Source organism: Streptomyces sp. NPDC024017, assembly GCF_040638895.1.
GTDB lineage: Bacteria > Actinomycetota > Actinomycetes > Streptomycetales > Streptomycetaceae > Streptomyces.
Window position 1 is genome coordinate 113,391 of record NZ_JBEZYZ010000007.1, and the last position, 57,671, is coordinate 171,061.

Consider the following 57,671-nt stretch of genomic DNA (forward strand, 5'->3'; position numbering starts at 1 on the left):
GGCGCCGGCCCCAACTGGTGAGCTGGTTGGGGTCGAAGTTGGTGACGAGGTCCAGGTACTGCACATCACTGCTGTTGCCGCTCCACGACCAGCCCAGGTAGCCGAGCCGGAGCCGCTGGGCAGCGGCCAGGATGGCGTCCTCGTCGGGGTTGCCGTCGGAGTGGTTGTGGCCGAACTCGCCGACCACGACAGGGAGTTTCGCAGCCACGAAACGGTTCAGGTAGTCATTGACCTTCGCGGCCGTGTTGAAGACGCCGTACATGTGGACCGAGAACACGGTGTTGCGGTCCGGGTCGGCGGCGAACACCGAGGCGGCGTTGTCCCGCATGGTGAACGCCCAGTCCTGGCCCCAGTTGGGCGCGTCCACCATCAACGTGTGGTTGAACCCGGCGTTCCGCAGCTTCTGGACGGCGGCCTTGGTGTCGGCCGTCCACCTGGTGTAGTTGGTGTTTCCATACGGCTCGTTGCCGATGTTGACGATGACGTACTTCTCCTGGCCGGTCAGGGCGTTCTTCACGCTGATCCAGTAGTCGGCGGCGCGGGACAGTGTGGTTGCGCCGCTCTGGTCGCCGTAGCCCGTGGTGTCGTGGACTTCCAGAACGCAGATGAACCGGTTCTGCTTGCACTGGGAGACGACGTTCGCCACGTCGGCCGCGCTGTTGCGCGTCCAGCGGTCACCGCTGGCGAGGACGACGCGGACGGTGTTGGCGCCCTTGGTCTTGATGTGGGAGAGGGAGTTGATCCGGTTCGGATACCAGGTGTGGGCGTGGTTGACGCCACGCATCACGAAGTCGTTGCCGGACGCTTCCAGCAGCCTGCCGTTCTGGACACGGAAGCCGGTGGGCGCGGCCTGGGCCGGGGCGGCGAGACCGAGCAGGGGGACGAGTAGGCCCAGGAGAGCGGCCAGGACGGCGGCCGTTCGTGGGGCGGCTCGCGTGCGGAATCTCATGGCGGCGGCTCCAATGGGGGAAGGACCGGTGTGCTTGGGGAGGCGGTGACTCGTGCCGTGCGGCTGACGGCGGCGGTGCGGGTGGCGGAAACGGCTCCTGGTCTCCGGGCCGCCCCGCACGCCCTTCAGAGGAGGGCGGCGAGAGCGGGATACCAGCGGGCGGCGATCTTCGTGTTGCCGGAGGCGGACGGGTGTACCCCGTCGTAGGTGTCGCCTGAGGTGTTGAAGCCCGTCCACTGGTCGACCACGGTCACCGGAGAGCGGCTTGTGTTCGTCGCCCGGGCCCAGCAGGGGATCCGCGCATTCAGGTCGACCACTCGCCGGGCACAGCCGGTGCAGTTGGTGGGGTTCATCGGAATGATCTGCGCGACGAGGATCTTCATGTTCGGGTTCGACGCCCGCATCTGTGTCACCAGCTTGGTGTAGGCGGCGAGGATGCGGTCCGGCGCGATGCTGCTCCAGACGTCGTTCGTGCCGAGATGCATGACAACGATGTCGGGACGCGTGGCTGAGAGCCGGGCGGGAAGCAGGTTCTGGTTCGCCACGTTGGTCACGAGCTCACCGCCGTGACCCTCGTTGTCGCCGTCGAACGCCTGGGGGCAACCCTGCTGGTTGAGGGTGCCGACGAAATCGATGTTCGTGTGACCGGCATTGCGCAGACGGTTCCACAGCCCCGAGCGCCAGCAGCCGGGCGAGCCGGTGATCGAGTCACCCAGGTGCATGATGCGTACGGGGGCAGCTGTGCGTGCGGCAGCGACCCCGGGCGCGAGGGTCACGCCGAGGGAGAGCAGAAGCAGAGTCAGAAGAACCCGGAAGAACGGTAAATGCGAGGTGCTGCGCATGCCAGTCCCTTCCTGCGTGAGCCGGGAGTGTTCTGAGGGGTGTGGTCCGGCGACAGCTGCCTCGCCGCCGCGCAACTGCCCACGGCGTCACCGCGGTTGGTTCGTCCCCTGTCGGTCAGGTGTGCCGGGTTTCAGGCAGTGCAGACCTAGGGCGAGGCGGAGTGGGCATGATGTTCCCGAAGAAGCACCCAGGGTGCGGGGCTGGCCGTCGACGGCGTTCTGCCCGGCCGGCGCGGTACTGGGTGTCATGGAGTGGCTGGGTGATGCACGTGCCGGTCAGTGCGACGGTGGCGATGCCGCCGAGCGTTCAGTCTCTGGAAACCGAATCGTTGCTCTTCGCGGTGGTGACGTGATGCCGAGGCGTGCGCCGGACACGATGGCCTCCGATGCGTGGGGGGTGCCGAGTGAACCGGTGTCCCTGAGGGCCGAAGGTGATCATTCACTCAGACGAGCATGGGAACGCTCCCATGGAGCGTAGGAAGGGGTCGAGTAGACGTCAAGGATCCTGTCGAAACTTGGTGTTCGAGCATGCTCGAATTCGTGACTTCGGTCGTGCGTCGATTGCCGGGCCGTCGCACGCTCTGGAAACTGCGCGGTGCGCCAACTATGAACATCCCAGTCAGCGCGGTGGACGGAAGGGCGTCGTCACTGCCGAGACCGCACACCGGGAATACGAGCGGTACGCCCATACCCGCGCCCAACCTGAGCGGCCGCCCAGGCAGTTTGCGCAGGGGGCAGCCGCATGGTGCTGGCCCGTCACCGGCAACGACACCAAGACCACCGAGTGGATCACAGCCGTCCGCGGCCGCCGCAGCCGCTGCCCCAACTGTGGGTGGCCCTGGCCGGCGACGCGCCCAGGGCCACCCAGCAGTTCTTGAGCGTGTTCACGACATCCGTCGGCTCCTTCGCGAGTCCTGGCCGCGAACGAGACGCCGCCGGGTCGAGGATCGCCAGTTGCTTGATCACAGCGTGGCGCGCAGGTGGCTCACCGTGACGAAATGGAAGCCCTCGGCGGTGAGGGTGCGCAGGATCTCGGGAACGGCTGCGACCGAGGTGGCGTGGATGTCGTGCAGGAGGACGACATCGCTGGGCTGTGCCTTCGTGATGACGGTCCGGGCCACCTTGGCGGGGTCGCGGTACTTCCAGTCCTCGGTGTCGACGTCCCACAGCACCGGCGAGAGGGCGGTGGCGGCCCTGACGGTGCGGTTGACGGCGCCGTAGGGCGGGCGGAAGAGGGTGGGGGTCTTGCCGGTGGCGGCCTTGATGGCTGCGCTGGTGCGGTTGAGCTGTGAGGCGACCTGCCGGGAGCTGAGCCGGGTGAGGTCGGGGTGGTTCCAGGAGTGGTTGCCGATCTCGTGGCCGGCCTTCGCCTCGGCGCGGACGAGGTCGGGGTGGGCGGCGACGTTCTGGCCGACGGTGAAGAAGGTGACGCGCGCCTTGTACTGGGCGAGGTGGGTCAGCAGGGTCGCGCTCTCGGGGGCGGCGGGTCCGTCGTCGAAGGTCAGGGCGATGCACTTGACCTTCTTGCAGTCGGTGTCGTCGTCGCCGGAGGCGGTGTGGGTGGGGACGGCCGGGGCGGGGACGTGGGGCGCGCCCAGGTCGAGTGAACGGCTGGGGCTCACGGTCTGCCGCTGGGCGCGCTTGCCGAACGCGGACAGCCATGGCGTGATCGTCTTCTTGGGAATGGTCACCGTCTGGGCCCCGGCGGCCGGAACGCCCACGTCGCCGCGGTCGAAGTGCACCCGCAGTCCGCCGTCGGCGGTGAAGGCCATGTCGTCCAGGGCGGCGTCGCGGCTCTCCGGGGCGGAGAACGTGTCGTCCAGGTCTGCCGCATCCACGCCCTGCCGGTCCTTGAGCTGATCCTTCAATGCGGCGAGGAAGGCGTCCCGGGAGCCGTCGGCGACGAGTCCGAGTGCCGTGCGGTACGCGCCGGCCTTGCCGTCGTACCAGTACGTCCTGGCGGACAGTCCGTCGCCCGCCGAACTCTGGTCCTGGGTGGTGAGGCGGACGCCGAGCACGTCGCCGGAGGCGACCAGGAACTGGTGGCTGATGTTGAGCTCGCGGCCGTCCGCTCCGCCCGAATCCGAGCACGCCCCCGAGCGGAAGGTCGCCAGGCGCCGCTCCACGTCCTTCTTCATCGCGGCCGTCATCGTCTCCGCGCCGGGCACGTCCGGGTAGCTGGTCGCGAAGGGGCAGGAGCCGTTCTCGCTGCTGTCGCTGACGATCTCCAGGCCCTTGATCTTCGACGGGTCGACCGTCCGGGCCGGGGACGGCGACGCGCCGGGCCGTGCGCCGTCGGCTGCCGTGACCGGCGGTTCGGACGTGCCGTGCGCACAGGCCGCGGTGAGCGAGCCGAGCAGCAGGAGGGCGGGGAGCAGGGTGTGAGAGCGCATGTGACCAGAACCTGAGGAGAGGAGACCTTCCGGGCGTCGCGGACCGGACGCCGGGCGGCCGCCGCGTCCGAGGACGCCGACGGCCGTTGTGATCTCCGATCGTTCTGGTCAGGGGCGTTTTTCAGCGAGCCCCGGGGTCACCGTGAACAATTTCAGGACCGGATCCGGCGGTATTCTGTCCCCTTTTGTTCGCGTTCAGTGCGCTGCTGGGCAGACCTGCCGGTACGGCGCGTCGGGGACGTACCGCCGCCACTGCGCCCGGGTCAGTCCGCCCCCGGCGCGTTCGCAGAGGGCGCGGACGGCCGCGTCGGGGGAGATGGGGCGGCGTTGCAGCACCACGTTCGGTCCGGTGGCGTAGAGCATGCCGTCGTTCCCTCCGAAGGCGAGCGAGCGGATCTCGCCCCCGGCCGTGGGCAGGTCACCGCCGAGGAGCCGTTGCCCGGCGGTGTCCCAAAGCCGGAGGGTCCCGCCGGCTCCTCCCACGGCGAGGGTGCCGCCGTCGGAGGAGAAGGCCAGTGCGCCCACGGCCTCGGTCCGGCTGCTCGGGGCCGTGTCGGCGGTGCCGGTCAGGACGCCCGTGGTGTGCCGCAGGTCGCCGTCCCAGAGGGTTACGTGCCCGGTGGCGTCGCCGACGGCGAACCGGGTGCCGTCGGGGCTGAAGGCGAGCGCGGTGACCTCGCGGCCGTCGGCGAGCGCCCACCCGGTGACCTTTCCGGAGGACACGTCGGCGTACTGGTCGGCGGAGCCGACGAGCAGCCGTCCGTCCGGCCGCACGGCCACCGCCTGCCCGAAGAGGCCGTGCAGGGTTCGGGACCTGCGGTGGGTGCGGGTGTCCCAGATCTCCGCCGCATCGCCGCCACTCGCGGAGCGCGCGGCCAGCAGCGTGCCACCGCCGGCGCCCAGGGCGAGCGCGGACACGGGGCGGTCGGCCGCTCCCGAGGTGGTGAAGCTCGTACGGACCGTGCGGTCCTCTACGTCCCATACGGTGAAGCGCAGCCGCAGGGAGCCTCCCGAGGAGGTGGTGTCGGCGACGGCGAGCGTGCGGCCGTCCGGGCTGAAGGCCAGCTGCGGGGTTTCGTCGCCGGTGTCGCTCGGCAGGGGGCCGAGCGTGCTCCGGGCGAGGACGGCGCCGGTTCCGGTGGAACGCAGCTCGAAGCGGTAGCCGTGCCCGGACCGGGTGGCGGTGGCGAGGGTGGTGCCGTCCGGGCCGAGGAGCGTGGCGTCGGCCGGGGTGCTCTGCCAGCGTGCGGAGAGGCGGTCGGTGAGGTCGAAGGTGTGGACGGTGGCGCGGTCGAGGTAGCGCAGGACGCGGCGGCCGTGGTCGGGGGTCCAGGTCAGCCCGGTGACCTCCGCCCCGGCCAGCGGCCGGTGGAAGACCTGTCCGCCCCCCGACGCCAGCTGCCATACGGCGATCTCCTGGTCGTCGGTGGTGGCGAGGAACTCCCCGTCGGGCGAGAGGTCGGCCTGGGCGAACCCGGTCGTGCCGCCGCTGGCGAAGTCGGCGACGACGCGGCCGCTGCGGACGTCCCAGACGGTGACCGCTGTCCCGTGGACCTGGGCCAGCCGCCTGCCGTCCGCGCTGAGGCGCAGCAGCCGGTCCCCGCCGTCGGCTCCCGAGCCGGTGCCGCACACGGTCTTGTCCGCCTTCTGCCAGGCGCCGGGCACCTGCCTGCCGCGCACGGTGTCCCACACCTGGGGCGGGCCCTCGGCAGGGCAGAGAGCGGCCAGACGTCCACCGTCGGCGAGGGCCGCCGTGGTGATACTGCGGGAGACACCGGTGGTGAAGAGGACCTTGCTGTCATCCGTCCGGCGGACCTGCACCTGGCCGGGGCCGTCGAACGGCTGGATGAGGTACGCGTCTGTGTCGGGTGCGGTCGCCCCGAGGTCCGCGTCGCCCAGGTCGGCGACGGACCTCCCCTCGGGGAGGTTCCACAGGGTGTCGCTGCCCGCCCCGGTCAGGACGAGGAACCGGCCGCCGGGGCCGGCTGCGGACGCCTCCGCGTCGCTCGGCAGGTGGTAGGCGCTGGTACGGCGGTGATCGGCCACGTTCCAGGCGGTGACGCGGCCGCCGTCGGCCCTGAGCAGGGTGCGGCCCTGGTCGGTGAGGAAGCGCTGGACGTCCTGGCCGGTCTGCGGGTCGGTGAAGGCGTCCCGTTCCGGCTGGGCCAGCGCGCCCAGCAGGGCCGAGCGGGTCTCGGTGAGCGGGGCGATCCGCCACGCGGCGGCACCGAGCAGCGACGCGGTACGGGGGTCGGTGGCACGCAGGCTCTCGGCGACGGTGGCCAGTCGGCGGGCGGCGGCTTTGGCGGCCTCTTCCTCGCCCACCCGGTCGCGCTGCCAGGCGACGAGTCCCGCGGTCAGCGTGAGGACGAGGAAGACGGAGAGCCCGACGGTGAGCGCACGCGTGCGGCGGGCGGTGCGCGTGACGGTGTCCCGTTCGGCGTCATGGGCCGCGGCCGAGGCGGTCAGGAACGCCCGCTCCGACCGGGTGAGGTCGTCGGTGTCGTCCTTGTCCCGCTGCCTGCCGAACAGCTCCTCGGCGCGCTCCAGCCGTGACCCCCGGAACAGCGCGCCGGGGTCACGGTCCAGCTCCTCCCAGGCCCGGGCGGCCTCGCCCAGGGCCCGCTGGGCGCGCAGCCGCTCCCGGCTTTCCTCGATCCAGCCGGCGAGGCGCGGCCAGCCGGTGATCAGGGCCTCGTGGGCGAGTTCCACGGTGTCGCCGTCCAGGGTGACCAGGCGGGCGGCGGCCAGTCGTTCCAGGACGTCGAGCGCGCCCGGTCCCAACTCGGAGCGGGACGCCGGGCGGCGCGTGTCGGCCGTGCGGTCCCCGGGGGCGATCAGCCGCAGCAGGATGCGCCGGGCCGTACGGGCCTGGCCCTCGTCCAGGTCGCCGTAGACCTGCTCGGCGGTGGCGGCGATCGCCCCGCGCACGCCGCCCGTCTCCTCGTAGGCGGCCAGCGTCAGCGTGCGGCCCCGGCGACGGCGCCACGTCTCCAGCAGGGCGTGCGAGAGCATCGGCAGCGCGCCCGGCTGGTCGCCGACCTCCTCGATGATCCGCGCGGTCAGCACCCGCTCCACGTTGAGCCCCGCCGCGGTGGCCGGGCCGGTGACGACCTCCCGCAGCTCGTCCCCGCTCATCGGCCCGACCAGCAGGTTCGCGTGACTGACCGCCTCCGCCAGCTCCCGGTGCTCGGCACAGTGGCCGTAGAAGTCGCCGCGCACCGCGACCACCACCCGCAGGCGGCTCTCCGGCTCCCGCGCGCCGAGCAGCAGGTCCAGGAAGCGGTCTCGCTCATCGCGGTCGTGGCAGAGGGTGAACAGCTCCTCGAACTGGTCGACGATCACCCAGGTGTCCAGCTCACCGTCCTGGGGAACGAGCGCCGGCCCGTGCGTGTGGGCGGGCCGCTCGCCGGGGGTGAGGACCCGGATCACCGCCGGCCGGTCGGCACCCTCACCCTCCCGCAGCAGCGGGACGAGGCCGGCCCGCAGCAGCGAGGACTTGCCGCTGCCGGAGGGCCCGAACACCGCTGCGAACCGGTGCGCGCGCGCCAGGTGCAGGAGTTCGCGGGCCAGTGCCTCCCGGCCGAAGAAGAGGTCGCTGTCAGCCGGTTCGAAGCGGGCCAGCCCTCGGTACGGAGCCTGCTCGTCGGCCGCGGGAGCGCGGAGCTCGGCGTCCGCCTCCCGCCAGCGGGCCTCCCACTCGTCCGGGTCGGCGTCGAGCGCCTCCGCGTACGCGCGCACCACCGCTAGCGTCGGCAACTGGTCGCCTGCTGCGGCCTGCGACAGCGCGGTCGTGGAGTAACCCGCCCGCTCCGCCATCTCCCGGTACGGCGGCTTCCCGGCCTTCTCCCTCAGCAGGCGCAGGTCGTGCGCGAGACGCTGCACCGGACCGGCACTGGGGTCGACCGGCTTCTCTCGTCGGCCCACCTGGTGGCACCTTTCAACCATCGAACAGGAAAACGGAGCTCAACCTACGTTTTCACCTGTCGGGAGGCAATCCCGGCCCCAGCCGATGAGGCCGGGACTCCCTCGGGCTCAGGGCACCAGCTCGATGGCGTCGTACGCCACTCCGGGGCTGAGGTAGGCGGTGCCGCCGGAGCCGCTGACGATGTCGATCGTCAGCTCCTGGTAGGCGTCGGCGGACTTGGTCCAGGCGCTCGCCGGGATGGCGTAGCTGTAGGTGTGGTTATTGCCGCGGTAGGAGCCGACGGTGAGCGAGCGGGTCGTCGGTTCCTTGGTGGGCTGGGGGACGGCCGAGAGCCAGTTGTTGACCCTGATCCGGGGGCGGCCGTTCGCGAACGCGGTGGTGATGCCGATGTTGAGGGTGTGGCCGGAGGTCAGCTGCTGCTGCGTCAGTCTGAAGCGGATCTTCAGTTTGTTGTTGATGTCCGCCCACTGGTAGCAGGGGAAGTCCGCCGGGGACGAGGAGCCCACCGTGTGCACGCCGGTCGTCCAGGGCCTGGCCCGTGCGTCGGAGGGGTGCATGGTGGTCATCAGGGAGGCGTTCTTGAAGCCGGCGGGGGTGCCGGTCCAGTCGCCGATGCGCCAGATGGCGGTGTTCCGGCTCGGGTCGGCGGTGATCTTCAGCGTGTGCAGGGCCGTCGTCCGCCCGGCGGTGACGGTGACGGACGTGGTGTGGACGGCGAGTTCGTCCTTGTACACGGTGAGCTTGTAGGTGCCCGGCAGCATGTAGGGGGAGACGAAGTGCCCGGTGGCCGCGTCGGCCTTCGCCCAGTACTGGGCGGCGGCGTTCGAGAAGCCCACGGTGTAGGAGTGGCCGTCGCTGCGGCCGCTGAGGCCCACGCCGGCGACCCGGCCGCGACCGGCGCGGCCGACCCAGCCGACCAGGCCCAGACCGTCGACCCACGAGGTGTCGATGACGTCATGGCTGAGCGAGCGGGCGGGGGCGCCGCCGTCGGTGAAGGCGAGGACGTAGGGCCCCTGGAGGCCGAACCGCATCGGCTCGGTCTGGTTCTCCCCGTAGTAGAGGATCTCGTACAGGCCGGCGCCGTCCTCGTAGTGGTGGCGCATGAGCGAGCGGTAGAACGGTCCGCCGGACGCCTTCTCGTGGTTGCTGCGCACTATCCACATGCCGGTCTTGCCGTCGCTCCAGCCGACGTGGTCGTAGTCGATGACGCGCTGGTTGGAGTAGTGCTTGGAGCGGGTGGTGCCGTTGGGCTTGCGGCGGATGTCCTGGGCCTCGATGAGGGTGTCGGTGCGGGCGTCCCAGGTGTCGGGGTTGTCGTTGGGGAAGAGGCCGGGCTTGACGCGGACGATGTAGCGGGTGGCGGTGATGGAGGTGTCCGCCTTGTTCGTCCACATGTAGACGTTGTTCTCGCCCCGTCGGGCGGCGTAGTAGTGGTGCATCGTGCCGTGCACGACGGTGACCAGGATCGTGTCGCCGGTCTTGCGGATACTCACCGACGAGGCGCCGAGCCCCGTCTCGACGTGTGAGTTGCGGTTGCCGTAGCCCTGGTACTCGGTGCCCTTGTAAACCAGGGAGGTCAGGTCGCCGTTGCGGTGGTCGACCTTGAAGACCAGGTCGGCGCCGGTGGTGATGACGTAGGCCCGTCCGTCGTTCCGGTACCCGAAGGCGCTGGGCGCCGCGTCGGCGCTGGCGAGCAGAGGCCGGGCGACCGCGGCGCCTCCGCCGAGGACGAGTCCGCCGGCGGCGGTTCTGAGCAGGACATCGCGGCGGGTCAGACGCCGACGACGGTGGTGGGCCATGGTTGTTCCGTTCGTGAGCAAGAAGCTGATCGAGTTGTGGTGCGTCCGGCGGTGGTGGCCGGATGGAGCCGGCTCACCACCGCCGGGGTGCCTTCCGGTTACCGGACGGTGCGGTAGGCGTTGCGGATCGTGCCGGTGTAGGTGTTGCCGGCGGTGTCGGCGAGGGCTGTCCTGAAGGAGACGCTGCCGGGGTTCTTCGGGTTGGTAAGGGTCAGGTAAGGCTTTCCGCTCGCCGCGTTGTGCACGGTGACCGGCTTCCAGGTGCGCCCGCCGTCGTACGACGCCTTCACCTTGAGCGACTTCAGGTGCCCCTTGGCTGCCGCCGGGCCCTGCAGGGACAGCGGGACGGTGATCCGGGCGCCCGCCTTGGCGGTGCCGGTCAGGCTCAGCTTCGGGTGGAAGCGGACGACGGAGAGCGGCCAGGCGACCACCTGGGTCTCCGGCGTGTTCGCCGAGGTGAACGTCCACACGCCCGCCACGTGGTCACTGATCTTGTAGCCCTTGCTGCGGTCGGCGGTGATGGACAGCTTGTAGCGCGCCGTCCCGGCCCGCAGGTTGGCGTAGCTGTTCGGGCAGGTGTCCTTGGTGAAGTCGCCTATGACCTTGCTGCCGGAGGTGAGCCGGGTGTGGACGCTGGTCTGAGCGGAGTACGAGAAGTTGCCGGGCCCGTCCGAGAACATCGGCACGCACAGCGCGTAGTAGCGGCCGACCCGCAGACCGCCCACGACCTTCGTCGGTGTCACGATCGGGCCGTGGACACCGCCGTCCAGAGTGACCCGGTACGTATGGTCCGGTGCGAAGCGGCGCGAGGTGGCGAAGGCGGTCACGCCCTCTCCGTCCGTACCGTTCTGCGTCCGGGCGCCGAGGATCCAGCGCACACCGTGGTCGGTCGACAGGTACTGCACGATCTTGGCGGTCGGCGCCGAACGCAGCGGCCCTTCGAGGGTGGACGTGGCCTGGTCGAGCGCCGGCCAGCCCGGCGTGGTCCACGCGTTGTTCTGCGCGGTGTTCGCCCGGGCCAGGGCCGTGGCGACGGAGGTGTTCACCCTGGCCATGCCCCGGGTGGAGGCGAAGGTACGGGTGAGACCGTCGAAGAAGCCGCCGGTGCGCGTGGTCACCAGGTTGTACGCGGGGGAGGTCGCGGTGCGCTGCCAGATGCCGCCGGCCTGGGCGATGAAGGAGCCCACGGGGGCGTTCGGGCCGATCTGGCCGAGGAAGGTGTCCTTGGCGTCGAGGTCGGTGCCGATGGCGAGGTCGTAGGCCGGCTTGGTTCCGCGGGCGGCGAAGACGATCTGGCCGGCGCGCAGGGTGGCCCGGGGGTCCGGAGCGGTCACCTTCACCGGTTTGGCCTTGCGCCCGTCGAGGGCGACGGTGGTGTCGTGGTCGAGCACGAGGTGGGGAGCGACCAACTGGGCGGACCGTCCTGCCGGGCTGATGGTCGTCGCGCTGATTACGTAGCGGCCCTTGGGCAGCCGCAGGGTGACCGTGCCGCGCTGCGCCTTGCCGTCGTCGTAGGGCGTGAACTGCTTGCCGGTTTCCAGGCCCGCCACTGTGACGTCGGGCTCGTTGTCGCGCTTGCCGTCCCGGCGGGTGGTGACCAGGGTCAGCGTGTGTGCCTCGACCTCGCGGACCACCGCCAGGGCGGTGCGCACGCTCTGCCCGTCACCGCTCGCGGTGACAGCGCCGGAGTAGACGCCGTCGGCGCTGCCGAGCCGCGTGTCGGCCGTGACCGTCGCCTTCGCGGTGCCGCCGGCCGGGACGGTCAGCCGGGCGGGGGAGACGGTGACCATGCCGGTGGGCGCGGTCTTGCCGCCGGGGCCGGTCGCGGTGGCGTCCAGGTCAAGGGTGACCGGCCGGGAGCCGTCGTTGCGGTAGGTGACGGTCTTGGTGGCGGGGGTGTCGTCGTGGTGCGGCCAGGGGTTCGGGGTGCCGAAGTCGACGGAGGACGGCTCGCTGCCGACGGTGGCGTCGATCGCCCGGGTCAGGTCGACCCGGCCGACGCCGACGTCGTACGCGGTCACGCCGCCCAGCGTCTTCGCCGAGGCGGTGAGGGCGGACTTGAGCTGCTCGCCTGTCCAGTCGGGGTGCTCCTGGGCCAGGATGGCGGCGGCGCCGGCGGTGTGCGGGGTGGCCATGGAGGTGCCGGACATCGAAACGTAGCCGGGCGACTCGTCGTTGCCCTCGGTGCCGTGGGCGGCCTTCGCGGCGATGATGTCGACGCCGGGCGCGGCGATGTCCGGCTTGAGGCGGCCGTCGGCGGTGGGACCGCGGCTGGACCAGGAGGCGATCTTGTCGTCGCGGTCGACGGCGGCCACCGTCAGAGCCGCCGCGGCTGACCCGGGAGTGCCGAGGGTGGTGTCCGACGGGCCGGAGTTGCCGGCGGCGATCACGAACAAGGTGTGGGAGGAGGCCGACAGGTCATTCACGGCCTTCTCCAGAGGGTCGACGTCCGTGGTGTCCGGCGAGCCGAGGCTCATGTTGACGACCTTGGCGCCCTGCGCCACGGCCCACTGCATACCCGCGATGATGTCCGAGTCGTCGCCGAAGCCCGTGTCGTCCAAGACCTTGCCGACCAGCAACTCCGCCCCGGGCGCCACGCCCTTGTACTTGCCGCCGCTCTTCACGCCGGAGCCCACGATGGTGGAGGCCACGTGGGTGCCATGGCCCTGCCGGTCGTCGGCGGAGTCGGAGCCGGTGAAGTTCTTGGCCTTGAGGATCCTGCCCTTCAGGTCCGGGTGGGTGGCGTCGACGCCGGTGTCCAGAACGGCGACCTTGACGCCCTTGCCGTCGTAGCCCGCCTTCCAGGACGCCGGGGCACCGATCTGCGTGACCCCTCCGTGCGGGTCCGGAGCGACGGCGTCCTGTGCGCTGATCCTGACCCGGCCGTCCAGCCACACCCGGTCGATACCGGGGGCGGTGCTCACGGCGGCCCGGCCGCCGACGGAGTCGGTCAGCGCCCGCCACACCTTGCCCGCGTCCGGCTTGTCGGAGGTCAGCGCGTCGCCGTGGATGGCGGGCAGCCGGTGCGTGACATCGGCCTCGGCAGCGAAGAGGGATTCCCTGGCGCCTGTTTGAACAGTGCTGGTGCCCTTGTAGGAGACGATCAGCGGCACCTGCTTGCGGTGCGCGTCGTCGTAGCCGTCCTTGACCAACTGCGTGACGTCGAACAGCCGGCGGTCCAGCCGGCCGCTGCCCAGCAGCCTCGTCGCGTCCAGCGGAACGACGTAGGTGTGCCCGGCGAAGCGCCGTACCGAGTAGCCGATGCCGCTACGGCCCTTGCCCGACCGCACCTCGACCACCCGGCCGGTGCGGTCCAGGCTGACGGTGTCACCGGTCAGCAGCGTCACGCGCGCGGACGGCCTGGCCAGGCCGTCCGGGGACGCGGCGGACGGGCCGGTCGGAGTGATCGATGCTTCGGGGGCGGCTGTCGCGGTCGCGGTGAGCCCGGCAAGGGCGAGCACGGCAGCGATGCCGAACGCCGTTCCGCCCTGTCCGTGCCGTCTCCTTCTCGTCCGCTGGTGCTTGTGCTGCAAAGGAAAGTCCCTTTCCCCGTGGTCGGTGCGTGGTCCGTACGACGCCGCGTACGCGAGTGGAGGGGCCGATGGCGAGGGAGTGCCACCGGCCGGCACCGACTTTGCAAGGCCGGGGAGTTGATAAGTAGGCCCTGACCAGCACTGAAAAATGCGGAGCGTCAACGCCCCGACCGGTGTGAGCAACGGGACCGGTCTGTCAGGCCTGGTGTAGATGAACTGAGGCGGCTGTGTCCTCGGGGCCCGGACTTCTGCCACGCCAGCCTGCTGCGACCAGGTCGGTGTGGTGGTTGTCCTGGTGGACTACCAGCTGCAACCCAAGGCCCGTTCCTGGCCGGACAACGGCTTGTCGGTGCCAGCCTGGGCGAGCGTCGGCCGACTTGCTGGAGAGGGCGACGAGCTCAGGGCCTTGCACACGGGGTGAGCCGGGCCCAGTTGTCTCCGGCGCCTTGCGTGGACGTCACGACGGTCCGGCGGAGGTTCTGCTCACCCATCATGGTGAGGGTGTTGCGAGTGAGGTCGGTATCCGGCCTGCGCTGGCTGCTCGCCCCTCGGACCAGCTGGCAGGCCTGGCGCCTGATCAGGGCCAGTCAGAGCGACATCTCGTTCGACACAGCCTGGCGGCAGACCCGCATCCGGCTGCACCCCGACGAGATGCCGTACCGACAACACGGCCACCGGCCTGACAGCTCCACGAGGTCATCAGGGCATGCGCTGGTGACGAGTCGGGGCGGAGTGGCTGAGGGCACGCGGGCGGCGGCGAGGCCAGGTTGCTCGGCTCCGACCGCACCCCCTGCCGGAGCGGGCGGCTCGCGGTTCACGGGCGTGGCTGGGCATAGCCGTGCTGCCAGGCCCAGGCCGCGATCTCGACCCGGTTCCGGGCCGCCAGTTTGAGCTGGACGCTGGACAGATGGGTCTTGACCGTGGAGAGGGAGACGTAGAGCTCGGCGGCGATCTCGGCGTTGGTGCGGCCGAGGGCGGCCAGGCGGACGACGTCCACTTCGCGGTCGGTGAGGGGTTCGGCCGCCGGTGCCGGGTTTACCGGCCGTCGGTCCTCCCTGGGTGCGGTGACGTGCTTGAGCAGACGGACCGTGACGGACGGTGAGACCAGCGAGTCGCCGGCCGCGGCGGCGCGGACCGCCTCGGCGAGCAGGGTCGGCCCGGAGTCCTTCAGAAGGAACCCACAGGCCCCTCCGCGCAGCGCGCCGTAGACGTACTCGTCGAGGTCGAAGGTGGTGACCACGACCACCCGCAGCGGGTCGGCCACCTGCGGCCCGGCCAGCAGCCGGGTCGCTTCCAGGCCGTCCAGCTTCGGCATGCGTATGTCCAGCAGGCACACGTCCGGCCGCAGCTTGCGGGCCAGCGCTACCGCCTCCTCCCCGTCGGCGGCCTCGGCGACGACCGTGATGTCCGGCTGGGCATCCAGGAAGAAGCGGAAGCCGCTGCGGACCATCTCCTGGTCGTCGGCCAGCAGGACCCGGATGGGCGCGCTGCTCATGGGGCTGGTGGTCATGGCTCGATCATGCCTCAGGAACAGGGCCGGCGATGCCGCGGGCTCTGCCGTCAGCCAGCGGGTCTGCGCCGGTTCGGCCCTGGCACGGCGGCCCCGGCGCCCACCGCTTGGTCAAGGTCCGCGAACTGGTCCGCGCCGGCGGCAGTCGCGGAGGATCTTGCAGTTCTTCATCCGGCCGATGACGTGTTCCACCCGGGCACGGACCCTGCGGTGCTCGGCGTTGTCGTCTTCCTCATCCCTGAACAGAGCCCGTCCCGGGCGTTTGTGGTGCGGTACCGCCATCCCGCAGTTGAGACAGGCACCGTCGCCGAGGACGGTCACGCCCTGGCAGTGCCGGCTCAGCCCGGACGACCGCCAGGCGTGGGCGTCCGCCGTTGTGCCCGGCATCGGTCGCGCGGCCGCGATCGCCAGCCGATTATCGGCGTCCACGATGACCTGCACGTTCGCCGAGAACCGGAGTTGTGGCTGGAGGCCGCCACAGTCCAGTCACGCACCGGGATCAGCGTGCCGTCCACGATCCGCAACCGGTCTGCGGCATCCGCGGGGGACGAGGCCACCCAGGTCATCACCAGCCACTTCCGCGGCGTCATGGCCCGGTTGAGCATGGCCGGGCACTGGCTGCCGGGCGATCCCGAGATCCTGAACGTCATGGACAGTGGCTACGACACCGCCTGCTTCTCCCATGTCCTGGCAGACCTGCCGGTCGTGCTGGTCGGACGTCTGCGCTCGGACCGCGTCATGCTCCGCGACGCCGGTTCCGCCTCTCCGGGCCGAAGGGCGGGCGGTCCCGCAGGCACGGCGGCGACCTCCGCAGGGGACCAGATGGAGGACGGGCAGCCGTTCGAAGGGAGGTCGTTCCCTTCATGGCTTCCGCTCCGGGAACACCGCCCGCACCTCCCACCCCCCGCCGTGCCGCGGCCCGGCGTCCAGTTCACCGCCCAGCGCGGTTACCCGTTCCTTGAGGCCGACGAGGCCGAAGCCGCCGCCGTGAGCGGCCACCGGGAGCTGGGTTCCGCCGCGGCCGTCGTCCGCCACCGTCACGGCCAGGCGGCCGGTGTCGTCGCGTAGGCGGACTTCAACGTGCGTGGCGTCGGCTGCGTGGCGGCGAATGTTGGTCAGTGCTTCCTGGACGACCCGGAAGGCGGCGGCCTGTACCTCGTGGGGAAGGGTGTCGGGGGGCAGGGCGAAGTCCCGGCGCAGGGTGACCTGCTGGCCCGGAGTGGCGAAGCCTTCGATCAGTTCGGCGATGCCCGCGAGGTCGCCGACCGGGCGGCGGTCGGCCGCCTCGGGAGCGGTGTCCCGCAGCACGCCGACCGTGCGGCGCATCGAGGCGAGGGCCTCGGTCGCGGCGCGCTCGATGCCCGCCAGGACAGGGTCCAGTTCCTGCGGCTGGGTGGCCGCCATCATGCGGGCCACCTGGGTCTGCACGAGGATGCCGGTCACGTGGTGGGCGACGAAGTCGTGCAGGTCGGCGGCCATGGCCAGGCGTTCACTGCGGCGGGTCTCGCTGACAGCGACCGTGCGGCGGTAGTCCATCGAGCGAAGAGAGGCCGCGAGTCCGGCGATGAGGCCGACCAGCAACAGACCGATCATCTCCAGGCCCAGCACGTCACTGCTCAGCGTCATGTCGCGGCGTACCGGCAGGATGAACAGCGCGCCCGCGTCGAGCGCGCCGCACACCAAGGCCCAGCGCGGCGGGCAGTGCCGTACCGCGATGAAGAGCAGGCTCAGCAGGATCACGATCTCGCCCGGGCCGAACACGACCGGCTCTCGGACCGACAGCGACGCTGCGGTGAGGAGGGCCGAGGCGAGAGCGGGAACGGCGGTGCGCACCTGCGGCGTGAGCCACTCGGGCCGCCGCCCGGCCGGCCACAGCACGCCGGCCAGCCCGACGAGCACCACGGCAAGGGTCTGCCAGACAGGCCCCGCCGTCGGCAGGACGCTCGTCCCGCCGGAGCCCGTGTAGAGCACAACGTCGACGGCGGCCGCGGCGAGCAGGAGACCGACGGCGAAGCCACGGGCACAGCCCCGGGCGGAAACAGTCCTCATGCCGGTCACCGTAGGCCAGACGCCCGGCAGCGGGATCGGCCGAACGGCCGAGGTGCCCGGCGGTTCCGGCCCGCGATCCTGACCGTTCGGCCGAGGCGCGCGCCCGGGCCCGCGGGCGAGGGTGGAGCCGCATCCTCACCACGGACACCAGGAGTACGCGATGCAGCGCAGCAAGTTCCTCATAGGCGTCGGCGCCGGCGTGACCGCCGCGGTCGCGCTCGGCGGCCTCGGCACGTATCTGCTCGCCGGCACCGAGTCGACCACCGAGCTGGACAACCACACCACGGCATCAGTGGACGGCCAGCGGGCGCTCTCGGCGAACATCGTCGCCGGCCGCACCCAGAGCAAGTACCACCCGCTGCCCTGGGTCGGCGACAAGCTCTCCGACGTCACCTGCCCGACCGGCCTCAAGGCCGTGACCGGAGCCACCCTCACCTGCACCGCCAAGAAGAGCGACGGCGCGACCGTCAAGATCCCCGTCCGTGTGACCAAGGCCGGCGCCAAGAGCGTCACCTGGAAGTTCGAGCGCTGAGAAGGGCCCACACCACACCATGAGCACCGTTCTGGCCGGTCACGGCCTCGTCAAGAAGTACGGCTCCACCACTGCCCTGGCCGGCGTGGACGTCGAGGTCCGCGAGCGCGAATCACTGGCGATCATGGGCCCGTCGGGGTCTGGCAAGTCGACCCTGTTGCACACCCTCGCCGGGATCATCCGGCCCGACGGCGGCCAGGTCCTGCTGCGCGGCGAGCGCATCGACAGCCTGGGCGAGAACCGGCTCAGCGCCCTGCGCCGCAAGCGGTTCGGGTTCGTGTTCCAGTCCGGCCAGTTGCTGCCGGAGCTGCCGGCGGAGGAGAACGTGGCGCTGTCGCTGATGCTGGAGGGCATCCCGCGCAAGGCGGCCGTCGAGCGCTCCCGGCGCTGGTTCGCGCCGCTCGGCTTGGAGGGGCTGGAGCACCGTCGCCCCGGACAGCTCTCCGGCGGACAGGCCCAACGGGTCGCCATCGCCCGCGCGCTGGTCGGCGAACCGGACGTCGTCTTCGCCGACGAGCCCACCGGCGCCCTGGACCAGCGGACCAGCACGGAGGTCGTCCAGCTCCTGACGTCCGCGACCCGAAACACGGGCGCCGCCCTGGTGATGGTCACCCACGACGCCGACGTCGCCGCCCACTGCGACCGCATCCTCCAGGTCCGGGACGGCCGGATCAGCGGCCACGACAGTCAGTTCACCGTCGCCTGACCCACCTCGCCCGAAGAACCCCGGAGGCCCTGATGCGTTCCCCCGTCCTGCCCCTGACCTGGCACCTCGCCAGGTCATCCGGCCGCCGCGGCCTGCACTCCCAGTTGCTCGCGGCTGGTGCCGCCGCCGTCGGCTCGTTCCTCCTGCTGGTGATGATCGCCGCCGCCCTCGGCGCCGGCGCCCGCGCCGACCACACCACCTGGCGCACGCCCGACGCCGTACCGGCGAAGCGGGCGACGGCCGTCCAGGCCACGACCACGACGTACGTCCGCCACGAACCGGTCACCGTCGTCAACCTGGCCCAGCTGCCCGGCCGCGAGCCGACACCCGCGCCCCCCGGACTGACCGGCTTCCCGAAGCAGGGCGAGGTGTACCTCTCCCCGGCCCTGGCCGCGCTGGTGCACCAGCTGCCCGCCAGCCAACTCGCCGCCCGCTTCCCGAAGACGAAGTCCTACGGAACGATCGGCGCCGCCGGCCTCGCCTCCCCGGACGAACTGGTCGCGGTGGTCGGACGGGCCCCCGGCGACCCGGCCGTCTCCAAGACCGCCGGGCAGCAGAGCTACTACGACGACGGGATGACCGAGCGCGCACCGGTCTCCGGGTTCTCCGGCACCAAGGCGAGCGTGTTCACCGCCACCGACCAGGGGACCGTGCTGCTGGGCGTGGTGCTTCTCATCGTTCCGGTGATCGTGCTGGCCTCGGCCGCCGGACGGCTCGGCGCGGCCCGGCGCGAGCAGCGGCTCGCCGCGCTGCGGCTGGCCGGGGCGACCCCGCGGCAGATCCTCGCCATGACCGCCGTCGAGGCGGCGGGAGTCGGTGCCGCCGGTGCCCTCGCGGGCGCGCTCGCCTACACGGCGCTGCTGCCCGCGCTCGCCGAGCTCCCGTACGGCATCGGCGCCTGGGACACCGGCCAGCTGTGGGTGGGACTGCCATGGCTCGCGGCGGTGGTGCTGGCCGTCACCGCGCTGATCACCATCAGCGCGGTGACCATGCTGCGCCAGGTGGCCACCTCGCCCCTGGGTGTGGCCCAGCAGGCCAACCCGCGCCGCACCCGCGCGATCCGCCTGGTGCTGTTCATCGCGGTCCTGGGCTACATCAGTGCGACCGCGGGCAACGGCGGTCAGCTCAAGCCCCGGCAGCTGATCGCCATGCTGATGCTCTTCTACGGCGCGTTCTGGCTGCTGGGTCCCTGGGTCGTGGACCGGCTGGGCCGGATCGTGGGCCGCTGCGCCAACCGCCCGGCCACGCTGCTGGCCGCGCGCCGGCTCAGCGACGATCCGCGTGGGTCCTGGCGGACCGTCAGCGGCCTGGTGCTCGCGGGGTTCGTGGCCGGGTTCTTCTCCGTCAGCACGCTAGGTTTCGAGGGGCCGGGCCACGAGGGCCAGGTGGCTGTGATCACCGCGAACGCCGCCGACGCCCGGCACGCCGCCATCGAGGCCCGCACGGCGCTGCGCCGGGTGGGCGTCACGGCGACCGTCGACGTCACGAGCGAGGACGACTACGACAGCCTGTTGGGCGGTGTCACCGGCGTGATCGCCCATGTCTCCGGCGGCCAGGAGGCGATCGACGCCGCCGTCACCACCCTGACGCCCGTGGGGTCGGGAAGGTATCCGTTCACGCAGGAGTACGTGTCCGCTCCGGACGACACGGTCATCGCCCGCATCGCCACCGTCAGCACCGCCACCCTGGTGCTGAGCTTCCTGGTCGCAGCCGCCTCCGCCGGCCTCACGGCGGCCGCGAACGTTCTCGACCGGCGCCGGGTGTATGGCCTGTTGCGGCTGGCCGGCACCCCGCTGAAAGTGTTGGACCGGTCCCGAATCCGCGAGACGGTCATCCCGCTGGCCGTCCTGGCCGGCGGCACCACCGCGATGGGTGTCTACGGCGCCATGCAGCTCAGCAAGGCGTCCGGCACCACGATCAACACCTCCGGGGGCGTGCAACTGGCGCTCTGCTCGGCCGTCGGCGCACTCACCATGTTCGCCGCGATCGCCGGCAGCAGGTCACTGCTGCGGAGAGTGACGGCAGGCCCGGCACAGACGGCGGACTGAACGCCGTGCCCACGGTCGAACACCCCTCGACGCGTACCCCGATGCGATTCCCGACAGCTGATGTCCCAGCCTGCCCAGTGCAGCCCTCTGGCACGAAACCCCGCACAGCAGTACCGCTGTCGTGCTGGTCCTGTTCCGACCTGACCGCGCACGGGATCACCCACCCCGTCTCCGCATCCGCGGTGCGCCGCCGACTGTGTACGCACTTCAGGCGTTCGGCCAGAACTGTGCGATGTAGCGCTCGACTCCGTGCACCACCGCGTGCTGGGTCTGCGCAGATGCCGCCTCACGGCCGGTGCACACCACTCGCACGGTCCAGACGCCCGGCCCGTCCGACAACTCGATCACCTCTGGCATCGGTCCCGCCGCCATCCCCCTGGCGCGCAACTTGCCCGAAGAACAAACGATGCCGGCCAGAGCTGTCTCGTCCCACTCTCCGGCCGGCACTGCCGGCTCTCCGTCCCAGACCTCCACCGTCAGGGACGCGGTGTGGGTGTGCCCGGCACTGTAGATATCAAGGCGCCCAGGGTGGGCGGTGAGGAACGTGCCGCTCTCGAAACCCTCAGGGAACAGCACAGGAACCTGCGTGTCGTCGAGGTCCTGCAAGGCCCACCCGTTGTAGTCGACATTCACCGGATACTCCTGGCGCCTGATCAGGCTGGCCACGCCACCCACCTCTTGTCGTCGTCTGGTGCGAAGGGCTCCAGCATCGTCGATCTTCGGCGGTGAAATCACTGCGGAAGCAGCCGTTGCACGGCGAGGCGGCCGGTAGCTGCACAGGCAAATCATGGCCTCGGCGCTCGTCTATGGATCGCGGTGTGCGCGACCGTGGTGGTCGGCGGGCCGGCGCGCGTGGTGGGCGCCGGTCGCCGCCGCTGTGTCGGGGTGGCTCCGGTGGCGTGCTGCCAGCGGGTGCGGACGGCGGCGATGCCGGCGAGGGCGCGGCGGGTGCCGACGACGAGCTGGAACGGGGTGTTCGCCGGGTCACCCGCGTACGCCTCGATGCGTCGGCCGGTGTGCTCGGCCGTACCCAAGAGAGAGCGCTGCAGGGCGGGCTCGCCCCAGTGCTCGACGGAACCGGCCGGTTCGGCCGGCATGCGGAGGACCTCGCCTGGTCAGCCGTCCCGAGCCGCTGTAAGCCCAGCTCTTCCCGCAGTGAGCCGAAGCTGAGCGGATCGGGTAGGGCGACGTGTAGGCGGACTCGGGCGACATCGTGTGGCGGAAAAGCGGAGGAAAAAAGATCCCTGCACGCGGCAACCATTCACGGGCCGACGGCCACTGACAGGGCGTAACCCCGTTCCTCCCCCCCCCGTAAGGAAGCCCCGTGGCTGCTCGCTCCCACCGCCGGTCCCTCCGCTCCCGTCGTGCCGCCGTCATCTGCGCGGCCGTCGTGGCCGCAGGCGTCGGCGCTGGTGTTGTCGTGATGAACGCCAACGCCGGGACCGTCGACCTGTACCACCAGACGCTCACCGCGAAGGACGGCTGGGCGTCCTCCGGTACGGGGACCACCGGTGGTACGAAGGCCGACGCCGCCCACACCTTCACCGTCTCCACCCGTGCGCAGCTCGTGAAGGCGCTGGGCTCGGTGTCCGACACCACGCCCCGCATCATCAAGGTCGACGGCATGATCGACGCCAACACCGATGACAGCGGAAAGAAGCTGACCTGCGCCGACTACGCCCGCGGTACCGGCTACTCGCTGCCGGCCTACCTCAAGGCCTACGACCCGGCCATTTACGGCCGCTCCAAGCTGCCCTCCGGCACCCAGGAGACGGCACGCGCCGCCGCCCAGGCCAAGCAGGGCAAGAACATTGTCTTCAGGGTCCCCGCCAACACGACGATTGTCGGCGTCCCGGGCACGAAGGCGGGCCTCACCGGGGCCATGCTCCAAATTCAGAACGTGGACAACGTCATCGTCCGCAACCTGACCTTCGCCGCCACTGAGGACTGCTTCCCCCAGTGGGACCCGACCGACGGCAACGACGGCAACTGGAACTCCAACTACGACTCGGTGTCCCTGCGCGGCGCCACCCACGTGTGGGCGGACCACAACACGTTCACCGACGCGCCGCACTTCGACAGCGCCAACCCGAAGCACTTCGGCCGCGAGTACCAGATCCACGACGGCGCCCTCGACATCACCAAGGGATCCGACCTGGTGACCGTCTCGCGCAACCAGTTCGCCAACCACGACAAGACGATGCTGATCGGCAGCAGCGACACCGACAGCGTCGACAAGCTGCGCGTCTCCATCCACCACAACGTGTGGAAGGGCATCATGCAGCGCGCCCCGCTGGCCCGCATCGGCCAGATCCACATCTACAACAACTACTACGACGTCACGCCCCTCAACGGGTACACGCCGCAGTACAGCATCAACTCCCGTGCCAAGGCTCAGGTCGTCGCGGAGAACAACTACTGGAAGCTGCCGTCCGGCGCGAAGGCCGCCAAGCTCCTCAGCGGTGACGGCACCGGCTCGGTCAAGGGCTCCGGCAACCTCGTCAACGGCACGGTGACCGACCTCGTCGCCGCCTACAACGCCGCCTCGTCCAAGGACCTGAAGACCACGGTCAACTGGGCCCCGACCCTCACGACGGGCCTGGAGGCCTCGGCGAGCAACCTGCCGACGTCGCTGGCGACGACGACGGGGGCGGGCGTGCTCAAGTAGCACCCCTAGACACGCGAGGGCCGGGAGACCACGAGCCCCCGGCCCTCGCGTATCCGTGCCGCGCGGTCCGCCGCGCCACGGACTGTGAGGGGCCCGGGATACGTTTCCGGGCCCCTCACGGCGTCTGCCGGGCAACAGCCCACAGGACGGTTCACGCAGGCCGCATGACCGGCCGGGATGACCTCCTTGCGGGTGTTGCACCCGTCGGTCGCTTTGAGCCCCTGGTTCCCGCGCTTGTAGCGGGTCCGGCTGCAGCCCTGGCAGTGCTCGGCGACGACGAGGATCCGGTCGAACTTGTGGGCGTTCGACCAACTCTCCGCCCGCCCCTTGGGTATCGCCCCGCCTCCATGGGAAATGTCGTAGAGGACGACGCCGTCCCGAGCGAGGAGCACGGACTCACGTCGCTCGTGGCCCAGCGACCGAACGTCACCAACGAGGCGACTTGCCGCGCCTTCGACGGCCCTTCCTCCTTCACCTGGCTCTTGCTTGCGGGCGAAAAAACCAAGGGAGGGCCAAGGAAAAGCAAGGGGGGACAAAACTCTCCCTGCCATGGGTGACGCCTGTGGTGCAAGACTTCCGCGTGATCAGCCGCCCTGTCGAGGCGAGCTGTCACCCAGTTTCCGCGGTGGCGTCGATCTCGTGCCTGGTCTCCCGCTGGTGTACACGACTGATCCGTCCGTGACGCAAAGGCGAAGTTATGTCCTCTGAACTCCCTGATTCTGCTGTTTCTCCACCCTCCGGAGCCGGTGAGTCCACCTCGGGGCCGAGTCGGCGCACCGTCATCGCCACTGGTGTCGCGGTGGGCGGTGTCGTGGTAGCCGGAGGTACGTTCCTGGCCGGGGCCGAGGAGGCGACTGCTACGGGGACGGCACCTTCCAGCCGTGTGTCCCTGACGGTGAACGGCACCCGGCGCACGGTCACGGTCGACAACCGCACCTCGCTGCTGGATCTGCTGCGCGAGCACTTCGAACTGACCGGCTCCAAGAAGGGCTGCAACGCGGGCGCCTGCGGGGCGTGCACGGTCCTGGTCGACGGGCAGCGCGTGAACTCCTGCCTGACGCTCGCGGTGCGCCTGGAGGGCGCCCGGGTCACCACGATCGAGGGCCTGGCCGACGGCGATCAACTGCACCCGCTGCAGCAGGCGTTCGTCGACCAGGACGCCTTCCAGTGCGGCTACTGCACCCCCGGCCAGATCATGTCCGGGGTCGGCTGCATCCAGGAGGGCCACACCGGTTCGCCGGAGGAGATCCGGGAGTGGATGAGCGGCAACATCTGCCGCTGCGGCTGCTACGTGAAAATCGTGCGGGCGGTCGAACAGACCGCCGGCCGGAAGTAAGGAGCCGCTGACATGCATCCCTTCTCCTTCACGAAGGCCGCGAACACCCGTGAGGCCCTCGACGCGGGCCGCCACGGCGGCCGTTACATCGCCGGCGGCACCACCCTCGTCGACCTGATGCGCGAAAGCGTCGAGCGTCCCGACACCCTGGTCGACATCAGTGACCTGCCAATGCGCGACGTCACGGTCACCGAGCGCGGCGGCGTGCGCATCGGCGCGCTGGTGACCATGACCGAGGCCGCCGCCCACCCCAAGGTGCGCTCTCTGTACCCCGTCATCTCCCAGGCGCTGGAACTGAGCGCTTCCGCCCAGCTGCGGAACATGGCCACCATCGGCGGCAACATCATGCAGCGCACCCGCTGCACCTACTTCCGCGACGTCACCGCCGACTGCAACAAGCGCGAGCCCGGCTCGGGTTGCGCCGCACAGGAGGGCTTCAACCGTACGCACGCCATCCTCGGAACCTCCGAGGACTGCGTGGCAACCCACCCCTCCGACGCGGCCGTGGCGTTCGCCGCACTGGAGGCCCGGGTGCATCTGCTGGGACCGGACGGGGAACGCCAGGTCCCCTTCGCCGACTTCCTGCTACGCCCGGGCAACACCCCGAATCGCGAACAGGCCCTGCGGCGGGGGGAGTTGATCACCGCAGTGGAGATTCCCGCGCTTCCGCGCCCGCTGAAGTCCGGCTATCTGAAGGTGCGCGACCGGCAGTCGTACGAGTTCGCCCTGGCGTCGGCGGCCGTGGCGCTGCACGTGCGGGGCGGGGTGATCCGGGAGGCGAAGGTCGCGGCGGGCGGTGTGGGCACCGTGCCGTGGAAGCTGCCCGCCGTGGAACGGCACCTCGTCGGTGAGCGTCCCTCGGAGTCGCTGTGGGCGGCCGCTGCCGAGCGAGCCGCGGACGGCTCCCGTCCCCTCCGGCACAACCGCTTCAAGGTCGAGTTGCTGAAGCGGACCGTGGAACGTCAGCTGCGCGTCGTAGGAGGTAGCAAGTGAGTCCCCAGCCGCAGGCAGCCGTGGGCGCGCCACTGTCGAGGGTGGACGGCCGGCTCAAAGTCACCGGCAAGGCGCTGTACGCCGCCGAGTTCGATGTCGACGGCGCGGTGCATGCGGTCATCGTCGACAGCAGCATCGGCCGCGGCCGCATCACGTCCATCGACGCCGGAGCCGCAGAGAAGCATCCGGGTGTGTTGCGGGTGATCCATCACCGCAACGCGCCGAAGCTGCCGTACCGCGACAACTCCGGGTCCAACAACATGCCCGGGCGCAGGCTGCGGGTGTTCCAGGACGACAAGGTGCTCTTCCACGGCCAGCCGGTCGCCGTGGTCATCGCCACCACCCTGGAGGCCGCCCAGCACGGCGCGAGCCTGGTCAAGGTCCGCTACGACGCGAAGAAACCCTCGACCGACCTGCACGAGGCCGAGCCGGACAAGCCGACGGACTACGCGCGCGGCGACGCGGAAGCGGGCCTGCGCAACGCTCCCGTACGGCTGGACCTGACGTACCAGCTGGGGCGCAACCATCACAACCCGATGGAGCCGCACGCCACCATCGCCCGCTGGGACGGTAACAAGGTGACCGTCTGGGACAAGACTCAGTGGGTGGTGGGCACCCGCGACGAGATCGCCGCCGTGTTCGATCTGCCCGCGGACGCGGTGCGGGTCATCAACCCGTTCGTGGGTGGCGGCTTCGGCAGCGGGCTGCGCTGCTGGCCGCACACGATCGTCGCCGCTCTGGCCGCGCGGGAGACGAAGCGTCCGGTCAAGCTCGTGCTCAGCCGTCGGCAGATGTACTTCGGCACCGGCTTCCGACCCTCCTACGAGTACCGGCTGAGACTGGGCAGCGACCGGCGCGGCCGGCTGTCCGCCGCGATCCACGAGATCGACTCCGAGACCTCCTCGTACGAGACCTTCACCGAGGGGGTCATGGCGCCCGGGCAGATGCTCTACAGCATGCCAAACGTCAGCCAGGCGTACCGGACGGTGCCGCTGGACGTCAACACGCCGATCTGGATGCGCGGACCCGGCTTCGCGTCGGCGTCGTTCGTGATCGAGTCGGCAATGGACGAGCTCGCCCACAGGCTCGGCGTCGACCCGATCGAGCTGCGCCGGCGCAACGAGCCGTCCGAAGACGAGGCGAAGAACCTGCCCTGGTCCACCCGTCGGCTGCGTGAGTGCTACACGGTGGGCGCCCGGGAGTTCGGCTGGGACCGCCGTAACCCCAAGCCCCGTTCGACACGTGACGGAGACTGGCTGATCGGCCTGGGCATGGCCGCGGGCGTGTACGACCCGGGGCGCTTTCCGGCGCAGGCCCAGGCCCGGCTGCACGCCGACGGCACCGCGGTGGTCGATGCGGCCACCACTGACATGGGGCCGGGCACCTACACCTCCCAGACCCAGGTCGCCGCCGACGCGCTCGGGCTGACCATGCGCGCGGTCACCTTCCGGCTCGGCGACTCCCTTTATCCAGCGACCGGGCCGCACGGCGGCTCGTCGACCATGGCCAGTGTCGGCTCCGCCGTCCTCGACGCGTGCAACCAGGTGCGCAGGCAGGCGATCAAGCTGGCCGTCGAGGACCGCGAGTCGCCGCTGTACGGTGTACCGGCCGGCGATGTCGTCGTGCGGGGCGGCCGACTCCATGTGCAGGGCAATGCGGCGCGCGGTGAGACGTACAAGAGCCTGCTGGCCCGCAACAACCGGGCCCACCTCGAAGCACGCGGAAACTACGCCGGGCCGCCGACTCCCGAGCGGGACTCCTACGCCGCCTACAACGCGACCTTCGCCGAGGTCGCCGTCGACGCGACGCTGGGGCTGGTGAGGGTGCGGCGGATGCTCGGCGTCTACGACGCGGGCCGCATCATCAGCCCCAAGCTCGCCGAGAGCCAGGCGTTCGGCGGCATCGTGGGCGGCATCGGCACGGCGCTGCTGGAGCACACGGTCACCGACCACCGTGACGGGCGGATCGTCAACGCCAACCTCGCCGACTACCTAGTGCCCGTGAACGCCGACGTCCCCGAGGTCCGGGCGATCTATCTGGACGGCGAGGACAACTCGGGCAACGCGCTGGGGGTGAAGGGGATCGGCGAGGTCGTCCAGGTGGGTGTGGCAGCGGCGATCGGCAACGCGGTCTTCAACGCCACCGGCCGCCGCATCCGTGAACTGCCCATCACTGCCGAGGCGTTGCTCTGAAACCACCGCCTCCCCAGACGGGTCCGGCAGTCGAACCCCCGTACGGCTGCCGGACCTCCCCGGGCCGCCGCCGCGCACGCGCCCCCGTTGGCGCGGCGGCGGCCCGCCCACCTTCTGCGACAGCGACCGTCTGCTCTGGAGCCTCCCATGCTGAACATCGCGGACACACTGCACCGCTGGTGCCGCGAGGAACGCCCCTTCGCCCTGGCCACCGTCGTCGGCGTCGCCGGCAGCGCACCTCTGCCGATCGCTACGTCGGTGGCTGTGGACGAGGACGGCAACGCCGTCGGCAGCATCTCCGGCGGGTGTGTCGAAGGCGCGGTGTACGACCTGTGCCGACAGGTGCTCCAGGAGCAAGCCGCTCCACAGCGTGCCCGGTTCGGTTACTCCGACGACGACGCCTTCGCCGTGGGCCTGACCTGCGGTGGGGAACTCGACGTCCTTGTCCAGCGCATCGACTCGGCAGCCCAGGCGCATCTCGGCGCGGCGCTCGCCGAGGCGGTCAAGGGCCGGCCCGCCGCCGTCGCCCAGGTCGTGGACGGGCCCGAGGGGTTGCTCGGCGCTACGTTGAGCGTCCTCGGCGACAGTTGGATCGCCGACAGCACGCTCGGCGACGGGCCGACCGGCCGGGCGGTGGCGGACCGGGCCACCGCCCAACTGCGCACCGGGCGCACCGCACGCCTCGCACTCGGCGGAGACGCCGACACCTGCCCCGAGCAGCTCTCCGTCCTCGTCCATGCGGCAGCCACCCGCCCCCGCATGCTGATCTTCGGTGCCGTCGACTTCGCCGCAGCCCTCGCCCAGGCCGGCCGGTTCCTGGGCTATCACGTCACCGTGTGCGACGCCCGCCCCGTCTTCGCCACCGAAGCGCGCTTCCCGCACGCCGACGAGGTGGTCGTCGACTGGCCCCACCGCTACCTGGCACAGACAGCCGTGGACGCCCGTACCGCCGTCTGTGTGCTCACCCACGACGCCAAGTTCGACATCCCCCTGCTGCGGCGGGCACTCGCCCTGCCCGTCGGCTATGTCGGCGCGATGGGCTCCCGGCGCACCCACGAAGAACGCCTTCTCCGTCTGCGCGAAGTCGGCGTCACACAAGAGCAGTTGACCCGCTTGCGATCCCCGATCGGCCTCGACCTCGGCGCCCGCACACCCGAGGAGACGGCGATCTCGATCACCGCAGAGATCATCGCCCACGCCGGCCGAGGGAGTGGCTTGCCCCTGATCGCGGTCAGCGGCCCGATCCACCGCGTTTCCGGGGCGGTGCCAGAGACAGCGCGGCACCGGGAGGGAATGGTCTCGGGAACGTGCTGATCGACACCTACGGCCGGCAGGCCACCGACCTGAGGGTCTCACTGACCGACCGGTGCAATCTGCGCTGCACGTACTGCATGCCCGAGGAGGGCCTGCAGTGGCTCGCCAAGCCCGACCTGCTCACGGACGACGAGATCGTCCGCCTGATCGACATCGCGGTCACCTCCCTGGGCATCAGGGAAGTCCGCTTCACCGGCGGCGAGCCCCTGCTGCGCCCCGGCCTGGTCGGCATCGTGGAGCGCGTCGCGGCCCTTGAGCCCCGCCCCCGGATGTCCCTGACGACCAACGGCATCGGCCTCAAGCGCACCGCAATCGCTCTGAAGGCGGCGGGCCTGGACCGGGTCAACGTCTCCCTGGACACGCTGCGTCCGGGCGTGTTCAAGACCCTCACCCGCCGCGACCGGCACAAGGACGTCATCGAGGGCCTGCACGCCGCCCGCGAGGCGGGCCTGACCCCCGTCAAGGTCAACTCGGTCCTGATGCCGGGCCTGAACGAGGACGAGGCCCCGGACCTGCTGGCCTGGGCCGTCGAGCACGACTACGAACTGCGGTTCATCGAGCAGATGCCCCTGGACGCCCAGCACGGCTGGAAGCGCGACGGCATGATCACGGCAGGCGACATCCTGTCCTCGCTGCGCACCCGCTTCGACCTCACCGAGGAGGGCCCGCAGAAGCGCGGGTCCGCCCCGGCGGAGCGCTGGCTGGTGGACGGCGGCCCGCATCACGTGGGCGTCATCGCCTCGGTCACCCGCCCGTTCTGCGCCGCCTGCAACCGCACCCGGCTCACCGCCGACGGCCAGATACGAACCTGCCTGTTCGCTCGCGAGGAGACCGACCTGCGCGTGGCGCTGCGCTCCGACTCGTCCGACGAGGAGATCGCCCGCATCTGGGGCGAGGCGATGTGGGGCAAGAAGGCGGGCGCGGGCCTGGACGCCCCGACCTTCGTCCAGCCGGTCCGCCCCATGTCCGCGATCGGAGGCTAGGAAAATTCCCTCCCAGGATAAAAGCCTTCCTGGTAGGGCAAATTCCACTGCTCGCCACTGCATTTCCTGAATTCCGCCGGGTGACATGCCCAAAATCCGGAACGGCGAGAATTCTGCCCGACGCCTTCCTTGATCCCAAGCCAATTGATCGGTTTTGGGGACAGGAAAGGGATTCTTTCGTGACGCTGCCCGGCCTGTTCATCCTGCTGGCCGTGCTGCTGTTCGCCGTGGCCGGCTCTCGGCGCGGCTCGCGGCCTCCGTGGCCGTTTTCGCGTTGACCGCGGCGGCCGCCCTGCTCGGCCGCGCAAGCTTTCCCGCACGTGCTCAACCCGTTCCAGGGCGAGCCGGCCGCCGGGGTCGCCGAGCCTTCCGGTGACGACGTGACCGCCACGGCCACACGCGTCGCGCAGCAGAGCACGGTCCGTGGGTTCAGGCCGAGGGGGGAGCTGCTGCCCGCGACCGTCGTCCTGGCGGTGTCGTAGGGGAACCGGAAGTCGTTCCTCGGGGGAAATCACTCGCCGCTCCGTCACGAAGCAGGGAGAAAATCCTCCCCCTCACAGAACGACTGTGCGGTGCAATGCTCTATGGCGTCCCCACCTCGCAGCGGTCGAACATCGCCCTGAAAAGAGAATGCACCCGAATGCCATCCACGACCGACGGCCGACGCCACAAACTGCCCTTCGTTGTCCTGGTGCTGTCCGCCGGGACATTCCTCATGGGCACCACCGAATTCGTCATCGCGGGTCTGCTGCCCGAGATCGCCGATGATCTGAATGTCAGCGTGTCTCACGCGGGCCTGCTGATCACGGCGTTCGCGGCAGGCATGATCGTCGGGGCGCCGGCGATGGCGATCGCGACGCTGCGCCTGCCGCGGCGCTCCACGCTGATCCTCGCGCTTGCCGTCTTCGCCCTGGGCCACCTGGTCGCCGCGCTCAGCTCGTCCTTCGCGCTCGTGCTCACGGCACGTGTGGTGACCGCGCTGGCCACCGGGACCTTCTGGTGCGTCGGCGCCCTCGTGGCCACGACCGCGGCAGGACCGGAAGCGACGTCTCGGGCCCTGGGCATGCTCCTGGGCGGTCTGACCGTGGCCACCGTGGCGGGCGTACCTCTGGGCGCGTGGCTGGGGCAGCTGTCGGGCTGGCGCGGGCCGTTCTGGGTGCTGGCCGCGCTGTCGGCCGGCGCGGCGGCGGTCATCGGCCGCTGCATCCCTGCCGACGAGCGACGCGAAGCACCTTCCGTCCGGGCCGAGTTCGCCGCGCTGCGCGATGTCCGGGTCTGGCTGATACTGACTTCCATGACGCTGCTGATGGGCGGCGTCCTGGCGACGTACACCTACATCTCGCCCCTGCTCACGGAACGGGCCGGCCTTCCCCATGGAGCCGTGCCCGTGGTCCTGACCGGCTACGGCCTGGGCGCCCTGCTGGGCACCACGGTCGGCGGGCGCCTGGGCGATCGCTGCCCCCTGGCCACGCTGATCACTTCCGCCGGCACGACCACGCTGGTCTTGCTGTTGTTGACCTTGTTCTCCCCGAGCCCCGTGGCGGCCGTCATTCTGGTGACACTCATGGGGATGACCGGCTTCGCCGCGACCCCGGTGCTCGGCGCGCTGGCCCTGCGCTTCTCCCGTTCGGCGCCCACCCTGGTCTCCGGCCTCAGCGGCTCGGCGCCCAACGTGGGCATCGCTGTCGGCTCCTGGACGGCGGGCATCGCCTTGGCCTCTCCGCTCGAGCAGGCAGGGCCCCCGCTGGTCGGCTCCGTGGCGGTCGCCCTCACCCTCGTACCGCTGACCGCACTCGTGCTGATGCGCGCCACCCGTTCCGAGACGCCCCCGTCTCAGCCCCGAGCCGCCGCAGACCAGACGATCGGGGGCGGCAGTCAAGGCATCGGCTGACGCGGCGCTCCGCCCGCGCGCGAGCAGCGGGTCATGCTCGCGGACCGACCGAGAGTGTGCGGGATCCGCGCGGCGGAAGCCATCGTCGGTGTGGGTGCGTCACCGGTCAGCGGAGGGGAGAAGAGGGCGTCAGGTGCTGCTCGGCGGCCCAGGAGGCGAGGATGCGCAGCCGTTCGTGGGTGGGGGAGCCGGGGGCGGCGGTCCAGACGGTCAGGTGCTGGTCGGGGTCGGTGTTGGCGGTGAGGGTGTCCCAGTCCAGGACGAGTTCGCCGACGACCGGATGGTTGAGGGTCTTGGTGCCCACGGTGCGCGCCGCGACGCGGTGATCGCCCCACCACTTTGCGAACTGCTTGTCCCGTGTGGACAGTTCACCGACCAGCTCGATGAGACGGGGGTCCTCGGGATACTTCGCCGCCTCCATCCGCACCTGCGCCACGGCGATCCGCGCCGAGCCCTCCCAGTCGGCGTACAGGCCGCGCATCGCCGGATCGGTGAAGATGAGGCGCGGGTAGTTGCGGTGCTTCTCCGGAATGCGGGAGAAGTCGGTGACCAGGGCTGCTGCCAGTGCGTTCCACGCCAGGATGTCGCCGCGTCGGCCCTGCACGATGGCCGGGGTGGCGGTGAGGTCGTCCAGGACTCGTTGGAGCTGGGGCTGTACCTTTTGCCTGCCGTGGCGCCGGGTGCGGGTGGTGGTCTTGCCCGCGAGCTGGAAGAGGTAGCCCCGCTCGTCGTCGTCCAGGTGGAGGACGCGGGCGATGATGTCCAGCACGGGCGCGGACGCCTGCATGCGGCCCTGCTCAAGACGCGTGTAGTAGTCGGTGCTGATCGAGGCGAGCTGGGCGACCTCCTCGCGGCGCAGCCCGGCCACCCGGCGGGGCCCACCCGTCTCCGGCAGTCCGACCGTGCGCGGGCTCAGTTCGGAGCGGCGCTTCTTGAGGAATTCGCCGAGCTCATTGAGAGGAACGTTGCTGGTCATGCTTCCCATCCTGACGAGGCGGGCAGGTTCTGGTCGGCGGCCCAGGAGGCGAGGATGCGCAGCTGATCGTGCGCGGGGGATCCCGGGGCGGCGGTCCAGACCGTCATGTACTGGTCGGGGTCGGTGCCGGCGGTGAGGGTGTCGCAGTCGAGGGTGACCTCGCCCATGACCGGATGAATCAGGGTCTTGGTGCCCACGCTGCGGGCGGCGACGCGGTGGTCGCCCCACCAGTGGGCGAACTGTTTGTCGCGCATGGACAGTTCACCCACCAGCGCGATCAGACGCGGGTCCTCGGGATAGTTCGCCGCTTCCCTCCGCAGCTGCGCCACGGTCACCTGCGCGGCCGTCTCCCAGTCGGCGTACAGGCTGCGCATCGCCGGATCGGTGAAGATGAGCCGCGGGCAATTGCGGTGCTTCTCCGGAAGACGGGAGAAGTCGGTGACCAGAGCAGCCGCAAGCGCGTTCCACGCCAGGATGTCACCGCGCCGCCCCAGGACCATGGCCGGGACTGAATTGAGGTCCTCCAGCACCCGCTGCAGCTGCGGCTGGACCCTCTGCACGCCGCGGCGTCGCGTGCGCACGGTGGTCCTGCCCGCGAGCTGGAACAGGTGGCCGCGCTCGTCGTCGTCCAGGTGGAGGACGCGGGCGATGGTGTCCAGCACGGGAACCGACGCCTGCATACGGCCCTGCTCGAGCCGGGTGTAGTAGTCCGTGCTGATCGAGGCGAGCTGGGCGACCTCCTCACGGCGCAGCCCCTCGACCCGGCGCGGCCGACTGGTCGACGGAAGTCCGACCGTGCGCGGACTCAGCTTTGAGCGGCGCTTCTTGAGGAACTCTCCCAGTTCATTCAGGGTGACATTGCTGGTCATGCTTCCCAGCATTACATCGATCGCACCCGGGGAAGGGGGGAGAATTTTCTCCCTGGATGTTCCTCTCCCTGGATAGATTCCTCCGCTTTTCCCGCCCGCCCTCGCGTGTGAGGCTCGATTTCGAGCAGCCATTCCTGCCTTTGGCTGCGGCTCACCACACTCGTACCGAAGGAAGCAAGCCATCATGCGCGGAGCAGTCATTCACGCCCCCGGCGACGTGCGCTTCGAGGCCCAGGACGACCCGAAGATCAGCCGGCCGACCGACGCGATCATCCGCACGGTCGCCACCTGCGTGTGCGGCTCGGACCTGTGGCCCTACCGCGGCGCGGAGCCGGTGGACGAACCCCGTCCCATGGGACACGAGTACGTCGGCATCGTCGAGGAAGTCGGCAGCCAAGTCACCCACGTCAAGCCTGGCCAGTTCGTCGTCGGGTCGTTCGCCACCTCGGACAACACCTGCGCCAACTGCCGTAACGGCTGGCAGTCCTCCTGTCTGCACCGCGAGTTCATGAGCACCTGCCAGGCCGACTACGTCCGCATCCCCAACGCCCACGGCACCCTCGTCGCCACCGACGAGCACCCCGACGCCGAGATGGTGCCGAGCCTGCTCGCGGTCTCCGACGTGATGGGCACCGGCTGGTACGCCGCCCTCGCCGCCGAGGTCAAGCCCGGCTCCACCGCCGTGGTCGTCGGCGACGGAGCGGTCGGCCTGTGCGGCGTCATAGCGGCCAGGGAACAGGGCGCGGAGCGGATCATCGCCATGTCCCGCCACGAGTCCCGGCAGAAGCTCGCCCTCGTGTTCGGCGCCACCGACATCGTCACCGAACGCGGCGACGAAGGCGTCGCCCGCGTGAAGGAGCTGACCGGCGGCATCGGCGCGGACTCCGTGCTGGAGTGCGTCGGCACCGCCGAGTCCATGCGGCAGGCCCTGCACTCCGCGCGCCCCGGCGGCAACGTGGGCTTCGTCGGCGTCCCGCACGAGGTTTCGGTCGAGGGCCAGGAGCTGTTCTTCTCCCAGGTCGGCCTGCGTGGTGGCCCCGCCCCCGTGCGCCGCTATCTGCCCGACCTGATCGACCGGGTCCTGTCCGGCCGGATCAACCCGGGCAAGGTCTTCGACCTCACCCTGCCCCTGGAGCAGGTCGCCGAGGGCTATAAGGCGATGGACGAGCGCCGCGCCATCAAGGCCCTCCTGAAGCCCTGACCGCAACCCGTCCCGCCATCGGGGCCGGGCATCCCCTGCCCGCCTCTCCCGCAAAAGGACTCATCGTGACCACTTTCGCCCTCATCGGTGCCGGCCCTGGCCTCGGGCTCGCCGCCGCCCGCCGCTTCGGAGCAGTCGGCCACTCCGTCGCTCTCATCGCTCGCAATACTCAGCGCCTGGACAGCCTGACGGCCGAACTAGCCGGCGACGGCATCGAGGCGCGCGCGGCTTTGCCGCCGACGTCCTCGACGTCGAGTCCCTCGACGCAGCCCTGTACGCGGCCGCGAAGGCCCTGGGGCCCATCGAGATCCTCCAGTACAGCCCGGTGCCGCGGGCCGACTTCATGAAGCCGGTCCTGGACACCGGAGCCGACGACCTCGACGCGCCCCTCGCCTTCTCCGTCAAGGGCCCCGTCACCGCGGTGAACGCCGTCCTGCCCGGCATGCGCGACCTCGGGCGCGGCACCCTGCTCTTCGTCAACGGCTCCAGCGCCGTCCGCCCCAACCCCAACGTCGCCGGCACCTCCATCGCCTTCGCCGCCGAAGGCGCCTACGCCCGCATGCTCCACGACGGCCTCGCTGCCGAGAACATCCACGCCGCGCAGCTGATCGTCCCCGGCGCCATCCGGCCTGACGCCGAACACAGCAGCCCCGACGCCCTGGCCCGGCGCCTGTACGACATCCACCAGCAGCGGGACGGCTTCCGCCACTACTCCGAGCCGCTTCCCGACTGAGACCCGGAGCACTGCCATGAACTTTGTTGCCCGCCGCGCCCTGGTCCGCGCCGTCCCGGCAGCCGCTCTCCTGCTGGCCGTGAGCGCCTGTACCAGCGACTCATCCGGAGCCACGCCGCCCTCCGCGTCCTCCTCCCCGGCGTCGGGGCGGCAGGAGGCATCTTCATCCGCCGCACCCAGTGCACAGGCCGACAGGAACACCGCCATGCCCATCCGAGTCACCATCGACGGCCGGCCCGTCGACGCCACTTTGAACGACAGCCCTGCCGCCCGCGACTTCGCCGACCTGCTCCCGCTCACCCTGGATCTGGAGGACTTCCACCAGACGGAGCGGATCGCGGACCTGCCGCGCAGGCTGACGACCTCGGACGCTCCGGACCCCGCCGTGCCCCGCGTCGGTGACCTGGCCTACTACGCACCCTGGGGCAACCTGGCTCTCTACTACCGCGACGGCGACTCCGCCTCCGCCGACCTGCTCATCCTCGGCCACGTCGACGCCGACACCGACCGTCTCGGCACGGCCGACCGCATCACCATCGAAGCCGCCTCCTGACCTTTGGCACCCAGGCGGCCGCTCCTATCCGCTCCGGCGGCCTCCCGTGCCCGTGGCCTGCCCGCATTCCGATTCCGCTCATCCGCCAATCCGCCAATCCGCCAATCCGCCAATCCGCTCAAGGAGAGACCTTCCGTATGCCTTCCGCATCCGGGACCACCCCCGGCAAGCTCCCCTTCGTCGTCTGGGTGCTCGCCGCCGGCACGTTCCTGATGGGCACCACCGAGTTCGTCATCGCCGGACTACTGCCCGAACTGTCCACCGGCCTCGGTGTGAGCACCTCCCAGGCCGGGCTGCTGATCACCGCCTTCGCCGTCGGCATGATCATCGGTGCGCCGACCATGGCCCTGGCCACCCTGCGCCTGCCCCAGCGCCAGACGCTGATCCTGGCCCTGGCCGTCTTCAGCCTCGGTCACGTGGTGGCCGCCCTCAGCACCTCCTTCACCGTCGTCCTCGCCGCCCGCGTCGTCACCGCGCTGGCCACCGGAGCGTTCTGGTCCGTCGGCTTCGTCGTCGCCACCGCCGCCGCGGGCCCGCAGAGGGCCACCCGCGCGACCGGCGTCATGATCGGAGGGCTGACTCTGGCCAACGTCGTCGGCGTGCCCATCGGCTCCTTCGCCGGCCAGTTCGTCGGCTGGCGCGGCCCGTTCTGGGCCCTGGCCACCCTCTCCGCGCTCGCCGCCGTCTTCATCGGCCGCTTCATCCCCACCCGCGAACAGCGCGCGACCGTCTCGCTGCGCGCCGAGTTCGGCGCCCTGCGCCAGGGCCGGCTGTGGCTGGCGTTGAGCGCCGCCATGTTCATCATGGGCGGGGTGCTGGCGACCTACAGCTACGTCACCCCGCTGCTGACCGACCGCGCCGGGATCCCGGCGGGCGCTGTGCCGTTCGTCCTCATCGCCTTCGGCGTCGGCGCCCTGGGCGGCACCACCACCGGTGGCCGTCTGGGTGAGCGTCGTCCGATGGGCACCACCATCACCGCCGCCGCGGCCACCGCCCTGGTCCTGTTCCTTATGATCCCGCTGTCCGCCAACGCGGTCACGGCCACTGTCCTGGTGTCCCTCATGGGCCTGACCGGTTTCGCGGTGAACCCGGTCGTCACGGCGCTCGCCATGCGGTTCGCCGGCGATGCTCCGACCCTCACGTCCGCGCTGACGACCTCCGCCTTCAACGTCGGTGTGGCCGGCGGATCTTTCATCGCGGGTGCGGCCCTGGACTCCTCCCTCGGCGTGACCGGCCCGCCGCTGGTCGGCACGGTCGTCGCCGCCCTCACCCTGGTCCCGCTCATCGCCCTTGCCGTCCGCGGTGCCTCCGGCAAGAGCCGCATCGTGGCTCACCGCGCTGCTGCGGCCCACGCGCCGAGTGACCAACTTGCACGGACGCCGTCGCATCACTGAGCCCGGCCGACGCCGTGTCCCCGCTGCACCGAACGAGAGGATCGACGATGAACCCCACCTACGACTTCAACGGCCAGGTGGCCCTCGTCACCGGGGCTGGCGCCGGCATGGGCCTGGCGACCGCCCGCGCCTTCGCCGAGTCCGGGGCCGCCGTCGCCCTCACCGACATCGACGAAGCAGCCCTCGACGCCGCCGCCAAGGACCTCGTCGGCGCCGGCCACCGGGTCCTCGCCCTCACGTGCGACGTCAGCGACGAGGACCAGGTCGCCGCCGCAGTCGACCGCACGGTGCAGACCTTCGGCCGCCTCGACATGGCCTACAACAACGCCGGCATCCAGATCCCGCCCAGCGACGCCGCCGACGAACCCGCCGAACGCTTCGACCGCGTCAACGCCATCAACCTCCGCGGCGTGTGGGCCTGCATGAAGCACGAGCTGCGCTCCATGCGCGCCCAGGGCAGCGGCGCCATCGTCAACTGCTCCTCCCTCGGCGGCCTGGTCGGGCTCCCGGGCCGGGCCTCCTACCACGCCTCCAAGCACGGAGTCATCGGCCTGACCGCCAGCGCGGCCCTCGAATACGCCCCGCGCGGCATCCGAATCAACGCCGTCTGCCCCGGCACAATCGACACCCCCATGGTCAGCGACATGATCGCCAAGGGGGAGCTCGACCGCGCCGAGGCCGAGGCCAACCAGCCCATCAACCGGCTCGGGACCGCCGAGGAGATCGCCCAGGCCGTTCTGTGGCTGTGCAGCCCCGGAGCGGGCTTCGTCGTCGGCGTCGCCCTCCCCGTCGACGGCGGCTACGTCGCCCGATAAGGACGCGCCACGATGGTCATCGAGCGGCTACCCCACACCGCGCTCCTCCGCACCGCTTTGAAGGCGCCACGAAGAGCCGTCCCCGACCGGTTTATGGAGCACCTCGCCCTGTGGGAGGCCAAGCGCGACGGCAGCCCGGAAACCACCTGGCCGAGTCGGTCACCGACGAACAGTACAACGGCCCGCGCACCCGCGAACTGCCGCACGCCGCCCCCTGATCCCGCCCCTGAACATGCAAGGACGATCCACGCTACGAAGAGCCCCACTGGTGCAGCCGCCGAAAGACTCATCCATCTCCGGGCGGCAGGCGTGAGCCTGGTGCTGGACCTGCGGGGCGACGGCCTGCCGACCGTGCTCCACTGGGGCGCTGATCTCGGCGACCTCACCCAGGAAGAGCTGTCGCAGCTGGCCGAGGCCGTCACCATGCCGAACATGCCGGGATGCGACGACGTCGTGCCGCGGGTGTCGTTGCTGCCCGAGCACGGCACCGGATGGCCAGGACAGCCCGGTCTGACCGGTCACTGCCAAGGCGCCGACTGGTCACCCCTGTTCACCCTCGACTCGGTGGAGGCCGAGGGCTCCTCGGCACGGATCCGGGCCACCGACCGGACCGCCCGTCTCGGTCTCGTCCTGGAAGCCGGGCTCACCGCCTCCGGGCTGGTGCGGATGCGAGCCGCAGTACGCAACGACGACCCCGTACGGCCGTACACGCTCGACGGCTTGATGCTCGCGCTGCCGATCCCCGATGCCGCCACCGAACTGCTCGACCTCACCGGCCGCTGGTGCCATGAACGCGCCCCGCAACGCCATCCGTTCCACGCCGGCACCTGGCTGCGCGAGACCCGCGGCGGGCGCACCGGCCCCGACGCCGCCTTGGTCCTGGCGGCCGGCACACCGGGCTTCGGCTTCGGCCACGGCGAGGTGTGGGGCCTGCACATCGCCTGGAGCGGCAACCACCGGATCCTGGCCGAGCGGCTGCCCACCGGACGGCCGGTCGTCGCCGCCGGTGAACTGCTGCTTCCGGGCGAGGTGATCCTCGGCCCGGGCGAGGAGCACACCGGCCCGTGGCTCTACGCCGCCCACAGCGACCAGGGCCTGGACGGACTGTCCGCCCGCTTCCACGACCACCTGCGTGCCCGCCCCGGACATCCGCACCGGCCCCGACCGGTGGTGCTCAACACCTGGGAGGCCGTCTACTTCGACCACGACCTCGACAAGCTCACCCTCCTCGCCGACCTCGGCGCGGAGGTCGGCGTGGAACGCTTCGTCCTGGACGACGGCTGGTTCCGCCACCGTCGCGACGACCGGGCCGGACTCGGCGACTGGTACGTCGATGAAGCCGTCTGGCCCAGCGGCCTGCGCCCGCTGATCGACCATGTGCGCGCGCTCGGGACGGAGTTCGGCCTGTGGGTCGAACCGGAAATGGTCAGCCCCGACTCCGACCTGGCCCGCGCCCACCCCGAATGGATCCTGGCCACCGGTGGCCGCACCCCCGCCGACCGCCGCTCTCAGCAGGTGTTGGACCTCACCCACCCCGAGGCGTACGCGTACATCCTGGAGCGGCTCGACGACCTGCTCACCGAGTACGACATCGCTTACCTCAAGTGGGACCACAACCGCGAACTGGTCGACGCCGGCCACTCACCGGGCGGCGAACCCGCCGTCCACGCCCAGACCCTCGCCGTCTACGACCTGCTCGACGAACTGCGCGCACGCCACCCGGGCCTGGAGATCGAATCCTGTTCCAGCGGCGGCGGACGGGTAGACCTCGCCATCCTGGAGCGCACCGACCGCGTCTGGGCCAGCGACTGCAACGACGCTCTGGAACGCCAGTCGATCAACCGTTGGACGGGTCTGCTCCTGCCGCCCGAACTCGTCGGCTCCCACATCGGTGCCGCCCGCTCCCACACCACCGGCCGTACCCACGACCTCGCCTTCCGGGCCTGCACCGCGCTCTTCGGTCACCTCGGCATCGAATGGGACCTGACCCGCGCAAGCGCGAGCGAACGCGCCGAACTCGCCCGCTGGGTCTCCCTCCACAAGCAGCTCCGCCACCTGCTGCACACCGGCCGTGTCGTCCGCGTCGACCACCCCGACCCGGCCCTGTGGGCGCACGGTGTCGTCTCCCGCGACCGGACCGAAGCCGTGTTCGCCCTCGCCGCCATGGCCACCCCGGTCGCCGCCCACCCCGGCACGCTGCGGCTGCCAGGCCTCGACCCGAACGCCACCTACCGCCTGCGCCCGCTGCCCCCGGCGACCAGGCCCCCGGCATGGAACGGGGAACCCCCGCCTGGTGCACCAAGGACGGCATCACCCTGCCCGGCAGCGTCCTGGAACACGTCGGCATCCAGATCCCCAACCTCCACCCCGACCAACTCGTCCTGCTCCACCTGACGCGCCGCTGAGCATGTCAATCGGAATCGCGCCCAGCGGCCGAGGTGCGACTCAAAACGCACCAGAGGAAGCCCCGTCACCCTCACCTTGCCCCGCCGCTGGGCCGGGCTGGGCCGACATCGAGCACGCGGGCTGGTGCCGGCGGGAGGTGGCGGCGCAGTAATTCGCGGGTACGCGCGAACTCCAGGGTGCCCCAGGCCGGTGGTGGCGGCGCGCACCTGCCGTGCGGCCTCGGCTACCTCGGCGGGGCCTTCGAGCTCCACACACTGGACAGCCGTCGATACCGGGTTCGGGTTGTTCACCGCCGATATGCGATCCCGGAAGTCCGCTTCCGCCGCGGCCTTGCGGGCGGCCTCCCTGCGGGAGAGGCTGTCTGTGTTCGCGACCGCCCTGTCCAACCCCCTGGCCAGCCGAAGGACCGGGTGTACCTCAGCCGCGTAGCTCTGGGCTGCCGTCATGAGCCGTACGTAGGCTTCGGGCCGTGTCGAGGGGGCCGAGGTAGGCGCTGGCGGCCTGGGCGACCTCGGCTTGGACCGCGGCTGCGGCTTGCCGTCGCGGACCATGAACGGTGAACATCCCGGTGAGGGCCGCGCCCACCACAGCTCCTCCGGCGCCCATGACGGCGGTGGCTGTCTCCTGCACCCGTCGGCAGCTCCAGCACACCCTCACGAGGTGTGCATCCTCGGCTCCCGGCGACACTCCACGGCCCGAACGACGCTCAACTCACCGGCCAGGCACGACAATCATCGCCGAAACACCTCTCATGAGCGCCCCAGCACGCGGGTGAGGCCGGCGACGAGTGTGGTGGCGAGTATCCAGCCCAAGGCGATGAGGACATAGGCGAACCACTGCAGTCCGCTCGCCGATAAGAACGCCTTCTCCTGGCCGAAGTCAATGATGGGCAGCAGTAGGTCGAGTGTGTAGACGGTGGGGTTGAAGGCCGGGCCGCGACCCGATTCGGAGCGCTGTGGCTCGCTGATGCTGAAGACGAGTGTGCCGAGGAGCGTGAGGGCGACGAGCCATCCACCGGCGAGGGCGGGGCGGTAGCCATAGCCTGCGACAGCGTCTTGCAACCAGTCCCAGATCTTGGTTGTCCACGGCAGAGTTGAGCGGTGGTGACGATGCTTGGCGCGCAGGACCCTGCGGGCTTCGCCGTCATGGCCGAGGACGCGGTAGGCCGCCGCCAATTGCTCGTAGGGCTGAGGCAGGTACTGACCGCTGAGGCTCTCCTTGAGCCAGGCGAGCCGAGTGTTGGTCGAGCGTGGTGGGAGCGGTTCGAGCCGCTCGTAGGTGAGGGCGTCGAGTTCCAGCAGGGGACCTCCTTGAGGGCGGTCGACCAGCTTGCCGATGGTCGCTCCCCGCAGCGAGACCGACTTCGTGTCCGCTCGTGCGGTGCCGATGTCCAGGCGTCGCGCGTTGATCTCATCGAGGCGGAGCGCCGGTTCGTCGGAGGGGGCTCCGTGCACAACGGCTTTCGATAAGACTGCTTCACCGGTGATTTGTGCGCCGGTCAGGATGATGCCGTGCGCCACCCGGATTTCCGAAGCCCACAAGGTGTCACATGTCAGGAGATGGGCGCCGAGTGCCTGTTCGGTGCTTCCAGCATGGCCGATGTGGGCTTGGCGCAGGTCCACACCGCCGATCCGGGCGCTGGCGAGCGACAGCCACTTGCCTATGGACAGGCCGAAGCGGCCGTTGAACCATGACCCGATCGTGAGGAGGTTTCCGTTGATCCAACCACCGACCTTCGCACGATCGAGGTTGAGGTCGAGCGTGATGTCGCTCCCTTGGATCCATACGTTGCCCTCCACGACCGCGTCGCGCATGTCAAGGCCCGGACAACGCAGAGCTTCCGCGCTGAGCTCGGGCAGGTGAGCGCCCTGCAGGCAAACGGCGAGAGTCGTAGCGTGCCGAAGGCTCAAGGCATCGGAGAAGGAACAGGCGTCGAAGTCGATTTCGCAGTCGATAGTCGCGGAGGTCAGGTCGAGTTCACCCGTCACTCGTGCGCCCGTGACACGGAGCGCGCGAACCTTCCCGGGATTCGCGGGCGGGCCGTCAAGAAGGAGGAGTGCGATCACGTGAGCTCTGATCTGCCGCTCCGGGCCCCACGCTGCTCCAGTCGCTGGGTCGTTATCAGCCGCCCTTCCCGTACGTAGGTCCAACATGCTGCCGTCACGGAAAGCGGACCACAGGCGGCGCTCAGGAGCACTCCAATCTGTCGGCGGTGACGTGGCGTCAGGCTCTGGGCGGTTGGCCATGATTCGTTGTACGAGATGCAAGGCTCCTCCACCAGAGGGCCGATAGGCTGCCGTGCCTCAGTGGTCTGCAGGGGCAGTCCTCGTTCTCGTACCAGGTCCTCCGAGGTGCGCTGTGCGGTGGCTTGGGTTCTGACGGTAGCGCGAAGGGCTCCAGTCGACGGGGTGTTCGGCCAGCCATGGCGTACCCCGGGCGAGGGCGAGCGGCCGACCGCGGTAGGGCACGGTCCGTGGAAGGTCTGCCTCACGTTCGATCCACTCTTACGAGTGAATAGGCTGACCGGCCAGTCTCAGATTCATGGCCGACTGGCCATCCGTCGTGAGATTCGGCAACGGAATCTGAGATCCCGCAGCTCGATGTCAACGGACAGTTCGCCGGGCGGCAGACAGGAAAGATCGCGGAAAGACTGGCCAACGGGCGCGAGGGCATGTCAACGTACACGACCTTGCAAGAAACACCAGGTCAGAGAGGTGATTGCCCGTGACCGTAGCCCCTGCCGGCCCCGGTTTCTCCGCCACCGTCGAAGCCCTGCGACCGCGGGAGTGGCAGCTCGGCCCCGGTCAGCCGACCCTGGCATGGACCAGGACGGCAGATCCTACCTCGGTTGGTTCCCGCTCGGCCGCCCCGGCACGGATGGCGAGGGATGGAAGATCGCTGTCACCGGAACCGCCGAGATCCGCGGCTACCACCTGTCGTTCGACGACACCGAAACGCCGACCGACATCGTCGCCGCGGTCGGAGCACGCGTGCTGGAGACCTCACGCCGCCTCTGACAGCGCGGACACCGACACGTAGTGCCCGCCCTGCGAGCGCTGGCCGTACCGACGCTTGTGACGACGTGACCCGGCGGGGCCGAGGCCCTCTGTCCCGCCGGGGCCAGGGCGATCGCGTAGCGGAGCCCCAAGCCCGGAGATGCTCAGCCGCCTCGTCACGATGGCATAACGGGCTCGCGCGGACGATGGGCGGGACCGAACCCGGGTCAGGGTCGGCGCGTCACAGGGACGGCACGGCCCCACACCCGTCCGCCACGCAGCCTCTATCGCTCACCAACCAGCCCCGGGGAGACCCATGCAAACCAACGTCAGGCGCACCGTCCGTCTTCTCGCCGTGCTTGCCTTGTGCACCGTTGGAGCTGGTGCCGCCGCAGGGTGCGGCAACGCCGAGGCCGACAACGATGACGCAGAGGCCCGCAGCACCGAGCCGGCGCCCCAATTGGGGGCACGCGCCCGCCAGGTAGCCGATGCCTGGGACGGCTCCAAGGCAGCCGAAGCGTGGAACGAGGGCTACTACCCCATGGAGGCAGTCGTCCAGTTGCCCGAGAACGGCCTCCGCAGCGAAGCAGACAGGCGCGCCTATGAGACCGGGAACTTCGACCTGCGCGGGAAGCTCCCGTCCGCCCCGCACAAGAGCGGACACGTGATGTGGAAGAGCGGGAGCCCGCTCACGACACCACTGATGGAGGCCGAGAAGGCCTACGAGACCCTGGACCGTGACAGCAGCCCTGGACCGCGCCTGACCGTGACCGCAGCGAGACTGGGCGAAATGACCGTGGTCACCACTCGTGGACCGGCGACCGTCCCGGCCTGGCTGTTCACCCTGGAAGGCTACGCCAGTCCCCTCAAACGGGCCGCGGTCAGCCCGTCCAAGCTCCCCACGCCACCGATCAAGCCGCTTGAGCAGGAGGAAGTACCCACTGACGTGCTGGCGCCACTCGGTGGCCTGACGGAGGTAGCGAAGGACGGCCGGTCCGTCACTGTGGTGGCCACCCACGGTTCCTGCGACGACGGCCCCACCGTGGGGGTGCTCGAGACGAGCGGCAGCGTGGTGCTGTCCGCATCCGCAGCCGGCTCCAAGGAGGGTATCTGCAGTGGTGAACTGCGCGGCGAGAAGGTGGCGGTGAAGCTGGACCGGCCGGTCGGCAAGCGCATGGTCCTGGACGCGTTCACCGGACGTCCGGTGCCGTACAGCGAGTGGCCCAGGACCTCGCGGAGCTGGAGCTGAGCCGCCTCTGATTTCCTTTCGCTCATCCTGGTCACCTCACGGCGCCAGGTACGGCCCTCTGATCGCCCGGAGCGTTCACGTACTTTGGCAGCGCGGCAACTCCGCCACGCCACGGTTTCTGCGGGGCGATTCGTCAGCAACAGCCGCCTGGACATCGTGGCCACCAAGGCACTCGCCAGCGCCCTGTTCGCGCCGATGTTCGACAGCCACACCACCGGTGAGCGCAGTCGCCCGAACTTCGCCCGTTACTACTTCCTCGACGACGCCTCCCACGACTTCGTCGAGGACTGGGACCGCGCCGCCAACACCACCATCGCCCTGCTGCGCACCGAAGCCGACCGGTACCCGAACGACAAGGCGCTGCGCGAACTCGTCGGCGAGCTGTCCACAGTCAGTACACCGTGGACCCGCAGGCGCCACTGCATGTGTTCCATCCGCGCGGACATCGCAAGCGAGGCGAACGTCTGCGCCAACTGGGCTGCGCCTCCTGCCCCTCCTGCGCCCTCTTCGCCCAGATGGGAGCCATCCTCTCGTACCCCTCGGCACGCTTGGGCGCTTCGCTCGCGGTCATTCCCAACCCCCTGTAGTCGACGACGAGCACTCGCCTGAGTGGGCTTACCGGCTGGCTTCGGTGTGCTCGCGAATCGCGTGGGCCACATCGAGCAGGGCGTAAGCGACAGCGGCCAGTCCCTCCCCGATGGCGTCGGTCTGCTTCTCCGCACCCTCCCGGTCAGCCGCTGCGTCCGCCCTGCTCTCCGCGCAATCGCCCCACAAGCTCTTTGCCAGCATCCGTACACCTCCCCGTGCCACCGGTCCGTCCGGCAGCCTCTGCTGCCTCTCCTGTCGACCGCACCGCGAATCGCCTGATCTCCGCCATCCTGGTAGGACCAACGGCTGGCCCGGTCGCTCAGTGGCTGGTCGGCCTTGTGCCAGCGCCCGAAAGGGGGACCAAGCTGCTGCGGTTGTGGCCGAGGACCGGCGATGCGGCAGCAGCGGCGGGGCTGACGGAGACCCAGCAGTAGCCGCCGCCCGAAGGAGCGCCGCGTACCGCCTCGCCGCCGAAAAGCGGTCCGCGCTACGTCAACGGCGAGCTGTTTCCGGGTCTCCGCTGGCCCGAGGCAGCAAGCCATTCGGCTGACCTTGGGCGAGGCTCAACCGTCTTCCCCGGCACTTACCGGGGAAGATGCGCATTGACCTGCATCAGCACAGATGGAGTTGGACATGCACGCGAGCAAGGGTGACCGCCTGGTGATGCACGGCCGGGTAGTGGGCGAGTCTGATCGTGTAGTGGAGATTGTGGAGGTGCTGGGGCCGAACGGCACGCCGCCCTTTCGCGTGCGCGCGGCAAACGGCCACGAATCGATCATGAGCCCTGGCCCGGACACTGTGGTGGACCACCGCAAATCCGCAGACCAAATCTGAGACCCACACAGGGCACGCCGCGGCGGGCACGAGCAGGACCAGTCGCCCGCCGCCGGCTACGTGTCGGCGTTGAAGCGCGCGTCGTCCGCCGTCAGCCGGTCACGCGAGTCCGCGACGGCCATCCGGAAGCCCAGCTCGGGGGCGTCGTTGCCGCCGGTCGCGTCCCAGGCGCGGATCTCGCTCACGATGCGTTCGGCGAGGCCGGCGCCGCCCTCGCCGTGGCCGATCACGCCGACCTCCCAGTACCGGCCCTTCTCGTCTTCGCCCTCTCTCATGACTGCCCGCAGCCGATGCACAGGACGGTCGCGATGATCCAGTACCTGTCACCGCCGGGGGCTCTGACCAGTGCGGGGTCGCGCACCCCACGAGTTCCCACCGTGGAACGCAGGGTCATCCCGACGCCGTTGAGGTCACTCCAGTCAGGCCGTCCGTGCTGTGCCAGAAGTGGATCTGCTGACCGGTCGAACCCTTCCCGATGAAGTGCGTCATCCTTTCTCCGACTTTCCGTCGCACCCGTGGTCGCCGCGCCGACGGCGTCGGCTCACTTGACGCTGTCGCGGCTCTCAGCGGTGCCCGTCAGGTCTTCCGGCGTGACGTCATGGTCCGCTGGATCAGGATGAAGGCGCACAGCAGCACACCCGTGGCGATCTTCGTCCACCAGGAGCTGAGCGTCCCCTCGAACGTGATGACGCTCTTGATCAGGCCGAGCACCAGCACCCCGAAGAGCGTGCCCAGCACATACCCGGATCCGCCGGTCAGCAGGGTGCCGCCGATGACCACGGCGGCGATGGCGTCGAGTTCCATGCCCACGGCGTGCAGCGGGTCGCCCGACTGGATGTAGAGCATGAACAGCAGGCCGGCCAGGGCGGAGCAGAAGCCGCTCACCGTGTACACGGCGATCTTCGTGCCGCCCAGGGGAAGGCCCATGAGCAGGGCCGACTGCTCGTTGCCGCCGATGGCGTACACACGGCGTCCGAAGCGGGTGTAGTGGAGCACGTAGGCGGCGACGGCGAGGACGACCAGGGCCACGACGGCGCCGATCGACAGGTCCCCCACGCCCAGTGACACCCGCGTCTGGGCCAGGGTGCCCACCGAGGCGTCGTTGATGGAGATGGACTCCTTGCTGATGACCAGGCACAGTCCGCGGAAGAGGAAGAGCCCGGCGAGCGTGACGATGAACGGCTGGATCTCGAAGTTGTGGATGACGTAGCCCATCAGGAACCCGCCGAAGGCGCCGACGGCCAGTGCGAGGGGGACGACCAGGAGCAGCGGCAGTCCCTGACGTTCCACCAGCCACGCCGTGAACATGGTGGTGAAGCCGATCATCGAGCCCACGGACAGGTCGATGCCGCCCGACATGATGACGAAGGTGGCACCGATGGCGGCGACCAGCAGATAGCCGTTGTCGATGAACAGGTTGAGGAACACCTGGGGTTCGGCGAAGCCGTAGTTCTGGTACCGGCTGAGGCCACCGAGGTACATGGCGATGAACAGGGCGGCCGTGACCAGGACGGGCAGACGCCGGTCGCCGAGCAGGCGCGTGGCACGGGCACGGGAGGCGGTGCTGCCGCGCGGAGCCGCCTTGGGGGTCTGGGTGGTCGCGCTCATCGCGACACCTCCATCTTCGGGGCGGCGTCGGCCGCCGGAGCGGGCTCCACCGGGGCGGCGTCCCGGCGCGGGCCCTTGGGGCCCTTCGCGCCGAAGACCTTGGCCCGGAACTTCGGGGACTGCAGCAGGCAGACGACGATGACGACGGCGGCCTTGAAGACCAGGTTGGTCTGGGTCGGCACGCCGATGGTGTAGATCGTGGTGGTCAGGGTCTGGATGACGAGGGCGCCGACGACCGTTCCGCCGATGGAGAACCGGCCGCCGAGCAGTGAGGTGCCGCCGATCACCACGGCGAGGATGGCGTCGAGTTCGATCCACAGGCCGGCGTTGTTGCCGTCGGCGGCCGAGGTGTTGGAGCTGATCATCAGGCCCGCGATGCCCGCGCACAGCGCGCAGAACATGTAGACCATGATCTTGATGCGGGTGGACCTGATGCCGACCAGGCGGCTGGCCTCGGCGTTGCCGCCGACCGATTCGACGAGCAGGCCGAGCGCCGTGCGGCGGGTCAGCGCCACGGTCACGGCCACCACCGCGGCCACCACGAAGATGGAGAAGGGCAGGGTCAGCCAGTAGCCGCCGCCGATCAGCTTGTACGGCTCGCTGTTGACGGTGATGATCTGGCCGTCGGTGATCAGCTGGGCGACACCTCGGCCCGCGACCATGATGATGAGGGTCGCGATGATGGGCTGGATTCCCATCCTGGCCACCAGGAAGCCGTTCCACAGACCGCAGACGATCGCGGCCACCAGCCCGATGCCCATCGCCAGGAACACCGCGGACAAGGCGTTCTGGTCGGCCTGGTCGCTGATGTATGAACAGGTCAGGGCGCCGGTGATGGCGACTACGGCACCGACGGAGAGGTCGATGCCGCCGGTGGCGATGACCAGGGTCATGCCGACCGCGACGAGGATCAGCGGTGAGCCGAACAGCACGATGGAGACGAGGCTGCCGTAGAGGTGGCCGTCCGTCATGTTGATCGAGAAGAAGTCGGGCGTGAAGGGGACGTTGACGAGCAGCAGGGCGATCAGGACCGCGACCGGCCAGAACAGGTGGTGATGCGTCAGTGCTCGCCAGCGGGAGGTGGTGGTCACTGGTGTTCTCCGCTCGCGATGGTCTCGAGGATCTTGCTGGTGGTGATCTCCGGCCCGTTGGTCAGCCGCGCCACCAGCCGGCGGTCGCGCAGCACTCCGATGGTGTGGCTGAGCCGGAGCACCTCCTCCAGTTCGGCCGCGATGTACAGCACCGACATGCCGTCCTCGGAGAGGGACACCACCAGTTTCTGGATCTCCGTCTTGGCTCCGATGTCGATGCCGCGCGTCGGCTCGTCCAGGATCAGCAGCTTGGGCTGGGTGATCAGCCAGCGGGCGAGCAGTACCTTCTGCTGGTTGCCGCCGCTGAGCCGGCCCACGCGGGCCTCCGGGTCGGCGGGGCGGATGTCCAGCGCCTGGATGTACCTGGCGACGAGTGCGTCGCGCTGGGAGGCCGGGATGGGCCGGGTCCAGCCGCGGGCCGCCTGGAGAGCGAGGATGATGTTCTCGCGCACCGTCAGGTCGGGGACCAGGCCCTCGCTCTTGCGGTTCTCCGAGCAGAACGCCACACCGGCCGCGATGGCGTCGTTCGGGGCGCTCATCGAGACCTGCTTGCCGCCGATGGTCACCTTGCCGCTGTCGGGCTGGTCGGCCCCGAACAGCAGCCGGGCGAGTTCGGTGCGGCCCGATCCCAGCAGACCGGCGAGTCCGAGCACCTCGCCCTTGTTGATCTGCAGGTCGAAGGGGGCGATCCCGCCGGTGCGGCCGATCCCCTCGGCCTTGACCAGGGTCTCGCCGACGTCGGAGTGCATCTGGTGCTCGGCCAGTTCCTCGAGCTGGTCCAGGGCCTTGCCGATCATCAGCTCGATCAGCCCGACCTGGTCGAGGTCGCGGACCAGGTGCTCGCCGACCAGGGTGCCGTTGCGCAGGACGGTCATCCGGTCGCAGACCTCGTAGATCTGGTCGAGGAAGTGCGACACGAACAGGATCGCGACGCCCTCGTCCCTCAACTGCCGCATCAGGCGGAACAGTTCGAGGACCTCGTCGCGGTCGAGGCTGGAGGTCGGCTCGTCGAGGACCAGCACCTTGGTGCCGGATCCCGCGCCGCCCCGGTCCCCGGTGCCCACCGACCGTACGATCGCGACCAGTTGCTGCACGGCCAGCGGGTACGAGGACAGCGGCGCGGCGACGTCGATGTCGAGTCCGAGCCGGTCGACCAGCTCCGCCGCCTCCTTGCGCATCCGCTTCCACTGGATGCGGCCGGCGCGGGTGGGTTCGCGTCCGATGAAGATGTTCTCCGCCACCGACAGGTTGGGGCAGAGGTTGACCTCCTGGTAGACCGTGCTGATGCCGGACTGCTGCGCCTGGAGCGGGCTGCCGAACCGTACGGACTCGCCGTCCAGGGTGATGGTGCCGTCGTCCAGGGAGTAGACGCCCGTCAGCACCTTGATGAGGGTGGACTTCCCCGCACCGTTCTCGCCCATCAAGGCGTGGATCTCGCCGGGGAAGAGCCGGAAGTCGACGCCCGACAGAGCCCGTACCCCCGGAAACTCTTTGACTATGCCCGTCATCTCCAGGACGGGCTGCGGCTCTGCCATGGCAGCGCTCCTCGTGAATGGTCCAGGTCCGCAGGGAGCCCCCCGGCCGAGGGATGTCGGCCGGCCGGAGGCTCCCTGCCGGTGGGGACGGTCGGTCAGTACTTGCGGGTGGGGAGCGCGTCCTTGGCCTGGTCCTGCATGAAGTCGCTCTCCTTGGTCTTGATCCAGCGTTCGACCGTCTCGCCGTCCTTGACCTTCTTCACGACCTCCATCAACTGCGGGCCGAGCAGCGGGTTGCACTCGACGATGGCGTTGATCTTTCCTTCGGACATGGCGACGAAGCCGTCCTTCACGCCGTCGATGGAGACGATGAGGATGTCCTTGCCGGGCTTCTTGCCGGCCGCCTCGATGGACTGGATGGCGCCGATGGCCATGTCGTCGTTGTGCGCGAAGAGCACGTTGATGTCCGGGTTGGACTGGAGAAAGGCCGCCATGACCTGCTTGCCGCCGGCCCGGGTGAAGTCACCGGTCTGGCTGACGACGACCTTCCAGTCGTCCGCGTGGTCCGCCTCCATGACCTCCTTGAAGCCCTTGGCGCGCTCGATCGCGGGGGCGGCGCCGGTGGTGCCCTCCAGCTGGGCGATCTTCACGGCGCCCTTGTGGCCCGCCTTCTCCAGGACCTTCTCCAGGATCTTGGCGGCGCGTCGGCCCTCGTCCGTGAAGTCGGAGCCCACCAGGGTCACGTACAGGGAGTCGTCGGAGGTCTCGACGGAGCGGTCGGTGAGGACCACCGGGATCTTCGCGGCCTTGGCCTCCTTGAGCACCGCGTCCCAGCCCGTGACGACCACGGGCGAGAAGGCGATGACGTCGACCTTCTGCGCGATGTAGTTGCGGATCGCGGAGATCTGGTTCTCCTGCTTCTGCTGGGCGTCGGAGAACTTGAGGGTGTAACCCGCGTCCTTCGCGGCCGACTTCACCGAGTCGCTGTTGGCGGTGCGCCAGCCGCTCTCCGAGCCGACCTGGGAGAAGCCGAGGGTGATCGCCTTGCTGCCGCTGCCGGCGGCGGCAGCAGCGTCGCCGTCCTCCTTGGCGCAGGCCGCGAGTCCGGTCGCAGCCGCCACACCGACCGCCGCGGTGAGGAAGTTCCTTCTGCTGAGCATGCTTGATCTCCTTCGTTGAGCCGGCCCGGGGACGGGACTCGGTTGCTGCGGCTTCTGACGTTCCGTCGGAAACCAGGGGAGTGATGCCGTTCTGCAGGCCGACCAACGTTCGAAATATTGAACATGCGTGGCGCGTGCCGTCAGAGGGTGGTCAGGGTGGAGTGCGGCCGGGAACGGCCGGACGCAGAGGGCGGGGAGCCGGCGAGGTGCTCGGCACCGGAGGAGCGGATCGGCGGGCAGGGCGGGATCAGGGAGGGGTCGGCGAAGTGGTCGTGGCGCTGATGTCACCCGGCCGACGCGGGCGATGGGTCCGGGCTCGGTGACGACCGGAGGTGCTCCGGTCGGGCCGCGCCCTCGTTCCACTCCTCGACGGCTCCAGGAGCAGGGCGCTGCTTCACTCCGCCACTGCGAAGAGGTCCTGGCGGACCGCGCTCAGCAGAGGTGCCGAGAACTCCGGCTCCGGGGCGCGAACCCGGACCCGGCGGCGTCGCAGAGAGTGCGGGCGCTCACTTCGCCCGGCTTTCGCAAGGAGAGGTGCGGTCTAATCGTTGGCCGCAACCCGCCAGGGAGGTGCTGCTGTGCGCCGGATGTGCCACGGCCGTACCTCCCTCAAATGTGTCGGTGATGCGGAGGTCATATGAGCGCCCACCGTCCCCCCTGGTCAAGAGGTTGCGCGAGAAGCAGGCCATCACGTTTGGGTAACGCGGGGCAGCGGGCGAGGGGGACTGCCTGCCGGCCGCCCGGCGCGAAAGTGCCTTCTTCGGCGGAGGTATTGACGCTCGGCAGGCACGGCCATACCTTTCGATCGCTGAACGAAGTATCGAACTCTGTACGACATCCCGGACGATCGGCCCGCTAGCGGTCCTCCTTGCGCGCTGGTCCGGGTCGGAGCCGCGAAATGAGGGCACCGTCATGACGGCGACACATCCGGCAGCACCGCGGTCCGTGCGACCTGTCCCTGCCTGCTACCGCCCACGGGACGGGATCGCGAACGCCGGACGCCTCGCGCCCGGACGACGGCACGGCTCGGCTTGGGGCGGCGCCCCTCATCGCACGGTGCGCACCTGAGGAGGGGCATCGGGCCCAGGCTGAGGCCGCACATCCGGATTCAGCTCCGGACGCTGTCTCGCCTGCCATGACCAGCGCATGCCTGGCGATCCGCCGCGCGAGCGGGCGCGGGCGGGCACGTCGACAGTCTGTGACGCCGGGCGCCCTCGCGATCCGGATTCGGCACGCATGAGGCCGGGAAGCCCCCATGAACACGTGGGAACCACGGGGGGTGCATCCCCGGGCCAGGCGCCCGGCAGTCGACGTTTCCGCAGGTCACAACCTCGCCCAAGGGAAACTCACCTGAAGACGCCGGGGGGCAGTCCGGCATCGGTGCCGACGCGGCCCAGCAGCAGGGCCGACAGCGGTGACGCTTCCGACGGCTTCAGGACGACGGTGCAGCCTGCGGCGAGGGCCGGGGCGACTTTCTAACTGGCCAGGGTGAGCTGGGTGTCACTGCGCATGGGTCGAATCCCCGACTTCTGCATGGATACGGCCGTCACCGAGCCTCAAGGGCCGCGAGGCCGTGGGCCAGACGGCGGACGCCCTCGGTGATGGACTCCGCGTCGGCAGCGTACGACAACCGGAGGTGCGCCTCGCCCCGGGCGCCGAACTCGCTGCCCGGCCGGACGGCGACGCCGTACGAAGTGCGTAGTGCCGCCACGACGTCGGCCGAGCGCAGATCGAGGTCGTACCGTGGGAACTGGTAGAACGCGCCTTCGGAAGAGCTCAGTGTGAGGCCCGGGATCTTGTCGAGCTCCGTCCGCATGATCTCGCGGCGCGTCTCGTACTCCGTCCGCATCCTTGCGATGTCAGGGTCGCAGGTTCGCACCGCGGCGAGTGCGGGATCCTGGGCGACGGCGTTGACCGAGCCGTTGAAGGTGTTGAGGTCGGCGTACGCCTCGTCGGAGATTGACGAGAGTGGGCGTGCCGTCGAGCAGTTCGGCGAGTGTCTCCAACTCGGCCCGGCTGTGCACGATTCCGGTCGGAGATTGCTGGGGTTGCAGAAGACGAAGAGCGCGCAGAGTACGAGCACGGCTGCGCGCAGGGCGTGGACGACTTGAGGTCGGCATGAGTCCTGAGGGGCCCTGCGGAAGCTGCCCGAACATGCGACTCGCTGTGGAGTGCGGGATGCAGGGTCCGACTCGCTGAAGCCCAGGCCAAGACGCTGATTGAGAGTCCCGGAGCGCAGCGGGATGACTCCTGCCCGCTTCGGATCGATCCCGCATGCCCCTCTGTCCACTCCACTGCACATTCCTTTGGAAAATGCCAAAGCGTTCACCTGCGCCGAGCACATTCCGTAGTGTCGTGCTCACGTTCGCGGGAACGGCCGTGCAGGGGGAGGGGGTTCGGCGTGCCCGGAATCGACGAGAGTCTGCTGGAGGCCATGCGGCTGCCAGGTGCTCGAGGGGCGTCGGTGGTCGACTGGATCAGTGGTCTCGCTCTGGGTGCGGTGGGTGACGCACCCGGTGGCGACGTGGAGGCGATGGCTGCGGAAACCGCCGAACTCGCCCGCCTCGCCACCGAGAGCGGCGCCCTTGCCCTGACCGCTGGTGAGCCGGGGGGAGCGCCGGAGGACGACCCGGGCGGGCCGTCCGGCAAGGAGCCCCCCGTACAGGACCTGATCATCACCAACGCCGACTCGTACCACCTGCTGAGGTTCGTCACCACGACCTTCGACAGCACCGTGTTCGCGCACTTATGGCTCGACCGCCGGGAAGGGAACCTCGCTCTGGCCCGCATCCGGCTGGCCGAGATAACGGACCGGCTGGTGCTCGGATGACCACGTCGACCCTGACGGCGCGCTCGGGCGAACCGGCCTCAGCCACGCTGGGCACCCTCGCCGCGCAGGGCGCGACCGGCGCCCTGTCCACCGAGTCGGGGATCGTCTACCTCGCGGCGGGACACGTCGTGCACGTCGAATCCGCCGTCACACCCGACCTCGGCGACCTGCTCACCCACAGCGGTGCGCTCGCCCCCGACGGCTGGTGGGAGGCGATCGACCGGGCCGGCCGCCGCTGCCGCGTCGGACGGCAGTTGGTGGACAGCGGCCACCTCGCCGCCGGCGCGCTGGAACTGTGTCACCTGGGCGCCCTCTTCGACGCGGCGTACTTCGTCCTCGCCCAGGACGGACCGGCGCTGCGGTTCCGTCCCGGAGCCGCGCACTGGCTCGGCGCGGTCCGTCCCGTACCGGTGGACACCGTCCTGCGCGAGTCCAGACGCCGCCGCGAACTGCTGCACCGCATATGGCCCGAGCCCGCCGTCGACCGCGCGCCTCTCGCCCGGGTGCCCGGACCGGACGCCGCCGACCTGCCTGCCCGCCGAGGGCGGACCCTCGCCCAGGTCGACGGCGTCCGCACCGCCGCCCAGATCGCCACGGCCCTCGCCTGCCGCACCTTCCACACCCTCGTCGAACTCCGCCGCCTCGCCGCCGCCGGGCTGGTGGCTCCTGTAGCCCCCCTGGTCCCCGTCCCCTCCCCAGCCCCAGCATCCGCCCCCGCCCCCGCCACCGTGTCCGCCGAGCCGGGCCCCACCCCTCGTCCCGTGGCACCGGACGAGCCCGACACCGCACTGCTGCGACGGCTCCTGCACGCCTTGGAGGCACTGTGATCCGCGCGCGAAGACAGCGTGCCGAAAGGAGACTGCTCATGGCCGTCGAGACCGACGTCCTGGACGAACTGCGTCGGCTCCGCACCCGCATACCCCGGCTGACGGGCTCCCTCGCGGCCACCGTCGACGGACTCGTCCTCGCCCAGGACGTGCCGGACACCGAACCGGAGGGACTCGCGGCGCTCACCGCCGCCGCCCTGGGCGTCGCCTACCGCATGACCGACGCCGCCGCCCGCGGCGACTTCCGCGAACTGCTGGTGCGGGGCTCCGGAGGCTATGTCGCGACCTACGCCGCCGGAACGACCGCCGTACTCACCCTCCTCGCCGAGGACCGCGTCAACGTCGGCCGCCTCCACCTCGAAGGCCGGCGCAGCGGCGCCCGGATCGCCGACCTGGTGGCCACGCGAGTGGGCCCGGGCACCGGTCGTCACGCCGACCGGCCCGCGCCCGAAGAGCACCTCGCCACGGTGCCCCCGGCCACGGACCGCCCCATCGGCACCCTCCCGGTACGCACCCCGCAGCGGCCCACGCACCAGCCGCGCCCGCAGACCGGCATCTGAGCCAACCCGACCTCCCGACCCACCGAAGTAGAAGACCGAAGGAAAGGAACCGAGCGCATGGCCAACACGGAGACCGCGCTGAAGGAATGCCTGAGCTCCATCGACGGAGCGACGGCCGCCGCACTCGTCGACTACACCAGCGGCATGGCCCTCGGCACCCTCGGCGGCACCAAGGACTTCAACCTCGAAGTCGCCGCCGCGGGCAACACCGACGTCGTCCGGTCCAAGCTGCGCACCATGGAGCACCTGGGGCTGAAGGAAGAGATCGAGGACATCCTGATCACCCTGAACACCCAGTACCACCTCATCCGCCTCCTGAAGGGGCGCGGAGGCAGCGGACTCTTCCTCTACCTGGTGCTCGACGGGAGCCGGGCCAACCTCGCGATGGCCCGACACCAGCTGCGCCGCATCGAAGCCGACCTGGAGGTCTGAACCGGCACCACCGGACGGGCGCCCTCCGCCACGCATGTGCAGCGGAGGGCCCCGGCACGTCGCACGGCGACGACACACGCGCAGCGACCGCGTCTACGGTGGTGCCATGACGGCACCCCTGGACGTGCTCGTGGTGGGTGCGGGCCCCACCGGACTCGCACTCGCGACCCAACTGCGCGCCTATGGAACCCCGTTCCGGATCGTGGACCGGTCACTGGACCGCACCCGGGAGTCCCGCGCCCCGGCGATCCAGCCCCGCACCCTGGAGATGCTGTCCGGGTTCGGTGTGGCGGACGACCTCGTCGACCGGGGCAGTGCGACGGTCGGGCTGCACCTGCATCTGCCCCGACGCGTGCTGCACGTGCCGGTGTTCGACGTCGGCTGCGACGACACGCCGTACCCGTTCCTGCTCTTCCTCCCGCAGTCGGAGACGGAAGCCACCCTGACGGCTCATCTGGCCGCGCGGGACGTGACGGTCGAGCGGGGCACCGAGCTGGTCAGCGCCGAAGCGGAGGGCGAGTACGCCACCTGCCGCCTGCGAAGCCCGGACGGCACCGAGGAGACCGTGCGTGCCCGCTACGTCGTCGGCTGCGACGGCGCACACAGCACCGTGCGCACCGCGGCGGGCATCGCCTTCGAGGGCTACGCCTATCCGCAGACGTTCCTGCTGGCGGACCTGGAGGCCGACGGACTGGAGCAAGGCACCGCACACACGTACATGACCGCGGCCGGGCTGCTGTTCTTCTTCCCGCTCGGCACTCCGGCCACCTGGCGGATGATCGCGATGCACCCACCGGGCGCTCCCGGCGGCGAGGTGACCCTGGACCTCCTCCAGCGGATCACCGACAACTGGACGCCCGACGAGCTGTCCCTGCGCGATCCGGTCTGGATGACGAGCTTCCGCATCCACAACCGCGGTGCCGCCCGCTACCGCAAGGGCCCGTTCTTCCTCGCGGGCGATGCGGCACACATCCACAGCCCGGCCGGGGGACAGGGCATGAACACCGGCATCCAGGACGCGCTCAACCTGGGCTGGAAGCTCGCCCACGTCTGCCGCGGCGCGGCACCGGAGGAGTTGCTGGAGACGTACGAGGCGGAGCGCGCCCCGGTCGGCCACGGCGTACGCCGCCTCACCGACCGCGCGTTCACCGTCGGTACGAGCAGCCACCCTGCCCTACGGCTGGCGCGGACGCGTCTCGCCCCGCACCTGGCCCCCCTGCTCCTGCGCGCGACCGGTGCCCGGGCACGCCTGTTCCGCACGGTGTCCGAACTCGGCATCCACTACCGCCGCGGCCCCGCCACCGTCACCGGATCGCCCCGCCCTCGGCAGGGCCCACACGCGGGAGACCGCCTGCCCGACACCCCGGCCGGGCTTCAGCGCCGCGTCGCCGGACCGGGCTACCACCTC

At 70.3% G+C, this 57,671-nt stretch carries 42 protein-coding genes and 9 pseudogenes (2 of these 51 cut by a window edge); 27 read left to right on the plus strand and 24 right to left on the minus strand.

The window, feature by feature from the left end; translation table 11 throughout:
• The 8 genes and pseudogenes from AB0G20_RS20105 to AB0G20_RS20140 all read right to left on the minus strand — a co-directional run.
• Nucleotides 1-949, minus strand: partial view of a glycoside hydrolase family 5 protein gene (locus tag AB0G20_RS20105; protein ID WP_361304152.1) — the 5' portion only. The gene continues 107 nt to the left of window position 1, outside the view; 949 of the gene's 1,056 nt are visible here — the first part of the coding sequence; it begins with the start codon at nt 947-949; its stop codon lies off the left edge, out of view.
• Nucleotides 950-1,077: 128 nt separating this feature from the next.
• Nucleotides 1,078-1,791 (minus strand): annotated as a pseudogene (locus AB0G20_RS20110) (SGNH/GDSL hydrolase family protein); the annotation flags it as partial.
• A gap of 962 nt (nt 1,792-2,753) precedes the next feature.
• Nucleotides 2,754-4,184: a polysaccharide deacetylase family protein gene (locus AB0G20_RS20115; RefSeq protein ID WP_361304155.1), complete on the minus strand. Its 1,431-nt coding sequence runs from the start codon at nt 4,182-4,184 to the stop codon at nt 2,754-2,756.
• A gap of 195 nt (nt 4,185-4,379) precedes the next feature.
• Entirely contained in the window at nt 4,380-8,111 is a 3,732-nt protein-coding gene (locus tag AB0G20_RS20120) for a helix-turn-helix domain-containing protein (protein ID WP_361304158.1), read from the minus strand.
• Nucleotides 8,112-8,219: 108 nt separating this feature from the next.
• Nucleotides 8,220-9,911, minus strand: coding sequence for a rhamnogalacturonan lyase B N-terminal domain-containing protein (locus tag AB0G20_RS20125; protein WP_361304161.1), 1,692 nt, complete (start codon nt 9,909-9,911; stop codon nt 8,220-8,222).
• 98 nt (nt 9,912-10,009) lie between these two features.
• A complete protein-coding gene (locus AB0G20_RS20130) occupies nt 10,010-13,444 on the minus strand; it encodes a S8 family serine peptidase (RefSeq protein ID WP_361304164.1) in 3,435 nt (1,144 codons plus the stop codon).
• 814 nt (nt 13,445-14,258) lie between these two features.
• On the minus strand, nt 14,259-14,954 hold the full coding sequence (locus tag AB0G20_RS20135) for a response regulator transcription factor (RefSeq protein ID WP_361304167.1): 696 nt from the start codon (nt 14,952-14,954) through the stop codon (nt 14,259-14,261).
• Nucleotides 14,955-15,065: 111 nt separating this feature from the next.
• A pseudogene (locus AB0G20_RS20140) lies at nt 15,066-15,493 on the minus strand (transposase family protein); the annotation flags it as partial.
• Nucleotides 15,494-15,500: 7 nt separating this feature from the next.
• Here AB0G20_RS20140 and AB0G20_RS20145 point away from each other — a divergent pair.
• Nucleotides 15,501-15,695: pseudogene (locus AB0G20_RS20145) on the plus strand (transposase); the annotation flags it as partial.
• A gap of 120 nt (nt 15,696-15,815) precedes the next feature.
• Here the strand turns inward: AB0G20_RS20145 and AB0G20_RS20150 are convergent.
• On the minus strand, nt 15,816-17,003 hold the full coding sequence (locus AB0G20_RS20150; protein WP_361304170.1) for a histidine kinase: 1,188 nt from the start codon (nt 17,001-17,003) through the stop codon (nt 15,816-15,818).
• Nucleotides 17,004-17,163: 160 nt separating this feature from the next.
• Between AB0G20_RS20150 and AB0G20_RS20155 the strand changes: the two genes are divergently transcribed.
• From AB0G20_RS20155 to AB0G20_RS20165, 3 genes are read left to right on the plus strand one after another with little or no spacing between them, the layout of a single operon-like run.
• Nucleotides 17,164-17,535 carry a DUF4333 domain-containing protein gene (locus tag AB0G20_RS20155; RefSeq protein ID WP_361304173.1) on the plus strand — a complete coding sequence of 124 codons (372 nt, stop codon included), beginning with the start codon at nt 17,164-17,166 and terminating at the stop codon, nt 17,533-17,535.
• Between the two features lie 19 nt (nt 17,536-17,554).
• A complete protein-coding gene (locus AB0G20_RS20160) occupies nt 17,555-18,241 on the plus strand; it encodes an ABC transporter ATP-binding protein (protein WP_361304176.1) in 687 nt (228 codons plus the stop codon).
• 32 nt (nt 18,242-18,273) lie between these two features.
• On the plus strand, nt 18,274-20,289 hold the full coding sequence (locus tag AB0G20_RS20165; protein ID WP_361304179.1) for an FtsX-like permease family protein: 2,016 nt from the start codon (nt 18,274-18,276) through the stop codon (nt 20,287-20,289).
• A 207-nt stretch (nt 20,290-20,496) separates the two neighbouring features.
• Here AB0G20_RS20165 and AB0G20_RS20170 read toward each other — a convergent pair whose 3' ends face one another.
• Nucleotides 20,497-20,955: a hypothetical protein gene (locus AB0G20_RS20170; RefSeq protein ID WP_361304182.1), complete on the minus strand. Its 459-nt coding sequence runs from the start codon at nt 20,953-20,955 to the stop codon at nt 20,497-20,499.
• Nucleotides 20,956-21,074: 119 nt separating this feature from the next.
• A pseudogene (locus tag AB0G20_RS20175) lies at nt 21,075-21,413 on the minus strand (replicative DNA helicase); the annotation flags it as partial.
• A 200-nt stretch (nt 21,414-21,613) separates the two neighbouring features.
• Here AB0G20_RS20175 and AB0G20_RS20180 point away from each other — a divergent pair.
• The 8 genes from AB0G20_RS20180 (at nt 21,614) to AB0G20_RS20215 (ending at nt 31,666) form a co-directional block, all read left to right on the plus strand.
• A complete protein-coding gene (locus AB0G20_RS20180) occupies nt 21,614-22,957 on the plus strand; it encodes a polysaccharide lyase family 1 protein (protein WP_361304185.1) in 1,344 nt (447 codons plus the stop codon).
• Nucleotides 22,958-23,654: 697 nt separating this feature from the next.
• A complete protein-coding gene (locus AB0G20_RS20185) occupies nt 23,655-24,293 on the plus strand; it encodes a (2Fe-2S)-binding protein (protein WP_361304188.1) in 639 nt (212 codons plus the stop codon).
• A 12-nt stretch (nt 24,294-24,305) separates the two neighbouring features.
• Nucleotides 24,306-25,286, plus strand: a complete 981-nt coding sequence (locus AB0G20_RS20190) for a xanthine dehydrogenase family protein subunit M (RefSeq protein WP_361304191.1) — start codon at nt 24,306-24,308, stop codon at nt 25,284-25,286.
• Entirely contained in the window at nt 25,283-27,478 is a 2,196-nt protein-coding gene (locus AB0G20_RS20195) for a xanthine dehydrogenase family protein molybdopterin-binding subunit (RefSeq protein ID WP_361304194.1), read from the plus strand. The genes AB0G20_RS20190 and AB0G20_RS20195 overlap by 4 nt, the downstream gene beginning before the upstream one ends.
• Before the next feature lie 147 nt (nt 27,479-27,625).
• Nucleotides 27,626-28,792: an XdhC/CoxI family protein gene (locus tag AB0G20_RS20200; RefSeq protein WP_361304197.1), complete on the plus strand. Its 1,167-nt coding sequence runs from the start codon at nt 27,626-27,628 to the stop codon at nt 28,790-28,792.
• A complete protein-coding gene (moaA, locus tag AB0G20_RS20205; RefSeq protein WP_361304200.1) occupies nt 28,786-29,775 on the plus strand; it encodes a GTP 3',8-cyclase MoaA in 990 nt (329 codons plus the stop codon). Before AB0G20_RS20200 ends, moaA begins: the two co-directional genes overlap by 7 nt.
• A 320-nt stretch (nt 29,776-30,095) precedes the next feature.
• On the plus strand, nt 30,096-30,257 hold the full coding sequence (locus tag AB0G20_RS20210) for a hypothetical protein (RefSeq protein WP_361304203.1): 162 nt from the start codon (nt 30,096-30,098) through the stop codon (nt 30,255-30,257).
• 158 nt (nt 30,258-30,415) lie between these two features.
• On the plus strand, nt 30,416-31,666 hold the full coding sequence (locus AB0G20_RS20215) for an MFS transporter (RefSeq protein WP_361304206.1): 1,251 nt from the start codon (nt 30,416-30,418) through the stop codon (nt 31,664-31,666).
• Nucleotides 31,667-31,772: 106 nt separating this feature from the next.
• On the opposite strand, the gene AB0G20_RS20220 is transcribed toward AB0G20_RS20215, so the two are convergent.
• A complete protein-coding gene (locus tag AB0G20_RS20220; RefSeq protein ID WP_361304209.1) occupies nt 31,773-32,642 on the minus strand; it encodes a helix-turn-helix transcriptional regulator in 870 nt (289 codons plus the stop codon).
• Nucleotides 32,639-33,523, minus strand: coding sequence for a helix-turn-helix domain-containing protein (locus AB0G20_RS20225; protein WP_361304212.1), 885 nt, complete (start codon nt 33,521-33,523; stop codon nt 32,639-32,641). The genes AB0G20_RS20220 and AB0G20_RS20225 overlap by 4 nt, the downstream gene beginning before the upstream one ends.
• 172 nt (nt 33,524-33,695) lie before the next feature.
• Between AB0G20_RS20225 and AB0G20_RS20230 the strand changes: the two genes are divergently transcribed.
• The 6 genes and pseudogenes from AB0G20_RS20230 to AB0G20_RS20255 all read left to right on the plus strand — a co-directional run bounded on the left by AB0G20_RS20230 (nt 33,696) and on the right by AB0G20_RS20255 (nt 40,601).
• Nucleotides 33,696-34,712 (plus strand): zinc-dependent alcohol dehydrogenase family protein, encoded by a 1,017-nt coding sequence (locus AB0G20_RS20230; protein WP_361304215.1) that lies wholly within the window; start codon nt 33,696-33,698, stop codon nt 34,710-34,712.
• 65 nt (nt 34,713-34,777) lie between these two features.
• Nucleotides 34,778-35,445 (plus strand): annotated as a pseudogene (locus AB0G20_RS20235) (SDR family NAD(P)-dependent oxidoreductase).
• Between the two features lie 205 nt (nt 35,446-35,650).
• Nucleotides 35,651-35,998: a cyclophilin-like fold protein gene (locus AB0G20_RS20240; RefSeq protein ID WP_361304218.1), complete on the plus strand. Its 348-nt coding sequence runs from the start codon at nt 35,651-35,653 to the stop codon at nt 35,996-35,998.
• 137 nt (nt 35,999-36,135) lie between these two features.
• Entirely contained in the window at nt 36,136-37,392 is a 1,257-nt protein-coding gene (locus AB0G20_RS20245; RefSeq protein WP_361304221.1) for an MFS transporter, read from the plus strand.
• A gap of 47 nt (nt 37,393-37,439) precedes the next feature.
• Nucleotides 37,440-38,207, plus strand: coding sequence for a glucose 1-dehydrogenase (locus tag AB0G20_RS20250; RefSeq protein ID WP_361304224.1), 768 nt, complete (start codon nt 37,440-37,442; stop codon nt 38,205-38,207).
• Nucleotides 38,208-38,516: 309 nt separating this feature from the next.
• Entirely contained in the window at nt 38,517-40,601 is a 2,085-nt protein-coding gene (locus AB0G20_RS20255) for an alpha-galactosidase (RefSeq protein ID WP_361304227.1), read from the plus strand.
• A 112-nt stretch (nt 40,602-40,713) separates the two neighbouring features.
• Here the strand turns inward: AB0G20_RS20255 and AB0G20_RS20260 are convergent.
• Together AB0G20_RS20260 and AB0G20_RS20265 are read right to left on the minus strand one after the other, a co-directional pair.
• Nucleotides 40,714-40,800: pseudogene (locus tag AB0G20_RS20260) on the minus strand (SAM-dependent methyltransferase); the annotation flags it as partial.
• A gap of 562 nt (nt 40,801-41,362) precedes the next feature.
• Entirely contained in the window at nt 41,363-42,679 is a 1,317-nt protein-coding gene (locus AB0G20_RS20265; protein WP_361304230.1) for a hypothetical protein, read from the minus strand.
• A gap of 658 nt (nt 42,680-43,337) precedes the next feature.
• Here AB0G20_RS20265 and AB0G20_RS20270 point away from each other — a divergent pair.
• The 3 genes and pseudogenes from AB0G20_RS20270 to AB0G20_RS20280 all read left to right on the plus strand — a co-directional run bounded on the left by AB0G20_RS20270 (nt 43,338) and on the right by AB0G20_RS20280 (nt 45,467).
• Nucleotides 43,338-43,630, plus strand: a pseudogene (locus tag AB0G20_RS20270) (DUF317 domain-containing protein).
• 295 nt (nt 43,631-43,925) lie between these two features.
• A complete protein-coding gene (locus AB0G20_RS20275; RefSeq protein WP_361304233.1) occupies nt 43,926-44,858 on the plus strand; it encodes a hypothetical protein in 933 nt (310 codons plus the stop codon).
• A gap of 84 nt (nt 44,859-44,942) precedes the next feature.
• A complete protein-coding gene (locus AB0G20_RS20280) occupies nt 44,943-45,467 on the plus strand; it encodes a hypothetical protein (protein ID WP_361304236.1) in 525 nt (174 codons plus the stop codon).
• Between the two features lie 6 nt (nt 45,468-45,473).
• On the opposite strand, the gene AB0G20_RS20285 is transcribed toward AB0G20_RS20280, so the two are convergent.
• Nucleotides 45,474-45,647 carry a hypothetical protein gene (locus tag AB0G20_RS20285; RefSeq protein ID WP_361304239.1) on the minus strand — a complete coding sequence of 58 codons (174 nt, stop codon included), beginning with the start codon at nt 45,645-45,647 and terminating at the stop codon, nt 45,474-45,476.
• A gap of 432 nt (nt 45,648-46,079) precedes the next feature.
• Here AB0G20_RS20285 and AB0G20_RS20290 point away from each other — a divergent pair, with 432 nt between their 5' ends.
• Nucleotides 46,080-46,280, plus strand: coding sequence for a DUF1918 domain-containing protein (locus tag AB0G20_RS20290; RefSeq protein WP_361304242.1), 201 nt, complete (start codon nt 46,080-46,082; stop codon nt 46,278-46,280).
• Between the two features lie 56 nt (nt 46,281-46,336).
• Here the strand turns inward: AB0G20_RS20290 and AB0G20_RS20295 are convergent, their stop codons facing one another.
• From AB0G20_RS20295 to AB0G20_RS20330, 8 genes and pseudogenes are all read right to left on the minus strand, one after another.
• Complete coding sequence (locus AB0G20_RS20295; protein WP_361304245.1) at nt 46,337-46,555, minus strand: hypothetical protein; 219 nt, start codon at nt 46,553-46,555, stop codon at nt 46,337-46,339.
• Nucleotides 46,555-46,769: pseudogene (locus AB0G20_RS20300) on the minus strand (1,4-beta-xylanase); the annotation flags it as partial. The gene AB0G20_RS20295 and the pseudogene AB0G20_RS20300, both read right to left, overlap by 1 nt.
• A gap of 87 nt (nt 46,770-46,856) precedes the next feature.
• The gene (gene yjfF / locus AB0G20_RS20305) at nt 46,857-47,888 is read right to left on the minus strand and encodes a galactofuranose ABC transporter, permease protein YjfF (protein ID WP_361304248.1); all 1,032 of its coding nucleotides are present in this window, start codon (nt 47,886-47,888) and stop codon (nt 46,857-46,859) included.
• Nucleotides 47,885-48,979, minus strand: a complete 1,095-nt coding sequence (locus tag AB0G20_RS20310; RefSeq protein ID WP_361304250.1) for an ABC transporter permease — start codon at nt 48,977-48,979, stop codon at nt 47,885-47,887. Before AB0G20_RS20310 ends, yjfF begins: the two co-directional genes overlap by 4 nt.
• On the minus strand, nt 48,976-50,514 hold the full coding sequence (locus AB0G20_RS20315) for a sugar ABC transporter ATP-binding protein (RefSeq protein WP_361304252.1): 1,539 nt from the start codon (nt 50,512-50,514) through the stop codon (nt 48,976-48,978). The genes AB0G20_RS20310 and AB0G20_RS20315 overlap by 4 nt, the downstream gene beginning before the upstream one ends.
• A gap of 95 nt (nt 50,515-50,609) precedes the next feature.
• Nucleotides 50,610-51,614: an ABC transporter substrate-binding protein gene (locus AB0G20_RS20320; RefSeq protein ID WP_361304255.1), complete on the minus strand. Its 1,005-nt coding sequence runs from the start codon at nt 51,612-51,614 to the stop codon at nt 50,610-50,612.
• 1,355 nt (nt 51,615-52,969) lie between these two features.
• Nucleotides 52,970-53,107 (minus strand): annotated as a pseudogene (locus tag AB0G20_RS20325) (aldehyde dehydrogenase family protein); the annotation flags it as partial.
• A 53-nt stretch (nt 53,108-53,160) separates the two neighbouring features.
• Nucleotides 53,161-53,958, minus strand: a complete 798-nt coding sequence (locus AB0G20_RS20330; protein WP_361304258.1) for an aminotransferase class I/II-fold pyridoxal phosphate-dependent enzyme — start codon at nt 53,956-53,958, stop codon at nt 53,161-53,163.
• A 57-nt stretch (nt 53,959-54,015) separates the two neighbouring features.
• On the opposite strand from AB0G20_RS20330, the gene AB0G20_RS20335 reads away from it, so the two are divergent.
• From AB0G20_RS20335 to AB0G20_RS20355, 5 genes are all read left to right on the plus strand, one after another.
• Entirely contained in the window at nt 54,016-54,444 is a 429-nt protein-coding gene (locus tag AB0G20_RS20335) for a hypothetical protein (RefSeq protein WP_361304261.1), read from the plus strand.
• Nucleotides 54,441-55,271 (plus strand): hypothetical protein, encoded by an 831-nt coding sequence (locus tag AB0G20_RS20340; RefSeq protein WP_361304264.1) that lies wholly within the window; start codon nt 54,441-54,443, stop codon nt 55,269-55,271. Before AB0G20_RS20335 ends, AB0G20_RS20340 begins: the two co-directional genes overlap by 4 nt.
• 38 nt (nt 55,272-55,309) lie before the next feature.
• Nucleotides 55,310-55,831: a roadblock/LC7 domain-containing protein gene (locus AB0G20_RS20345; protein ID WP_361304267.1), complete on the plus strand. Its 522-nt coding sequence runs from the start codon at nt 55,310-55,312 to the stop codon at nt 55,829-55,831.
• A gap of 57 nt (nt 55,832-55,888) precedes the next feature.
• Nucleotides 55,889-56,263 carry a hypothetical protein gene (locus AB0G20_RS20350; RefSeq protein WP_031110827.1) on the plus strand — a complete coding sequence of 125 codons (375 nt, stop codon included), beginning with the start codon at nt 55,889-55,891 and terminating at the stop codon, nt 56,261-56,263.
• 106 nt (nt 56,264-56,369) lie between these two features.
• Nucleotides 56,370-57,671 carry the 5' portion of an FAD-dependent monooxygenase gene (locus tag AB0G20_RS20355; protein WP_361304270.1) on the plus strand. The gene runs 213 nt beyond the window's last position, so the window shows 1,302 of its 1,515 coding nt (coding positions 1-1,302); it begins with the start codon at nt 56,370-56,372; its stop codon lies beyond the right edge, outside the window.

Coding starts and splice junctions, on each gene's coding strand:
- AB0G20_RS20190 (WP_361304191.1), top strand. CDS start 24,306: ATGCATCCCTTCTCCTTCACGAAGGCCGCGAACACCCGTGAGGCCCTC.
- AB0G20_RS20295 (WP_361304245.1), bottom strand. CDS start 46,555: ATGAGAGAGGGCGAAGACGAGAAGGGCCGGTACTGGGAGGTCGGCGTG.
- AB0G20_RS20215 (WP_361304206.1), top strand. CDS start 30,416: ATGCCATCCACGACCGACGGCCGACGCCACAAACTGCCCTTCGTTGTC.
- AB0G20_RS20160 (WP_361304176.1), top strand. CDS start 17,555: ATGAGCACCGTTCTGGCCGGTCACGGCCTCGTCAAGAAGTACGGCTCC.
- AB0G20_RS20290 (WP_361304242.1), top strand. CDS start 46,080: ATGCACGCGAGCAAGGGTGACCGCCTGGTGATGCACGGCCGGGTAGTG.
- yjfF (WP_361304248.1), bottom strand. CDS start 47,888: ATGAGCGCGACCACCCAGACCCCCAAGGCGGCTCCGCGCGGCAGCACC.
- AB0G20_RS20245 (WP_361304221.1), top strand. CDS start 36,136: ATGCCTTCCGCATCCGGGACCACCCCCGGCAAGCTCCCCTTCGTCGTC.
- AB0G20_RS20185 (WP_361304188.1), top strand. CDS start 23,655: ATGTCCTCTGAACTCCCTGATTCTGCTGTTTCTCCACCCTCCGGAGCC.
- AB0G20_RS20315 (WP_361304252.1), bottom strand. CDS start 50,514: ATGGCAGAGCCGCAGCCCGTCCTGGAGATGACGGGCATAGTCAAAGAG.
- AB0G20_RS20115 (WP_361304155.1), bottom strand. CDS start 4,184: ATGCGCTCTCACACCCTGCTCCCCGCCCTCCTGCTGCTCGGCTCGCTC.
- AB0G20_RS20285 (WP_361304239.1), bottom strand. CDS start 45,647: ATGCTGGCAAAGAGCTTGTGGGGCGATTGCGCGGAGAGCAGGGCGGAC.
- AB0G20_RS20275 (WP_361304233.1), top strand. CDS start 43,926: ATGCAAACCAACGTCAGGCGCACCGTCCGTCTTCTCGCCGTGCTTGCC.
- AB0G20_RS20125 (WP_361304161.1), bottom strand. CDS start 9,911: ATGGCCCACCACCGTCGTCGGCGTCTGACCCGCCGCGATGTCCTGCTC.
- AB0G20_RS20240 (WP_361304218.1), top strand. CDS start 35,651: ATGCCCATCCGAGTCACCATCGACGGCCGGCCCGTCGACGCCACTTTG.
- AB0G20_RS20320 (WP_361304255.1), bottom strand. CDS start 51,614: ATGCTCAGCAGAAGGAACTTCCTCACCGCGGCGGTCGGTGTGGCGGCT.
- AB0G20_RS20230 (WP_361304215.1), top strand. CDS start 33,696: ATGCGCGGAGCAGTCATTCACGCCCCCGGCGACGTGCGCTTCGAGGCC.
- AB0G20_RS20225 (WP_361304212.1), bottom strand. CDS start 33,523: ATGCTGGGAAGCATGACCAGCAATGTCACCCTGAATGAACTGGGAGAG.
- AB0G20_RS20150 (WP_361304170.1), bottom strand. CDS start 17,003: ATGAGGACTGTTTCCGCCCGGGGCTGTGCCCGTGGCTTCGCCGTCGGT.
- AB0G20_RS20220 (WP_361304209.1), bottom strand. CDS start 32,642: ATGACCAGCAACGTTCCTCTCAATGAGCTCGGCGAATTCCTCAAGAAG.
- AB0G20_RS20250 (WP_361304224.1), top strand. CDS start 37,440: ATGAACCCCACCTACGACTTCAACGGCCAGGTGGCCCTCGTCACCGGG.
- AB0G20_RS20165 (WP_361304179.1), top strand. CDS start 18,274: ATGCGTTCCCCCGTCCTGCCCCTGACCTGGCACCTCGCCAGGTCATCC.
- AB0G20_RS20350 (WP_031110827.1), top strand. CDS start 55,889: ATGGCCAACACGGAGACCGCGCTGAAGGAATGCCTGAGCTCCATCGAC.
- AB0G20_RS20135 (WP_361304167.1), bottom strand. CDS start 14,954: ATGACCACCAGCCCCATGAGCAGCGCGCCCATCCGGGTCCTGCTGGCC.
- AB0G20_RS20330 (WP_361304258.1), bottom strand. CDS start 53,958: ATGTGCTCGGCGCAGGTGAACGCTTTGGCATTTTCCAAAGGAATGTGC.
- AB0G20_RS20200 (WP_361304197.1), top strand. CDS start 27,626: ATGCTGAACATCGCGGACACACTGCACCGCTGGTGCCGCGAGGAACGC.
- AB0G20_RS20340 (WP_361304264.1), top strand. CDS start 54,441: ATGACCACGTCGACCCTGACGGCGCGCTCGGGCGAACCGGCCTCAGCC.
- AB0G20_RS20345 (WP_361304267.1), top strand. CDS start 55,310: ATGGCCGTCGAGACCGACGTCCTGGACGAACTGCGTCGGCTCCGCACC.
- AB0G20_RS20155 (WP_361304173.1), top strand. CDS start 17,164: ATGCAGCGCAGCAAGTTCCTCATAGGCGTCGGCGCCGGCGTGACCGCC.